Origin of the sequence: Chitinophaga nivalis, assembly GCF_025989125.1 — a bacterium.
GTDB classification, from domain to species: Bacteria; Bacteroidota; Bacteroidia; order Chitinophagales; family Chitinophagaceae; genus Chitinophaga; species Chitinophaga nivalis.
The window spans coordinates 4492261-4549931 of sequence record NZ_JAPDNR010000001.1 but is presented as its reverse complement, the minus strand read 5'-3'; the positions used below and the strand labels follow the sequence as shown (position 1 = coordinate 4549931).

Here is a 57671-nt window from a genome sequence, read left to right as displayed (position 1 = left end):
GTTGTTCATCCTTTCATGGATGTGTATCTTGTCCCTTAAATTTTAATTTCGGCATTTCGGAAAATCTCGATATGTTTGCATCATGGAATTAATTATGGTTTTTAAAGCGCTCAGTAATGAGACGCGAATAAACATACTTATCTGGCTCAAACAGCCTCACCTCCATTTTCCTGCGGAGGAGTTGCTGGACTATGATCCAAATCTGGGTGTTTGTGTAAGCGACATTACCCAAAAGGCCGGTTTATCTCCATCCACCACATCAGACTACCTGAGTTTATTACAAAAATGCGGGCTTATCGTAGCTACCCGGGTGGGCCAGTGGACCTACTACAAACGTAATGAAGGGGCGATAGAGACGCTGAACAAATTAATCCAAAAGGCGTTCTGATTTTTTTACTTATATATTTCGAGAATAAGCGAAATTTCTAAACAATGAAAACAATTGTCATCAACAACTATGGCGGACCAGAAGTGCTCCAGCTAACGGACATGCCTACTCCTGCCATCACCACTCCTTCCCAGGTACTGGTGAAGGTAAAGGCAACCTCGGTAAATCCGCTCGATTACCAGGTAAGACGCGGGGACTATGCGTCGCTGTTTGAGTTGCCAATCATAACCGGCCATGATATTGCAGGCGACGTGATAGCTGTGGGTGAAAACGTGAAAAAGTGGCGTCCCGGCGATAAAGTCTATTACTCTCCACGTTTTGGCGGTACCGGTAGTTATGCGGCGTATCACCTGACAGACGCATCTTCGTTGTCCAGGATGCCTGCTAATCTTAGTTACGAGGAAGCTGCTGCGGTTCCGCTTATTGGGGGAACGGTATGGGAAATGCTGGTGGTACGGGCTAAACTGAAAAAAGGGGATACTATTCTTATCCTCGGCGGTGCAGGTGGCATTGGAACATTCGCCATACAGGTGGCTAAATCACTGGGGGCTTTTGTGTACACAACAGGGCAAAGCATTTTACAGGAGCAACTGCAGCAGCTTGGAGCGGATGTAGTTATTGACCATCATCAAAAAAATTACGTTGAAGAAATACAGGCGCATACTAAGGGAAAAGGAGTGGATGTCATTATTGATACCGTCGGGGGCAGTACGCTCTCGGACAGTCCACGTGCCCTGGCTAACTATGGTAGCATTGTAACACTGGTTGATATTGCCCTGCCGCAAAACCTTATCCACGCCTGGGAGAAAAATGCTACCTATCATTTCGTTTTTACCCGGCAAAACAGGGATGAACTCCGGCATATTACCCGCTTAATTGAAACCGGACAGGTGAAGCCTGTTATAGACAGTGTGTATCCGATTGAAGACATTAAAAGTGCCCATCAAAGAATAGCAGATACGAAACGGGACAGACCTCTATTTGGTAAAATTGTACTGTCACTATAGAAATGCATCCGAAGTGGCTTTACCACACAAAAAAAGAGGGTGCCTTTTTGTTAAGACACCCTTCTTGTGTAATGCTATCTATGTGTTATCAGCTGCAATTACCATCTGGTGTGCATACTTCTCCGGACAAGCCATCCGGCATTATCAGCGGCTGCGTAGTATGCCACTCCTGATATGCCTGGCCAAGTGCCTGAGAAAATGCTGCCACCGGCTGTGCGCCGGATACCGCATACTTACGGTCCAGTACAAAAAACGGTACGCCCTGGATGCCCAGTTCTGCTGCTTCCGCGTTGTCTTTTTCCACGGCATCTGCAAATGCGGCGGAGTGCAGCACCTCCTGCAGCAGGGCTTTATCCAATCCGATAGCCACGCCTATTTCCGTCAGCGTATCGAGATTACTCATATCTTTTCCTTCCGTAAAATAGGCAGCAAACAGGCGCTCTTCCGCCTCATCTCCCAGCCGGTGCTGTTTGGCCAGCTGAATCAGGCGATGGGCATGAAAGGAATTGGCAACAATCGCCTTGTCGAAATCATAGGTCAGACCGGCTTCCTTAGCCATATTCACCACCTGGGCATGCATGGATAAAGACCATTCACGGGATTGCCCTTTTTTAGCAGCCAGATAGTCGTAAACATCTGTGCCGGGTTCGGGTTTTAAATCCGGGTTGAGCTGAAAGCTCTTCCACTCCACTGTGATCTTCTCCTTGTCCGGAAACTGTTCCAGGGCCTCTTCAAACTTCCGCTTGCCGATATAGCAAAACGGACACATTATATCAGACCATATTTCTACTTTCATGGTATTATTATTTATCTCTCTACTACAAAGTTAATATATTTGCTATCATAAAGTAACCAGTTACCCAAAGGAAAGCAGTATACTGTAAGATACCGGGGTAGCTTAACTGTCGCCTATATGGAACTAACTGCAACCAGCAACGCCCGCTCTATTTGCCGGGAAACCAGTCATACCGACTGTCAGAAAGTAATTATGCCGGTAAGGGATGCCCTGGATGTTATCAGTGGCAAATGGAAACTCCCCATTATTATTGCGGTATCGAGCGGACATAAACGTTTCCGGGATATTGAACGGAGTATACCCCGGATCACCTCCAAAGTATTATCGAAAGAACTGAAAGACCTGGAAACACATAAGCTGGTAAAAAGAACGGTGTATGACAGCCAGCCGGTATCGGTAGAATATACCCTTACCCCCTACGCAGATACGCTGAACAGCGTGATTGATGCGCTCCACCGCTGGGGGCTGCAGCACAGGAAGAAGATACTGGGCAGGTAGTGCTTACAGGCTACAACACCGGTTTCCCGCTGTTCCTAACCCGTAATTCTTTACCTTTGCCGTTCATATTTATAGTAGCATCATGACTTTTGGTGATTTAAACCTGAATACTCCTTTATTAAATGCATTGGATGAGATAGGCCTCAAACAGCCTACCACCATACAAGAGCGGGCTTTTTCCGTGATCATGTCGGGACAGGATGTGTGTGGTATTGCACAAACCGGTACGGGTAAGACGTTTGCCTATCTGTTGCCGACCCTCCGTCAGTTTAAGTTTTCAAAAGAAAAATATCCGCAGATACTCATTATAGTGCCTACCCGGGAACTGGTAGTGCAGGTGGTGGAAGCTGTGAAACGCCTGACCACCTATATGAGTGTGGAAGTTATGGGCGTTTACGGTGGGGTGAACATGAACCCGCAGATGGAAGCGGTTAAAAACAAGCTGGACGTACTGGTAGCTACTCCCGGCCGCTTGTATGACCTGATTCTGAGCGGCGCCCTGAAAATGAAGTCTGTTAAACGGCTGATCATTGACGAGGTAGATGAAATGCTGAACCTGGGCTTCCGGACACAGTTACGGAATATCCTGGACCTGCTGCCGGACAAACGTCAAAACCTGCTGTTTTCGGCGACTATCACCGAAGACGTAGAAAAGCTGATCGAAACCCATTTTAATAATCCCGTACGTATAGAGGCCGCGCCCACCGGTACTCCCCTGGAAAATATTGACCAGGTAGTATACCATGTGCCCAACTTCTATACAAAAGTGAATTTGCTGGAGCTGCTGATTACAGATGATCCGACCATGACCCGGACCCTGATTTTTGCGGCAACCAAACAACTGGCAGATGACCTGCATGAACAGCTGGAGAAGGAATTCCCCGGAAAAGTAGGGATTATCCACTCCAATAAAGAGCAAAACCACCGGTTCAATACGGTGAAAAGCTTTCAAAGCGGGGAATACCGGTTCCTGATTGCCACGGATATTGTGGCCCGCGGACTGGATATCGCTTCCGTTACCCATGTCATTAATTTCGATACCCCGGAAGTACCTGAAAACTACATTCACCGTATAGGCAGAACCGGGAGAGCCGATAAAAAGGGGATTGCCATCCTGCTGACCAAAACAGCAGAAGCAGAGAACCTGGAAAGGATAGAAACCCTGATGAACTATCGGATTCCCGTACAGCCATTACCGGAGGATCTGGTTATTTCCGAGGTACTGACCCCTGATGAGCAACCGAAAGTGCATATGCGGAATGTGCTGGTGAAAGTACCCAAACGGGAGGATGCCGGGCCGGCTTTTCATGAGAAGAAGGCTAAAAATATGAAGGTAAACAAAAAGGTAAGCCATAAAGAGAAGATGATGTTGAAGTATGGCAAGCCCAAAAAACGGGGTGCCAAAAAGAAATAAGTAGTACGACCAACTACGTATAGCAGGAGCAGTTAAAACAGGAAAATTCCTTTTTAGCTGTTCCTGTCTTATTTTCAAGCGGTTACGTCAATACTGCTATTATATCGCAGTACTTTGTTGCCGCCTGACCCCTGATTAACAAGCGATTAACAAACTAGTCTTTAAATTTAAAATCCGTAACATTCATTTCATCGAATATATCATTTGGATGCTAGTCAGATGGCCCATTACAAAGCCGGTTGCTGTATGTCAATTTATAAGATCATCTGCATATCTGACCATATCAAACCGAATAAAATCATTACCTATTAACCGAATATTTTCCCCGGAGGGGAGAAAGGGCTGGTATTTTTACATCTTTACCCCCTATTTTATCAATTAAAACAGCGCATGAGTGCAACTACCAATGATACTGAATTGCTGGCACAGTTAAAAACTGGTAGTATAGCGGCATTTCAGCATTTTTACATTGCCTACCGGCAATGGTTGCTGGTAACTGCCATGACTATATTAAAAAATGAGGAAGAGGCCCGGGAACTGGTGCAGGAATTTTTCATTGATTTCTGGCAAAATGCGCGTTACGAGAAAATAGATCTTACTAATATTCAAACATTAAAGAACTTCCTTTTTGTCAGCATTAAAAATCGCTGCCTGAATAAGATTGCCAAGGATGATACCCGTAAAAAGCGGATGAAAGAAATTATGCTGGCGGCAGATTATACACCGCCTAATAATAAGCTCGAGAACAATGAATTAAAACAGCAGTTGGAGAATGCCATCAACCTGTTACCGGAGCGGCAGCTGCTTGTATTCCGGTTAGCATATCTGGAACACAAAACACGTAAGGAAATAGCTGCTGCGATGCAGATCAGCGAAGAAACTGTCAAAAAACAGATTGCCAACGCACTAAAAACACTGCGCACATATTTAAGAAAAATCCAGTTGTGAATACCCCACGCGATTAATTAATCTGTTTAATAGTGTAAATGAGGAGTTCAGATAAAATATACATGTTAATGACGGAGAAACTGGCCGGGACCATTTCTGCGGACGATGAACAACTACTGGATGAACTGATTGAAGAAGATGAGCATGTACGGGAAAAATGGGAATCTCTCCTCCAGACGCCTCCACCTGCCGGCAATACGCCCTGGCTGGAAGTCATTGACTTCGAAGAAAAAAGACATCCTGTCCGCCAACTGGTTATCCGGCTGGCTGTTGCTGCGGCTATATTTACAGCCGTCGTATTCACAGGCTGGAAATGGTGGCAGTCTTCCCGGCAACAACCTGCCCTGGCTGCAGTCCCCTCGCTGATCTCCCACGAAGACATACAATTACAACTGGCCAACGGAAAAACCATTCTGCTTTCCAATGCCAGCGAAAATATTAATGTAGAAGGCAAACAACTGACCAATAAAAACAAAACGCTTTCCTACAACAACGAAAGCGCATTACCCGATGGTATCAACACCCTGAAAGTACCGGTAGGACAAGATTATCAGATCAAACTACCGGATGGTACCCTCGTATTCCTGAATGCCGTTACCAAAATGGAATTTCCGTTTGCCTTCAAAGGCAACACCCGGGAAATCACCATTAACGGAGAAGCCTATCTGAAGATCGCCAAAGATCCTTCCCGTCCGTTCATTGTACACCTGCCCCACAGCCGTGCAGAAGTACTGGGTACCAGCTTCAATGTCAACAGCTACGACAGCGGCGTGGTAAAAGTATCGCTCGTGGAAGGCTCCGTACGCGTGAATGCCGGCCATAAGACCATCCTGGTAAAACCAGGACTGCAAGCCATATACAGTGCAAATACCCAGGCCCTGCACCTGAAACCATTTGATGCAGATATAGAACTCAGCTGGCGTAAAGGCATCCACTACTTTACAGCCACCTCTTTACCCGAAATATGCACGGTGTTGTCCCGTTGGTACGGCGTTCGTGTAAAAATGGATAATCAACTGATTTCCACCGAGAAATTCACCGGTAGTATTGAAAGAACCACAGCCATCACCATCTTTCTGGAGAGCCTGAAAGAAACAACCAAAGCTAACTACTACTTCTCCCGGGACAGTGTCCTCCATTTCCAATGAATTTATCAACCTAATAAAACGATGTAATTAAACCATGAAGCAGCCTCCTTCTAAGATCTTGTACATCGAAAGAAAAGACAAGAGCTATACCACGTATGAAAAAATTCCACCGGCTTTTCACCCAATGCTGATCCAACATGCCCGGTACTTTTACTCCGAAGACGCCAATGGCCTCATTCTGGATCAACAAATAGATACCGGAGGTCTTATTATCTACCTGCATATTATCAAAGTAGCACCCGGCGTATTGGTAGAACCCTTTGCCGTGGAACAGGTCATCGCCCTCCATGTATCCGACACCATTCCGGTAGAACTGCATGAAGGCACGAAACTGATGCTCCGCCATGAAGAAGTGAGTATGTTTAACGTCATGCCGGTCAAACATGCCGCCCGGCCCAACCAGGAGTATGCCATGAGTTTCCATATTAATCTCAGGCCCTCCTACCTCCCTGTACTCGCAAAAGAATTTCCGGTGTTCAAACCATTGGCAGATATGCACATCGGCGATGTTACAGCACCGCTGCACACCGTTCCGTTCAAAATGAATGCAGTGAGCCGTCTGATAAGAGACCGGATACTCAGCAGCCGGCATATTGGTAGTACCGGTGATCTTTTTTACCGGCGCAATGCGGTGGATTTCTTTGCCAATTATACCCGGCAACTGACCGCCCCTGCTCCTATCATGATGAACCAAACGCAACACAGCCAGCTTAATAATATACTCACCTACATCGTCAATAAACTGGATCAGCCCCATACGCCGGCGAGCCTTTGCCTGGAATTTGGTATTCACAGAGATCTGCTCAAAGGGCCCTTTGAACAGGAGTTTAACATCTCCCTGGAAGAATTGGTGTTACAGGAGAAAATGGCGCATGTCTTTGAGTGGCTGGTGACGACCCGGATTACCTTATCCCAGATCGCGAAAATGGTGGGTTATCCTTCCGCTGCGCAGCTCCAACAGGACTTTGAAACTTATTACAACTGCCATACGGCTGCATTGCGCAACGAACAATAACCCCGGTTGTCATGCGGCAGCACTGGCTGCTGCTGCGTGACATTTTCCCCTACCGGATACCGGCTACACGTGCCGGATATTTTTCAGCAATTCCTGCTCAAACAAATCCGCCGCCTTTTTGCGGTAAGTATCTTTCTGCCATAGAACAGCTGCATGGCGTAATAGCTCCCTTCCTTCTATCGGTATCGCTACCAGGTTTTTCCATCCCGTCAATGCCTGCTCATTGAGCAGCGTAACCCATTGTCCCTTTTCTACCAGGGATAACAACGAGTGTACATCATTCAGCTCTATTTTTATGACCGGATGGATTTTATGCCGCAGGAGAATTTCATCCAGGAAGTCGCGGGAACTAAACCCCTTCGATGCCAGGATCAGTTCCATCCCATGCAGCATTTTCAGGTTCACCCGTGGCAGACCGGCCAGCTTATGTTTGGTCGAAACCGCCATAACTATTTTGGCGGTAAACAGCGGTCGCATAGCCAGGTCTTTATAAGGCGCTCCCTCGTGAAAGGCCAGGATAAAATCCAGTTCCGATGAACGTAACTTACGTTCCAGGTCTTCCGTAGTGCCGTACTCCACATAGATTTTAATGCCGGGATACTTTCCGGAGAAAGCTGTCAGAGCTGGCAGCAGCAACGAGGTGAAGGCATAGGTAACGCCTATACGTAACTCACCGCTCAACAGTTGTTGCAGGTCCTGAATCGCTTGTTTTCCCTTTTCCACTTCCAGTAATATCTGGCGGGCGTGTAATAAAAAAACGCGGCCCGCTTCCGTGAGCCTTACCTGTTTGCCTACCCGGTCGAACAACAGCATCCCCAGTTCATTTTCCAGTTGCTTGATTTGCTGCGACAACGTAGACTGCGTAATATATACTGCCGCTGCTGCCGCCGTAAAATGAGCCGTTTCGGCTGCTTTTATGAAATAGGTGAGTTGACGGAGCTCCATACATCAATCGTTTTTACCAATGAATATCATTAAAACAATCTATTTTACAAATATACCCCAATGTGTGAAATTTGCACCATCATTAACCATGCTCCATAAAGGCGACAGGCCTTTCTAAATATTTGACAGATGAATGTTTTTCGCGCATTAAAATCCCGCAACTTCCGGCTCTTCTTTGCCGGCCAATCCATTTCCTTCCTGGGTAGCTGGATACAAAAAACAGCTGTATGCTGGCTGGTATACCGGCTAACCAATTCCGCCCTCCTGCTGGGGATCACCAGTTTCGTCAGCCTGATTCCCTCCCTGGTATTATCGCCTTTTGCCGGCAGCTACATCGACCGGCATAACCGTTACCGCATCATGATCGTGACCCAGGTCATAGCCATGCTACAAGCCGCCGCTTTGGCCATCATGTTGCTTTGCCGGGTATATAATGTTCCGGCTATCATTATGCTTACGCTGATACAGGGCATCATTAATGCTTTTGACGTCACCTGCCGGCAGTCCATGATCCTGGAAATGGTGACCGATAAAAATGATCTGCCCAACGCCATTGCCCTCAACTCCACGGTAGGAAATATTGCCCGCATTGCCGGACCGGCGCTGGCAGGCATTATCCTCAGTACCTTTGGCGAGGATGTTTGTTTTCTGGGCAACTTCCTCAGCTATATTCCCGTGATGATTTCCCTTTTTCTCATGCGCCCGGCGCCACAGCCGGTGATCATCACGGAAAACAGTATCTGGACGGAATTAAAGGAAGGATTTCAATATGTTGCTGCCGACAAACACCTCGCCTCTTTGTTACTCATGCTGGCGGCCAGTAGTTTGTTTGTCATGCCCTTCAACACGCTCATGCCGGTTTTTGCCAAAGACCTGTTTAACGGGAACGCCACTACGTTTAGCTGGTTTGAAAGTGCCGCCGGGCTGGGCGCTGTTTTTGCCACCGTTTATATGGCGCAGCTGAAAGGCGAAAAAGATATGATCCGGATTATGATTACCGCCAGTCTTATCTTTGGCGGCAGCCTGCTGTTACTGGCCTATGCCACCTGGCTGCCGGCCGCCCTCCTGTTTATGACCTTTTCCGGCATCGGTATGATGGCACAGACATCTTCCATCAATACCTATATACAAACACATGCCCATCCCAAAATGCGGGCACGTGTGATCAGTTACTACATCATGGCTTATCAGGGTATGATTCCCGTTGGCAGCCTGGTGACCGGCATCGTGGCACAGTATGCCGGACCGCGGCTGACCGTATGTATGGCGGGTATTATCGGGCTTGTAGCTATCTATATATTTGCCCGGAGCTACGGTATCAACATCCGGCGTTACGCATGGCTTCATAAATAAACCTGAAAAAGAACTGCTACCAATAGCGGTTTTTTTTCAGGTTTGTCTGCGCGGTAATAAGACTTAATTTGTAAATTCCCGGTATGAAAGACCCGCGATCTCTTCCCTTGCAATCACTCTATGACACGTGTTTTCCTACGGTAACCGCCTTTATATTACGGAATGGCGGCAGCCGGGAAGATGCAGAAGATGTTTTTCAGGATGCCATATCCGTATTCTCGCAAAAGCTGGCCACGCCGGATTTTCAATTGACGGCCTCTCCGCACACTTATTTGTACGCCATTGCCCGGAACTCGTGGTTAAAACAGTTACGGCAACGCCGGCACGAATTGCCGGAAACGGAACTGGTTACACTGCCGGTTGCCGTAGAAATAAAGCAGGAGATGCCGCCCGAAGAACAGGTATCTGGTTGGTTGCAACGCATTACCCGTCATTGCCGCCGCCTGCTGAAAGCCCTTTTCTTTTATCAGGTGCCCATGCAAAAACTGATGCAGCAAATGGGTTGGAAGAACCGGCATACGGCAGACAACCAGAAATATAAATGCCTGCAGCAGTTGAAAAAGGTGAGCACAGAAAAAGGGGCTTAAAGCCCCTCCTTCCTATATATTTTTGTGGCCAGCAAGCCATATCCAATGGCCGCGCCGGAACGTAAAGCAGCAGCAATCATAATCGTTTCCGACAATTCTGCTTCCGTCATTCCCTGCTGGCGCGCCTGTTGTACATGCTTATCAATACAATAGGGACACTGGGTCGTAAGTGCAATACCGATCGCTATCAGCTCCTTGTATTTCTGTGGAATGGCCGAAGGCGTTTCCATCACGGCGTGGTCAAAAGCCAGCCAGCTCTTACTTTGCTGCGGTGCGCCCTGGATAATGTCTTTCGCAAATTGTTTGTCGGATGGATCTGAAAAGTGAGTCATCATAAAAAGTGTTTCTTATTAATACCTCACCCATTATTTTATCACCCGCTGTTTTTAAAATTTAAAGGCAATACTGCCGGTAACGCTTCTCAGCGGCTGCGGATTTACGGTCGTATAGCCGATCCAGTATTTTTTGTTGGTGATGTTATCCATTTTCAGACCGAAGCGGAAACGGGCCTGCTCATAAAAGATACTGCCATTCAGGACGGTATAAGCCGGCAAGATGAAGGCGCCCAGGGCATGGTCATTCACGACTTTGTTATCGCTGGCATAATTCCCGCCAAAGCCAATCCCCAGCCCTCTGGCGACACCGGTTGAAATGCGGTAACTCACCCACAGATTAGCCATCGTTGGCGAGCCTGCGGTAGACGGACGTAATCCGGTTACACTGGCTTCGCCCTCTACAAAGGTGGCATCATTATAGGCATAACCGGCCACGATGTTCAGGCCACGCACCGGGTTGGCTATGATTTCCACTTCCGCGCCCTTGCTCACCTGTGTACCATTCTGGATAGAGAAGTTTGGTGCGGAAGGATCTGCCCGGACGATGTTTTTTACTTTGATGTTATAGACACTGATGGTACTGGTAATTTTACCATCGAGTAATAATAGTTTTACCCCACCTTCTATCTGGTTGGCCTGCTCTGGTTTAAAGCCATTACCATTCTTATCGGCGCCGGTTTTATTGGAGAAACCATTCTGGTAATTGGCAAACAACGACACTTTTTCTTTTACCGGCTGGTAAATGATACCAAATTTAGGCGAGAGCGCTGTTTGCTGATAACCACCCTGGTAAGTACCTGCCGCTTCATTAAAGTTGCCCTTGTTATCAAAATAGTCAATACGCAGGGCGGCCAGTACCATCAGGTTATCTGTGATATTCAGCAAGTCCGATACATAGGCGCTGTAGGTATTGGTCATCAGGCGTATCGGGTACGTAGAGGCGTAACCGTGATTATTGTAGAGTGTATCCAGGTTACGGCGGTTGAAGTTACCATAGCCGGGAATAGTGCCGGTAGTACGGATGGTATCGTAAGCGCCGCCGCCAAAAAACTGATTGGATTTTTGCTGGAAGAAATCCAGGCCTCCGACAAAACGGTTTCTCAGGTTACCGATTTTAAAATCGCCGTTGAAATTATGTTGTATCTCTATGATGTTATCGCGGCTGTCTTTTGTAAACTGGTCATTGCGGGAGATGTAATTATTGCCTACCGCTCCTTTCACACCGGTGGCTGCTTCATCAGACAGCAGGTAGAAATAAGGAGAAGGACCATCCGAATAACTGTTCGTAGCCGCTATGTGCGTGCTCATCTTCCACTGCTCATTTATTTTGTAGGTCATCATCCCATACAGGTTCGTATTGCGGGCGGTCTGATACAGATCATTGCTGGCATAGGAACGCTTGTAGTCGATGGAGAGTTTATCTGCGCGGTCTGTTCCGAGAGCGGCCACGCGCTGGTTAAACGGAAAGAAATAAACACCCAGGCCGGTATTCTGTCCGGTAGAAAATTCGGCGTCAAAGAGGAAAGACAACCGGTCATTAATCCGATAAGATAAGCTGGGAGAGAAACTAAAGTTTTTATTAAACCCGTTGTCGCGGAAACTACCTTCATAATTGTAGGCCGTATTTACCCGTAACAGTACATCATTGGCTTTATCGAGCGGCGTATTTACATCCGCACTGACGCGGTTAAAACCATAACTACCCATCGCATAGGAAACCTCTCCGCCAAAATGATCGTAAGGCTTTTTGGTCACCCGGTTAATGAGGCCACCATAGGAAGTAAGGTTATTACCGAATAAAGTGGCAGAAGGTCCTTTAATCACTTCCACGCTCTCGAGGTTATAGGCATCTATTTTGGCCGTTACGTTGCCGGCCAGCCCGTTGCGCAGTTTACTCTGTACGATGAAGCCCCGCATGTTGTAATAGCCGCCGCCATCGCCTCCGCGGCCGGTAGCATCCCACATTCTGGCCAGGCCGGGTGCATTTCTCAGCGCGTCGTCTACAGAAAACACCAGTTGCTGCTGCAACAGGTCTTTGGTGATGGTACTGTATACCTGCGGATTTTCGAGGTTTTTAATGGGCATCTTTGCCACATCCTGCGATGTGGTTTTAATGAGCTTATTATGGCTGCCGGTAATCACCACTTCTTTCAGGGCTTTACTGCTGACATCCAGTTTCAGCTTTACCTGCGTGGTTTTACCTGTTTGTACCGTTACCTGTTCCGTAACGGTATTATACCCCATCAGCGTTACTTCCAGCTGATAGGTACCTGGTTTTACCTGTTCAAATACAAAGGTGCCATCTGCATCCGATACGGTGGTTTCATTGGTTTCTTTCAGTAATACCACCACATCTGCAGCGGCTTTACCGTCTGTAGTCACCAGTTTACCTTTGATGACACCGTTCTGTTCATCTGCTGCAAAGAGTGTATAAGGGAGGAGAAAAAAGAATGATAAAATCATCATCAGGCCGGCGTGTTTGCTCATAGATCTGTCCTGTTTTCCGCAAAATTGATATATCGCTACTGCGGTCAGCTATCCGATCAGGAAAAATATTTACGCAATCCGGAATATTACGACGCCAGGAAACTCAAGCAGACACTGGCACCCGGGCGACTACACTACATCCAACCTGTCTTGCAACACAATCGGTCACAGCAGGTATAATGGTTGTCCATATGGGTTTTTATTACCGGGCTTGTGGTATGTTGGCAAAAAACGCGACTTCACCCTGCTTATTCACCTGTAATACGATCGGGCGACCCCGTTTGTCTTTTAATTCAACAAAGTAATTATCTGCATCGTCAAACTGCGCCCCATACAGGATCATATCGGTATCATTGGTTTCATTGTCATCGAAAAAAATTACGGGGGCATTGGCGTAATCGGTATGATGCCTGGCTATCTCCTGTTGGGCTGCCGGTGGCAGTTCACTAAAAGATGCGGCACGGGTAGTGCCTACCAGCTGGCCATCGCCATCGTAGTAGGCCTTTAGCTTTTTGCCTTCTCCATTGGTGAAGGCTACTTCATCAAAGTGAGCGGTGCGCTGCCATACCACATCGGTAGCAGGCTGGAAGTCGGCTTCAAACCGTTGCCGGGTAGCCTCGTTGACGGTTTCTCCCTTTAATGCTTTCAGGGAGATTTTTTTGGCATGCCGGGCTTTTCTGGCTTCCCATTTTTCATTCCGGTCTGCATACATGGCATCCTGGGCTTGGATCTCCATAGTGGCTGCCATTATACATATGAGCAGTAAGATCAGATTTTTCATCGCAGGTAATTTTAAAGAGGTGATAACCTAATAACACCCATTCTGCTGCGATTGTTCCTCCTGGCTGTTATCGCCGGAGGTTTATACATATTTCAGCCACCACTGCCGGTGCGATTGTTTATAACGGGCAAACCACCGCGTAGGAAAATATAATGCGATCACGGCTGATATCCAGATCAGGTATACTACCGGCAGGCTGTAGCCAAAGTTGATGGGCCGGAAACAGAAAGGCAGGTACATGGCAGGATTATAGTAGGCTGCCACCGGATAACCGGCCAGCAGATATACGATGGCCAGACAGGCATGCAACACAAAAAAGTGCAGCACGTAATAAAAGAAAGGTACACTACCGAATACAGCTACCCACCGCGCCCATGGTGACCGGGCCTTTTCCAGCAGCAATAAAGCCAGCAATACGGGGCCCAGCGTCATACAGGTATATTGCAAAGAAGGCGGGTATTTACTGGTATTCAGGAATGCCAGCACGTCGCGGGTCCAGCCCTGTTGCGGGTGCCAGGGCGTTGGGTTACCATATACATTGATTACCCGCAGGATCACAAACAACACCGTTAAAGCAGTACCGGTATACAGCAGTATCCATTTTCTGTTTTCCGGGTCTGCTCCTTTTTTGTAAAATACGCCAAGACAATAGCCCAGCAACATAATGCCGGTCCAGGGCAGGATGGCATAAATTACATTGATCCGGTGTATGGTATCCCAGGCATACTGGGTACCGGGAGAAGTCAGCAGTACCTGCCATGCGATACCTGTTGCGGTAGACCTGTCCGGCAACTGTGCCATATCCAGCAGATTGTGTCCTGCCACCAGTATGATGCCGGTGACCAGTATCACGCGAAAGGAGGTACGTATCAGTAATCCCAGTAAAATCATACTCCAGCCAATCGCCCATATCACCTGCAGAATAATCGTACGGTAAAACGGATCGAAGCTGATACCCAGGGTAACGATCAATATTTCAGCGATGATCAGCCAGATACCGCGTTTGATCAGGAGTAACGCGGCCTCTTTCGGTGGGCGGAACTGCGCTCCCAGATAAGCCGATACCCCTGCCAGCAATACAAAGGCAGGCGCACAGAAATGCGTCATCCACCGGGTAAAATATAACGCCAGCGTAGTACCCGCCGGGTCCATCGGGTCTGCCTTCAATGCTGTTTCATGGAAAAAATCGCGGACATGGTCCAGGGTCATCAGTATCATCACAAGGCCACGTAATATATCCAGGGAAGCTATACGGTTGGAGGAAAGTGTTGACATATGGGATTACAAGATTGCATACAAATTAAAAATTAATTACCAAAGCACATAACAAAATATAGATGTACGGATAATATTACCCGGTGGGCGGAAGGGGCGATAGCCCTCCCGTTTGGGGGTGATAAAAAAAGCTTGTTTGCTTACTTACTACCAAGTAAGTATATTTGCCGGAAATCTACCTGCATATTATGTCCGGAACAAAAGATAAAATAGTGTCCATGGCTGACCGGCTGGTACGTACCAAAGGCTTCAATGCCTTCAGCTACAAAGATATTTCCGATCCGTTGGCGATCAAGAACGCGGCGATACATTATCATTTCCCGGCCAAGGCCGATCTGGGAGCCGGTGTGATAGATATGGAAATAGCGCGGTTTGATGCCAACATAGAAAAATGGAAAAAATTACCGGAAGACGTACAGTTACAGAAACTGTTTGACGTTTTCCGGAAACACAGCAGTGCGGGCAACATCTGTTTAATCGGTTCCCTGGCGGCCGACTTTGAAACGCTCACGCCGGCCATGCGGGATAAAGTACACACCATGGCTACCCGTATCCTGGTGTGGATGACCGATTGCCTGGAAACGGGCCGCAAACACAAGCGGCTGCATTTTAACGGGCAGGCAGAAGACCGCGCACTGATCATCATGTCTAATCTTCAATCATCTCTTTTATTATCCAGGATACTGGGTCCGGCAACTTTCCGAAAGATTGCAGATCAGTTACTGGAAGATTTACGCTAATAAAATCAAACTATGAAAAGAGTTGTTATAACAGGAATGGGGGCAGTTACCCCTATCGGCAACAATGTCACCGATTTCTGGAATCAGCTGATAGCCGGTACTTCGGGCGCCGCCACGATTACCCGTTTTGATGCTTCCCGTTTCAGAACCCGTTTTGCCTGTGAGCTGAAACAATTCGATGCAGCTGCGCTGCTGGACAAAAGCGATTTCCGGAGAACAGATCCGTTTACGCAATATGCCATGGTGGCTGCGGATCAGGCGATCCGGGAGTCTGGTCTGGATTTCAATACCATGGACCCGTTTGACACCGGTGTTATCTGGGGGTCCGGACAAGGGGGAATGCAAACCTTTGAAGAGCAGGTAACCGAATATGTAAACGGTGATCTGCAGCCCCGGTTCAGTCCTTACTTTGTACCCAAGCTTATCGCGAATATGGCTTCCGGTATGATTTCCATCAAGTATGGCCTGATGGGTATCAACTATACCACAGTATCGGCCTGCGCGACTTCCAATACTGCTATTATGGATGCATTAACGTATATCCGTGCAGGTAAGGCGAAAGTAATTATTACCGGCGGTTCCGAAGCGCCCATCACGCCTGCTTCCGTAGGCGGTTTCTGCGCCATGAAAGCGATGTCAGTACGCAATGATGCACCGGCAGTTGCTTCCCGTCCGTTTGATACCGACCGCGATGGTTTTGTAATGGGAGAAGGCGCCGGCGCACTGGTGCTGGAAGAATATGAACATGCGGTGGCACGTGGCGCCGTCATTTATGCCGAAGTAGCCGGGGCCGCAATGACGGCTGACGCCTATCATATGACGGCCACGCATCCGGAAGGACTGGGTGCTTACCGCGCCATGGAATTTGCCTTGAAAGATGCCGGCCTGAATAAGGACGAAGTAAGCTACCTGAATGCACACGCTACTTCCACACCGGTAGGTGATCTCAGTGAAATCAGTGCCATCAGCAAGTTGTTTGGGACACAGCCGGCGCACTTACATGTGAGTGCCACCAAATCCATGACCGGCCACCTGCTGGGTGCTGCCGGCGCTATTGAAGCCATTGCCAGTGTGATGAGCATCCGGGCCGGTATTATCCCCCCTACCATCAATACCACTCACCTGGATCCCGCCATCCCTGCAGGTTTCCCGGTAGTACTCACCACTGCCCTGGAGAAACCGGTGACTGTAGCCATGAGTAATACCTTTGGATTCGGCGGCCATAACGGCATTGTGGTATTTAAAAAAGTATAGCCGTCTGTGCTGGTTGAAAGATAAAAAGTAAACGCATCTTCTCCGGAAGATGCGTTTACTTTTTATGCTGATAGATGGATTACGGTAACTGATTGAAATTAATCACCGGCGCCGTACCGGAAGCCGTGCGGCTGAGCGGCGTATTCAGTTTCAGGAAGCCTGCAAAGAACCCGCAGTTACGGAGATAGAAACGATTGTTTTCCACGCCACCGGCAAAGTCCATACGCGACTGGGCAGTTGCTGTAGCGTCGCCTGTGAATTTCGCAGTCGTCAGCTCATACCAGTTGCCATTGGTATCGCATACCCATTGATTACCATACTGCCCTTTACGTCCTTTAAAACCAGTATCGGTAGAGAAGTTTTCGAGGAAAGAATAAAGACCCGTGAGATAGGTATTTGTTTGCGGCCGTTTGAAACTCGCAATCAACTGCCAGGAGCCGGTTTCAGGGGCATAAAACCAACTGGTGAAGATGGTTTTATTTTGTGCCACCGGTTCTGCTTTGGTGAGGAACCGATAGGTATTACCTGCCTGCCAGTTGTATACCAGGTAACTTTGTCCGCCGGCGCCTTCATTACCAAAGCTGCCGCTGACTACATTCGGTCCTTTGCGGAGCAGTTCTATTTTCAACGAGTCGGGAATACTGTTGGGATCATCTGTATTGGCCGGACTCCAAACAGAAAACAGGACTCTTCTTTCTGTACTACTGTTGACCTGTATACCAAAATATCCCTGGCTGAATCCATTCGACATAAAGTAAGATCCTATGGGGTCCTGGCCGGTGGGTATGGTAACCTCATTGTAAAACCAGGCAATGTTTTTACCAGCTGGCGGCGTATAGCCCAGGTGTACAGAAGGCCCTCTTCTCCCCCAGTACACATCATTTTGAATATAGTGCAAACGGCCGCTGGTAGCTGCCCCGCTGATGTACAGGTCTGATACATCTGCAAAGTATCCGCCTGTTCTGGTCACTCCCTGGAAATCGACCTTTACATAGCCGGTATCTGTTACGTTAAAATCACCGATATCTACGGTCTGATAGGTACTGCCGGAAGCAGTGATGGTTTGGGATTGCCCGGCAGCCGTAATTTTCAGCTGGCTGCTGCCGGAAGGCACTTTGGCCCGCATGGCCAGGTGGAGGGTGCCGGTGACGCTGGTACGAAAGTAGGCACTGAAAACAGCGCCGGTGCTGGTCCAGTTGGCCAGGCCATAGCTGGCTACTACTTCGCCGCCACCTGCAGCCGGTTGTGTCAGCCAGGCATTGGCGCCTAAGGATACGGCCAGGTCGGTGAGGCCCGCAGCTGCTGTTGTTGATTTACCCGCAGCAACCGGTTTGTTTTCACCGGAAGTAATACCGCTCTTATAGCAGGATGACAAAGACAAAGCCCCCATGAACAGGGCACCGGATAGTGTTCTTTTCATTTCACTGTATTTTTTTGGTTAAAAAAGCCGACAGATTATTATTCATTAAAGGTTGTTCACTGGTTGATAAAATTTAATCAGTCCTTGTCGTCAGATATAATGAATATAAACAATTCTCTGCTGCCTGAAAAAATATCTCCGTTAACTATGACGGATTAGTGACGATGCAGGTGAACATGCGTCAACTACTTTCTCCCAACAATCCTTCCAATGACCAGCGTCAAAAAAATTAATGTTCTTCTGTAGGGGTAACATCACATAAGCGTGTCGATATCTAAAGCTATAAAAAAAATATAACCATGACTATTGTTTCCATGCAGCAGACATTGCCTCCTTCAAAACCATTTAAAGTTGTAGAAAAAGGGAAACGTTACTACATCATCCTGGCTCTTTTACTGGGTATTCCTGCGCAGAAAGCGCTGGCTCAACTGGGTGGTGTACCTTTACTACAACCCGGCATGTCTGTAAGCGTAGATTACCTGCCTGCCTCTCATTATATACGGCCGGAAGACAGTTTAAAAACCGGTGCGACTACCTCTCAGAAACGTTACAACTTTGCCACCAGCTTCCTGCTTCATTCCCGCGTAGACACTGCTACCGGCAAGGCAAGACTCTGGGGTCTCGGCACCACTGCTTCGTATACACAGTTAACCAATAAAGACTACGAGAAAACGCTTTTCCCGAAAGAACTGCTGGCAACCGATATTACCCTGCAGCATTTCCGTACGATCAATAAAAAGTGGAGTCTGATGGCGATGCTGATGGTAGGGCTTTATACAGATATGGAGAAGATCGATCAGAATGATGTTTTCATCAATGGCGGTGTTGTTTTTATTAAACAACATAACCGGAAATTTGCGTATGGTTTTGGTGCGGTGTTGACTAATTCATTTGGTACACCGATGGTTTTACCGGCACTGATGCTAAGATGGAAAACGGGCGAGCGGTATAAGATCGATGTTAATTTCCCGCAAAGCATCAGTGTGACCAGTTCCCTCAGCAAATACACGGATCTGGCGCTGGCACTCCGCCTGCGTGGTGGGGCGTATGATGTGGAACAGCATCCCGGCAACAAACGGGTAATGGGTACAGCTGATATCAGCATTGGTCTGGAAAACACCTGGCACCTGAGCCGGAAAATAGATTTCGTGGCAGCTGGTGGCAGCATCCTTTTAAACAAAATGGAATTCCAGGAAAAGAGTTTATCTGAAATGTTTAAAACCAGGCCAGAACACAGACTGGGCGCGAACTATTTCCTCAGCGCCGGCTTACGCTGGAACTTCCAGGCCAAAAAATAACCTTACTTTTCATCCAGTCAATCCAAAGGAGTTCCCGTAAAAGGAACACTGATGGTTACATAAAAATCAAAGGGGTACGTTGATGATCATCAACGTACCCCTTACTTATCTGTTACAGTTACCTGACTTCAAAGGGCGGCGGGGCCGGCGCTTTGTAGGATTTGGTTTGTAACATGCTTTTGATTTCCGTAATAGCGCGTTCGATTTGCGGATCAATTCCTTTGGCCATATCTCCCAGGTTTTCATCTACTGCAATATCCGGATCCACGCCATGGCCTTCCCGGAACCACGTGCCATCCGGATTGTATTGCCGGAAGGTAGGTACGGTAATTTCTGCGCCGTCGATCAGCGGTGGTACGCCGCTGATACCAATCAGGCCGCCCCAGGTACGGGTGCCAATGATCGGGCCGAGGCCTTTTCTGCGGAAGTAGTCCGGGAAAGCATCTCCGCCGGAACCGCTCCAGCCATTGACCAGCATTACTTTAGGTCCGAAGTTGCCATAGGAAGGCATCGGCATGGGTTTACCATCGCGGGTAGCCCAGAAGGAAAGCGGCTGGCGGTTGAGCATTTCAATAAAACGATCCGGAATTTGTCCGCCGCTATTGAAACGTTCATCGATGATGAGGGCCGCTTTATCCCACTGTCCGTTGAGCTGGCGAATCAGTTCATCCTGCCCGTCGATACCGGTATTGGGTACATAAATGTATCCTACCTGATTATTGGTGGCCTCCGCAATCCTCTTCCGGTTACTTTCTATCCAGGCCAGGTGGCGCAAGCGGTAATCGCTGCGCAGCGTTTTTACGATGGCGGTTTTAGCGCCTTCCCAGGAAGGACGGCTGTTATAGGTGAGTTCCACTACTTTATTGGCCAGCGTTTGAAAAACAGCATAAGGTTCCTGTGCGGTGGTGAGTGGCTTCCCGTTTACGGCGAGGATGTAATCTCCTTCCCGGATATTTACTCCTGGTTCATCCAGTGGAGAGCGGGCTTCTGCATTCCAGGCAGCTCCCCGGATAATCCGGCCGATTTTATAATAGTCGCCCTCCGGTTGCCAGTCTACTCCCAGGTAGCCTACATTTTCCCGTTTGCGGCTTTCATAATCGCCGCCAATATTATAAGTGTGCGAGGCATTCAGTTCACCCAGCATTTCATTGATGACAAAACTCACTTCTTCGCGGGTACGCGCACCTTCCAGCAGGCGGAGGTATTTTTCCTTTATGCTGTTCCAGTCTAATCCATGCATATGGGGATCATAGAAATAATCGCGTTCCATGCGCCAGGTATCGATAAACAATTGTTTCCATTCCTGTCTCGGATCTACCAGCATTTCCATATCATTGACAGGGAGGGCCGTATCGATTTTCTGATTCTCCGCTACATTGATCACACCATAGGTGCTGCCGGTTATCAGTATTTTTTCGCCATCGGCGGATAACTCGTACTGACCGGGATCTTTGATAATCGTTTTTTCTTTGTGGTCGGCGATGTCGAAATATTTCAGTACCGGTGGTTCTTCACTGTCTATCATCCCGGAATAGCTGATATATAATAGTTTGCCCTTAACAGCTCCCAGCCGGCTGTAGTTACCATTTGGTATAGGTAATAAGGTAAGCCGTGCTTCCATACCATCCAGATCAATGCCGGTGGCAGCAGCATCTGCAGGGGCAGGCGTGTCTTTTTTCTTTTTATCTTTTTTATCTTTTCCCGCAGCAGGGGCAGCAGGCGTATCTTCTTTCTCAAGGCTTACCGCATCATTTTCTACCGGTACCAACGCAGGTCCTTCCTTTTTCAGCGGAATAGCGCCGATGAGGGTGGCATTGGCGTAGGCGAACGTATTATCGATGTTGCTGTAAGTAGCCTTGAATGACTGGTTGGTGAGCACATAGAGGTATTTGCCTTCCGGATCAAAGACCGGCCGGGAACAGTCATAGAATCCGCTGGTTACCTGATGGCGCTGATTGTTGCGGGTATCATAGAGGAATACCCTTTCGTGCATATTGTCACCATCGCGGCTATAGGCCAGCCAGCGGCTATCCGGCGACCAGCTGAACGTATAGCCGTCCAGGTTATTGTGCGAATAGAACAGCGCCTGATCAATATCTGCCGTTTTACCGGTGGCGATATCCAATACATGCAATTTAGCTGCCTGATCGATGAACGCTATTTTTTTGCCATCTGGCGACCAGTGTGGTTTGTAGCGGAATCCCGGGCCGTAGGACGTAATTTTCCGGGCCTGATCTTCCTTACCGGCAGCAGCCAGCCACAGTTCATATTCGCCCGACTGATCGCTCCACCAGGCAATAGACTTTCCGTCGGGGGACCATACCGGATAACGTTCTGCCACGCCACTGGTGCGGGTGAGGTCTTTTACAAATCCTTTGGCAGCCGGCAGGGAGAACACCTCTCCTCTTGCATTTACCAGCGCCCGGCGGCCGTCAGGGCTGATAGCAGCCGTTTGTACGAATTTAGCCGCATGCAGGGTATAGGGTTTTAAGGCAGCCAGATCGGTGGTGATGCTCACCTTTACTTCGCGGGACTGGTTGTCGGCCAGTGACAGCAGGTAAATTTTGCCGGCAGCTTCGTATACAATTTCTGCCGGGCCTATGGAAGGCTGATGTACATCATAGTCTTTATAATGGGTGAGCTGTTCGAATGATTGATCTGTCAGGTGATAGCGCCAGAGGTTCATCCTTTTTTCGGTACCGCGGTCGGACAGCAGATAGATGTAATCGTTATGCCACATGGGAAACTCGTTACCGGCTTCGCTTTTGGCGGAGATATTTTCTGACGTCAGTTTATCGAAACGGAAAATATGGATATCCGCTTTCATCCCGCCCCGGTAACGTTTCCAGTTACTGAAGTTTTGGGTACGGGTAGTTACCGCAATACTTTTACCATCGGGCGCATAGGAACCGAATTCGGCGTAGGCCAGCGGCAGTTTGGTAGCAGGGCCGCCGGTAGCGGGGATGGTGTAAAACTGGTTAAAACGGCTTTTGGTACTTTCCCTGCCGGAAGCAAAGAGTACGTTTTTGCCGTCCCGCGTCCAGGAGATCACCCTGTCAGGGCCGTCGTACTGTGTTAAACGCAACGGTACCCCACCGGTCACCGGCAGTACATATACGTCGTCGTTTCCATCATAGTTGGCGGTAAAGGCCAGTGTTTTGCCATCCGGTGAGAATTTGGGAAAGGCTTCCACACCGGGGGGAGAAATCAGCTTGATAGCTGTTCCTCCTTCTTTCGGAACAATCCAAATGTCATTGGCATAAGAGAAAGCAATCTGCGATTGTGATACAGTGGGATAGCGGAATAAGCCAGCATCTACCTGCGCATGTAGTGACCTTCCTGCAAGACATGCAAAAAAGATAAGAGCAGTTTTTTTTATCATAAGCGTTCGGAATTTAGCATATGGCGGTAGTACCCATACTGACTGCCATATCATTGTTGGTTGAGCGATTACCGAATCTAAAAAAATAAAAAAGGAATTATACGCAGATTTACAGGAACGAGCAGATTATCGGGAACAATGGCAATAATTCATACATTATAATAATAAAAATACAAACGCCATTTCCCCCCGAACCCTTCTACAACAGCGGCTGGAGGCAACCTGGCCTGATTATCTGTTGTATATTTTACAATTTTATAGCTAAAAAAAGCCGATATTTACCACAATTAAAAAAACACATACAGAAAAAATATGGCAAGATCCCAGGAAACAGGTGGTAAAAAAGATAAAGAAAAGAAAAAAGCAAAACACAGACAGGACAAACTGGAAAGAAAAGAAGAACGCAAGGCTAATAACAGCAAAGGAAAGAGTCTTGAAGATATGTTGGCCTACATAGACGAGGATGGCAACATCACGTCTACGCCACCAGATCCCAACAAAAAAAGAGAGTTTAATCCGGAAGACATTCAGCTGGGTGTTCCTAAAGCTGTTGATGAACCGATTGATCCGATCCGCAAAGGCGTTGTTAAATTTTTCAATGAGTCCAAGGGATATGGATTTATCATTGATCAGCAAACCCAGGAGAGTATTTTCGTACATATCAATCAGCTCTCCACTCCGATTAAGGAAAAGGATAAAGTGTCGTATGAAGTGGAAAGAGGCCCTAAAGGACTGAATGCCGTTCAGGTTAAAAAAATAAGCTAACCCCGGACATACCCCATTTGCATATATTACAGTGTGCTGCAACTATTTTCCCGGATGCTCCGCAGTATAGCTACTATGCAAGCTACTGCGATAATCAGGTGATATTACTATATACTGTTATTGCTGTTTTTTTACCGGCTTTCCTTTTATTTTTACAGGCCCGTTTTTCTAAAAAACAGCATTTTACAGGATGCCAAGGAATATATTTCAACCACTGGAGATAGTTACATTACGTACAGATCACATCGATTGCCCGCCACAATCCAACTCCTACTTTGAACTGGCCTATGTTGCCTCCGGCAGCGGCTTCAGGATAGTGGGCGGGCACCGGATCTACTTTCAGCAAAATTATCTGTTCCTGCATCTCCCGAATGAATACACCAGTATTGAATTACAGGAACATACCGTTCTCCATTTCATCCGGTTTCAGCGTATTCTCTTCAACAGCCAGGTACCGCAGCAAGGTATTTCTTTCCAGGATTGGTTCCGGCGAATCGAATATATCCTGTTCAGCAACCATGAACAAGCGGCCAACCTATTGGTTAGTACGGCAGACCAGGAGATGATCATTCCGCTGATGCAGCTGATTATCGGGGAGAATGAATCCAGACAACCCTGTGCAGATCTGAACCTGAGCGCCTCCTTATTTATCCTGCTCAATATGGTGGCACGCAACATCCTGCAACGGTCTTTACCTGCCGGTGGCGGCAACCACAAAGAAAAAGACATCCTCAACTATATCAACTACCACATTTTCAATCCGGACAAATTATCGCTGGCCAGTATTGCCGCGGCATTTGCCATTTCCCCGGCCTATTTCAGCGCCTATTTCAAAAACAAGTATGGTACTACCCTGAAACAGTATATCCTCCATTACAAACTTAAACTGGCAGAATCCCGGTTAAAATACACACCGCTGTCGCTCACAGAAATTGCGGCCGAATTGCAGTTTACGGATACCAGTCACCTGAACCGGATCTTTAAAAAATACAAGGGTATCTTCCCCCGGGATATTAAAAGAAACCTCGTTGCCCCGGCATCATAAATGTCCTGGTTTTCCTCATTTCTGTACTACCACAGCCAGCCGCCGGCCCCTAGCTTTGCAGGTATCAATTACTTCACTATGCAAACAAAACGGATATTTATCATGGGCATCACCGGTTATATTGGTGGTTCCGTAGGCGTACGACTCGCCGCCGCAGGTTATCAGGTGACCGGTCTGGTCAGGAAAGCAGCCGATGTAGCCCGGATAACGGCATTGGGTATACGCGCCGTTCATGGCTCCCTCTATGATCCAATATTTTTACAGGACAACTTCCGGGATCAGGATATAGTGATCAACCTCACCGACGCCGACGATGCCTTTGCCGCCACCGCTATACTGGATGCGCTGCAGGGCACCGACACCTTATTTATTCATACCTCCGGCGCCGGTATTATCGGCGATAAAGCGGCTGGCGCCTACACCGGCACACAGATACACGATTCCTTCCCGACACACCCTTTACTGGAAAGGGCCGGCAGGGCTGCCATTGACCGGGAAATCCTGCGACGGGCCAACACGGTGGTGATCTGCCCGGCGATGGTGTATGGCCCGGGAACCGGATTAAAACCCGACAGCGACCAGATACCTGCGCTGATGCGGGCAGCCGTCAACTACCGGCAAGGCATATACGTAGGCGCCGGGTTACACGTTAGTTCCCATGTACATATTGATGACCTGACACAACTATATCTGCTGGCCATCGACAAAGCCGTACCTGGCTCCTACTACTTTGCAGCCAACGGGCAAACGCCTTTCCGCGAGATGGCCACGGCCATCAGCACCCGGCTTGGATTTGGTGGCGTGACTACCAGTATTCCGCTTGCAACGGCCATCGACCTATGGGGACCTGCGAAAGCGCATTTCGGACTGGGATCCAATATCCTGGTAAGCAGCGAAAAAGCCCGGCAGGAGCTGGATTGGACGCCGGTACATACAGACCTGCTCTCCGATATTCTTACCAGCCCGCTCCCGGCAGACCTCCCATATCCAGTCTGATAGCGGTTTACAGGGATCTTATTTTTCTTTTCAAGCTTATTTTATCGGCCGCATTTGCTGACAAATATTTTTATATTGCACGACAGATTCGTTTCTAACAATCAATTTATATTCTGAATTATGTCACTAAGATCCCTGTTATCTGTTGTAGCGGTGTTGCTGCTGTTTTCCTGTAAGAAAGATAAAAATGAGGCCGCGGCCGACGAGGCATTTGTAGGTACCTGGCGTGCAGCCGTGCAACTCAAAAATGACAATGTCTGGTTAGAAGTACGGGAGAATGCTCCCGCTACCAAAGACGCACACGTATATACCTTTCATAGTGATCACACCTGCCAGTATACTATCGTAAACGGCTATGTGCAAGGAGGTGGTGGTGTCTATCCCATTATAGACCGCTGGTTTCCTGTCGGTACGACTCCGGTTACCACTCCCAAACCTGACATCAAGCTCACTGTTGATACCGTAGGTGGCTTTTGGGAATACCGGTCAGCCAGCAATCAATTGATTATCAAAGACAGCTCCAATACGGTGATAAAAGGTACTTTCGACATCGATGTATTTTACGGCAACCGGATTTATACCAAACAGACTACCCTTACCTTACCGGTTATTACACCCGGCGTACCTGCCAATAATATTATAGCGAGACTCGTATACACCAGGCAGTAGTTTCCGCTATTGTCTGTACCCATACCAGGAGAGGATTTATGCCGCTGATGCGTGCATAAATCCTCTCCTTATTTTTACGGCATTCTGTTGCCCCACTGCAGTCATATAGTGCTTCAAATAAAATAAAGACTGAGGATATGCTGCAATGACATATTGTACTTTGGCCGTTGCTTTTTTACTCATCATAAAAAACCCAACATGTTATGAAGATCCAAACACGTTATCTGAACGTAGCCCTCATTCTGTGCCTACTCATTTCCCCATTGCTTCCTGCCGTCAGTGCCTATGCCGGTAACAAGTCGACAGCACACCTTATTTCCGCGCATGCCTACCGCGGCCAGGGAGCAGACAGCCTTATCACCGCTGCCGAATGGGATGCGATTTTTCCACACAGGTTTAATCCGGACGACCGTACCGGTGCAGGTACCCTGCCTACCACTGCTGCCAAGGATTTTTATTCCCAGGCAAATTTTGTGGAAGCCGTACGCCGGATGTCCAACATTAAAGCCATACTGGAAAGACGCTGTGGCACCAACTATTACCGGGTTACCCGTATCGACAAAACCACCGGCGCCCAGGTGGTTATCCGCAATGATGCAGGCTTCAACGAATCTACCTGGAGCAATCGCGCCATTGTAACTGAAACGCTGGACTACGGCACCTTCGTGAATGAAGGTGATCTTATTGCCCGCAAACGGGAACTGGTTGCCTTCCTGGCCAACATCTCCCAGGAAACTACCGGTGGCTGGCCTACCGCACCAGGCGGACAATATGCCTGGGGTCTTTATTTCCGTGAGGAACAAGGCTATGAAGGTACCAGCAACATCGGGTATCGCGATGAAACCAGTACCCTTTATCCGCCTGCTCCCGGCAAATCCTATCATGGTCGTGGCCCTATTCAGCTGAGCTACAACTACAACTACGGACAAGCCAGCGAATTCCTGTACGGCGACAAAAACATCCTGCTGGCAGCACCTGAAAAAGTAATTCAGGATGGCGCCATCGCCTTTGAAACGGCCATCTGGTTCTGGATGACCCCACAGTATCCCAAACCATCCTGCCATGATGTAATGGTACCTGGCAAATGGACGCCTACCGCCGCTGAAACAGCTGCCGGCCTGAAACCCGGCTTCGGCGCTACCGTTAACATCATCAACGGTGGTCTGGAATGTGGTGGCGCTTCTGAAAACACCAAAGTACTGAACCGCATCGCCCACTATCAGCGTTATGCCACCATCAAACAGGTGAGCCTGGAACTGAATGGCGGTAACAATGCCGGCAATTGCGGCTGCGCCAACATGGGCCGCTTTACAATTGACAACGGAGAGTGCAGCAGTATTACTGCCATCTCTTTCACACAGCCAGTCAATGGATTGATTACTACTACCTCTTTAACACCGGTAACCTTTACCGTTACCAAAAATGATCCACGCCGGGAAATCACCAGCCTGTATCTGACCATCAACGGACAACGGTTCAACGACTCTACTGCCCAGTGGACGCCTCCTGCCTATCAGCAGTACGTGGCTACCGCCACTGCGTCACGGACCAAAGGCGATACCCTGCGTACCAGCCTGACCTTTGCCGTATGGAACAATGTAACCTTTGAAGGATGTAAAAACCTGCCGGCATGGCAAGCCAATAAAGACTATACCGCAGCCGGTAATGTTGTCCTGTATAACAATAACATCTATCGCAACAAATGGTGGGCAGGTAGTACTGCTGTTCCTGGCAGCAGCGATATCTGGGAATTGCTGGGCGCCTGTACCAATGGTCCGCGGCCGGATTCCGGCTGTGGTGGCATTGCCGCATGGCTTTCTACCAAAGCTTACAGCACCAACGAACAAGCCGTATTTAAAAACAAAATTTACAAAGCCAAATGGTGGACACAGAATAATCAACCTGACACCAACAGCGGCGACGGTAAACCCTGGACGTTTGTACGTGACTGTGGTACAACACCCGCTGCTGCTATCAGCAACGAAGCACCACAGGCAACCGGCAACCGTTTGTTCATTTACCCTAACCCCGTAGCCGGCAACACCCTGAATGTAACCGTAAAAGCGGCTGCAGGAGAAAAACTGATTGTACGACTGTTACATATCAGTACCCTGCACCCGATTGTACAGAAAAATGTGGTAGCCGAAACCAAAGGCGACAACCTCATACAACTGGATGTAAGCCGTGTACCAAGTGGTACCTGGGTATTACAGATCACCAGTGAATATTCCCGCAAGCCGCTCTCTACTATGATTGTACGGCAGCAATAAACAGGGATGACTCATCCCGATAATGCCGGCCCGGTAACGCCACTGCTTACCGGGCCGCATTGTTTGGGCACCGGAAAACTGTAAACCGGCAACAGCTCCCTATCCTATTTTTACATAAAGAAGATCTGTTATCTGCTATTAGCCTGGCGCCATCATAACCTGATTCAACTTAAACGGGAAACATTGTACGTGCAACCAATGCTGTCAAAAAAAATACGACAGCCAATGAAATAAAAAAGCTAACAAAGTATTGACAAAATATGAGTGAACAAGCTATCATCATCGCTATAAATCAATTCATTAACGGTTAATAGCAACTTATTGCCATTGCCATTATCTGACTTTACGCCTGTTAAAACCCACCATGGCCACTATCTATAGATTTCTTTTTCTCAGGAGAGAAGAGGATGACCTCTTCCTGCCTTTTTACCGGATTGCCTGCAGTTTATTCCTGTTGATTCATTTCTGGGCTATCCGTGCAGACTTTCCATTCATATATGGCAACAACGGAATGATACCTGCTGACCTGAGTGACCTGTTTAAAAAACCGACGATTCCTACTATCAGTAATATCACCACGTTGCTGCAGCAGCTCATCCCCATGAGCAACGACACCGCTCTGCTGACTATCCGTGCATATTATACGCTGCTGGGTATTTGCCTGCTGGTGGGCTTCCTGAGCAGGATCAGCGCGATTCAGCTATTGCTATTACATGCCATACTGGTGAATGGCGCGCATCTCTATAGCTACGGTGCAGATACTTTTACGAGTATCGCCCTGCTCTATTGCTGCCTCTTTCCCGTAGGGCAACAATTATCGCTCGATCGTTTGCTGTTCCCGCGAACAGCCTGGGTAAACCCCTCCTTTTACCGGAAGATATTACAGCTACATATCTGTATCGTGTACTTCTTTTCGGGACTGGAAAAACTGATCGGGTTTAACTGGTGGAACGGAGAAGCCATCTGGAAAGCCATTCATCTGCCTTTTCTGTATCCTTCCTTTAACCCGGATTATAGTTTCATGGCCACCTACCCTGTTATTCCGGTGCTGATCGGATGGATGACCATACTGACAGAAATCCTTTACCCTGTTTTCATCTGGAAACAGGCTTACCGGAAAACCTGGCTGGGCTTAGTGTTGACAATGCATACAGGCATTATGATTACCCTTAGCCTGTATTTCTTTTCTACGCTGATGATATTGTTAAACCTGGCAGCATTCATGCACCTACGGAAACCTGGTACCGTGTATGCTACCTGATTAAATGTTGTTATATGCCATTACCCGTTACCCTGTTTAAAAAGTGTCGCCGTAAGATTTCGCTGGCACTGCTCTCCTTTCATTTCCTGCTCATCCTGCTGGTGAGTATTTCCAGTACTATCCGCGGCTATACTACGCTTTATCATCATCCAAAGGGAAAAGAACCGCTGCTGACAGTAGCCCGGTATTGTCATGTGCTGACAACTACGCCGGGGATACTGCAATATATCAGCGTATCCGGCATCGATGCCGGATATGGTTACTTTGCACCGAATGTGGCCAGTGGCTATGTGGTGCATTTTGTGTTAAAAGATAAAAACCGGCAGCCCCTGTATGACACTTATTTTCCTCCGTTTAAAAATGCAGAAAGTATGATCCGTTATGTAGCCCTGATGGGTTGTTTTCAGGATAAACTCCCCGCGCTTCAACAGGAAAATACCTGTCAATCCCTATATATCCGGTATCTGAATACCCTGATAAAATCCATGGGGCAAAGCATACTGGCCCGTTACCAACATATTCCGGCTGATCATCTTATTGCTACTTTATACCTGTATGAATATCCTTCGCTGAAGGATTATATTGCCGAAAAAACAACCCCACGGCTTATTGCGCTGGAAAATATTCCCGTCGCTGCTGCGCCGCGTCCTTTCTCTGTACCTGCTGTTAACCGTTGAACATGAACATACTACTGACCCTGAAATTTGCCTATCCGTTGCTATTGATTTTTTTGTTGCTCTCCACCGGTTACAAACGCCGGCGCACATCCCCCTCGCCCGCCCGCAAGGCTGTTTTCAGCCAGCTGGATGTGTTGGCGCTCTGCTGGATCTTGTTTACCGGAGGCAATATGTATTTTAAAGCTACTGTGCCTTTGCAACCGGCCGACTTTTACCAGTTATTCCTCTTATCCACCCTGTATGCTACTGCCAGGTATGTTTTTGCCACCGGAGCAAACGTCAGTATGGTCTGGATTACCCTGTTGATGACCGTTGCGGTGGAAGTATGTACCGGACTCGGACAGGCGTTACAGTTATATAAGCATACAGACCCTTTGATTAAAATAGCCGGTAGTCTGATGAACCCGGTCACCTATGCCAACTACCTGCTTTCGGTATTACCAGTATCTCTTTATATAGCCCTTTCTCCTACTACTTTCCGGGCCGGATGGCGTTACCTTGCCGGCAGCGCGAGTATACTGCTGATATTGATCCCATGTTGCCTGATGGCTTCCCGTATGGCCTGGATTGTAACGGCGCTGATTATGCTGCTCACCTTCCGGTTACTACGCCGCAAACCATTGATACAGCCAGCTACCCGCAGCATACATGGTCTGTTACCGGTACTGCTGCCACTGCTGGCCGGCGGCCTTTTCTACTGGTTGCTACAATTAAAAACGGCTTCCACTGTAGGGCGGTATTTTATATTGCAAAACACCTTGCAGTTGCTGCACACCCATTTTATCAGTGGCATCGGCTTTGGGAATTTCAACAGCTGTTATAATGATTTTCAGGCCAACTACTTTCGTACCCATTCCGATCCGGCGATGGAATACCTGGCCGCTTTTCACCTGAACGCCGGCAATGAATACCTGCAGATAGCGCTGGAAGGCGGTATAGCAGCCATCCTGCTAATCATACTGACGCTGGTAAAAATTGTGCAGATCATCCAAAAAAACTACCGGCACCGCCAACCTGCTGTGCTAACGGGCATTATCAGCATAGTGGCTATTCTGGTGATGGCCTGTTTTTCTTACCCCTTCCGGATTGTACCCGTGATGGCACATTTTATCATGGCAATGGCCATTTTAAGCAGCGTTGACCGCAGCTATGTTTTTCCGTTTTCTACTGCCCGGATTTATTTTTACCCGCTGAGCAGCCTGGCCCTGATACTCCTGACAGCAGGCATACTCCGGTTCAACAGTTACCTGAGATGGCAGATTATCATGCAGCAGTATGCAGACACAGCTACCCCTCCTGCTGCCTGTGAGGTAAAACGCCTGTATAGTACCCTATGGCCCGCATTAAAACACCATCCGGCTTTCCTCGCTGACTATGCAGAAAAACTATCGCAGGCAGCAGATTACCCCGGCGCCCTGGCTTTGTTACAATATGCCATCAAACAATCGGGCTATTACTTTTTTTACCAGGATATAGGACAGGTATACGAAACTTTGAAAAATGCGCCCATGGCAGAACAGGCTTATCTGAAAGCCTGTTACCTGGTACCCGGAAAATTGTATCCGCGTTATCAGCTCATGTTATTTTATTATCATAACCAGGACACGGTACAGGCGGCAAAATGGGCCGCTATCATCAATAAGATGCAGGTAAAAGTAGCCGACCAGCAGGTAGCTACCATCAAACATCAGGCACGGGAAATTCTGGCCGGATATAAGTCTCGTCCCTGATTTTCGTTTATACTTTTCCGTTATATTTCATTGTATTTGCGACAACCGGCATTTAATACTTATTTTGTGGCTGTAAACGACCCTGGCAACAGGATATTACTACCATTACGACCGCTTTACACCAATGCCTTACCGCAGATTACCGCAAGAAAAAGACATGTCACTCCTGCAGGAAAATATCCTGCACCATCTTTCCGCCATGGCCCCGCTTTCTGCGGCTGCAGCCGCTGCTTTGACCAGCTGCTGCCAGTTGCGGAAACTCCCTAAAAATCATTTGCTCGTACATAGCGGAGACCATTCCGACAAATTATTTTTTGTGGTACAAGGCGCATTAAGGGCTTACTTTCTGCAGGATGAAAAAGATATCACGGACTGGTTTGCCTTTGAAAACAATTTTATTACGGCCATTGTGAGCTTCCTCGGACAAGTACCCAGCCCGCATCAGATCGAAACCATGGAACCTTCGCTGGTACTTGTTATAGACCGGCATGACCTGGAGATCATCTGCCGCCAGCATCCTGACATGGAACATCTCTATCGGTTATGCCTGGCCGATACCTTACTGAAATTGCAACAACACATTATTGCGCAACGATACAAAACAGCTGCAGACCGTTATGCCGCCCTGATTTCCAGTCAGCCCGGCGTAGTGAACCGGGTACCGCTCAAACATATTGCCTCCTACCTGGGCATCTCTCAGGAAAGTCTGAGCCGGATCCGGGGCCGGCGTTAATTTCTTAACCCAGAGTCAAATACGGGGCATCGCTGACGGATTACTTTTGCAGCATATTGAAAAAAGGTTTTACCCGAATATGAAGAAAGTACACTATTACGCCGGCCTTATCCTATGTTGTTTTATCGGACTGCATCTGTTCAATCACCTGATGAGTCTGGGCGGTGCAGACACGCACATCCGCGTGATGCAATACCTGCGATTGATTTACCGTAACCCGCTGGTGGAAACGTTGCTACTGCTGGCCTGTGGCATACAGGTGCTCTCCGGCATCCGGCTGGTGCGCCGCAAACGCCGGATGGCACACACCGGATTTGAAAAGCTGCAAATGATAACCGGTTTATACCTGGCTTTTTTTCTACTCATACACCTGAGCGCTGTTTTTACCGGTCGCTACTTCCTGCACCTGGATACGAATATCTATTTTGGCGCTGCTGCATTAAATAGTTTTCCGACGTTGCTGTTTTTTGTACCCTATTACGGATTGGCGATCATGGCCGTTTTTGGCCACCTCGCCAGTGTACACCAGCAAAAGATGACAGTTACATTGTTTGGGTGTACTCCGCGGCAACAGGCCTTCCTGATACTGCTCACAGGTATGCTGATCACCCTTTGTATTTTCTATGGTTTAACCCATCATTTCAAAGGGATGACCATACCGGCCGCCTATCAGGTACTGACTGGAAAATAGGCCGTGTCTATTTTTCTTCGAGCACTGACAGGATATTTCCTGCGGGGTCCTGGAACCAGGCTATTTTAGGGCCGCCGCCATGAAAAATACCTTTTTCATCTGTTTGGAGCTTGCCTTCATATTGCAGAAAACGTACGCCCCTGGCAGTGAGTTCATCTACAGCAGCGGTAATATCGGGCACCGGAAAATTGAGGATGGTATAGGTGGCGGGAATATGATCGGGTTTAGGATACACGAGTACCGGATGACTACCGGCAATATGAATTTTTAATATCCCGGAGGTGGCTGTTACTTCGAGGCCCAGTACTTCGCTATAAAATGTCTGGACGGCCGGCAGGTCATTAGCGGAAAATCCGCTGAATGCTTTTACATGCTTCAACATATTATACTATTGAACAGGTGAATAAATAACAGGGGGTAATCTGTTATACAAATTACGGATAAAACGGCAGCGCGCTGTTGCAGGACGGATTTTTTTTGTCCTGCAGCAGCGCGCTGTCCGGTATAATATGACTTATGACTTTGCTTGTAAAGCAGCCAGGATAGCCTCTCCTACGGCTTTGGCAGATTGCGGGTTCTGACCGGAAATAATCCGGCCATCTACCGTTACATGTTGCTGCCACATGGGGGATTTTTCAAAAATGGCCCCATTAGCGATCAGCTGGTCTTCCAGCGAGAAGGGTACTACATTTTCCAGCTCCACCGCTTTTTCCTCTTCATTGGTAAAAGCATTTATTTTTTTACCGGCAATCAATCGCTGACCATTATCACCCGGAATGTCCAGCAGGCCTGCCACGCCGTGACAAACAGCGCTGACAATACCGCCCTGCTGATAAATGTTGGATGCTATATTATCCAGTGTTTTATTATGGGTAAAATCCCACATGGTGCCGTGGCCACCAGCATAATAAATCACGTCGTAATCAGCAGGATTAATCTGTGCCGGCGTAAGGGTGTTGTTGATCTGCTGCTGCGCCGCGGCATCTGCCAGAAATTCCTGGTTGGCTTTATCGTCTTCTTCCAGGCCATAGTAGGGCGCCTTTCCTCCTTTCGGGCTAACAAAATCAATGTCATAACCGGCTGCTTTCAGCACTTCCCAGGCGTGTGTTACTTCGCCATAATAAAAGCCGGTTTTTTCTCCGGTATTACCTAATTGATCGTGGCTGGATACCACAAACAGTATTTTCTTACCCATGGTATTAATTTTTTTTAGTTAACGGTATGAAAGATTTTTTTTATTGTATTTCGAGGATGATTTTTCCGGTATGCTGGCTGCTTTCCATTAAAGCATGTGCAGCAGCTGCTGCTTCCAGCGGAAACGTCTGATAAACGACGGGATTAAAGTTCCCACTGGTCAGGAGGGGCCATACCTGCTTCCGGATATCAGCTGCCAGGGCAGATTTGAAAGCCGTATCGCGGCTACGCAGCGTACTACCGGTAATGGTTATACGCTTTTGCATCAGCTGCATGACATTCAGTGGTACAGTATTTCCCATCATCGCATTAATGAATACCAGCCTGCCTTCCGGTCGGAGGATCCGGATATTTTTTTCAAAATAATCACCTCCGATCATGTCCAGGATAACATCCACACCAGCTGCCTGCAGCTCCTGTTCAAAGTCCTGGCTTTTGTAGTTGATACATACCTCTGCACCCAACTCGCGGCACTCCCGGCATTTCTCCTCTGTACCGGCCGTGGCAAATACTTTGGCGCCCCATGCCTTTGCCAGCTGAATAGCTGTGATACCGATACCACTACTACCACCATGTACCAGAAAATGTTCACCGGCTTTTAATTGTCCGCGTTGAAAAACATTGCTCCATACGGTAAAGATGGTTTCAGGCAGACTGGCAGCGGCGACAAAGCTGAACCCGGCAGGCACCGGTAAACACTGGCCGGCGGCGACGGTTACATATTCTGCATAACCACCACCGGCAATCAGCGCACATACCGCATCTCCTATCTTCCACTCCGTCACCTGTGCGCCACATGCTTCAATCACACCGGCTACTTCCAGCCCCGGAATATCTTCGGGTACTCCCGGCGGTGGCGGGTATTTGCCCATTCGTTGAAATACATCCGGCCGGTTTACGCCGGCGGCTTTTACCCGTATCAATACCTCCTGTTCGCCCGGTTGCGGGCGGGGCCTTTCAGCGATCTGCAAAACGGCAGGATCACCGTAAGTGGTAATAACAGCTGCTTTCATTTGTTTCTGTTTTAGCGGATGAACAGGCCATCGCCGGACTCCTTCAACAACCGCCGGCGTGGCGCCTTACATCCGGATGTAAAGTTCTGGTAATCCGGTACGATCACCAAGGAGCCAGGTCACAAAAAACAAGTGATGCAGATCACATATCAACGGGTATTAAAACGGCTAAGCGTTTCGCGGGATACACCCAGATACGCCGCAATAAGCTGTTTGGGTATACGTTGTAATAATTGCGGATACAGGGTGGCAAACTGGTCATAACGTTCCTGCGCATTTTTATTGAGCAGCGACAGGATTCTTGCCTGCAGTGCCACATAGCCCATATTTGATTTTTTCCGGAAGAAGTGTTCAAACTTTGGTAGCGCCGCACATACTTTTTCCATATCGTCATAGGAAAGCGCCCATATGGTAGCATCTTCGATACAATCTACTTCAATAGTGGCTTCCGTTCTTTTGAAGAATGCCTGGAAGTCGCTCACCCACCAATGTTCCATGGCAAACTGCAAAATATATTCTTTTCCTTCAGGGTCTGTATGATATGCTTTTACGCAGCCCTGTTCCACCAGATAGATATGGTTTACCGGTTGTTTCTCCTGGATCAGGAACTGGTGTTTTCTCTTTTTCAACACGGAGAAATGGGGACGGATATACGTAAATTCTTCTTCACTCAGTGGTATCAGTTCTTCCAGGTGTTGCCGCAAAAAATCTGTCATGGTTACAATTGTTTTTTTTCATATCCCCGGTAGGGATTTTCCTCAGCGGTGGCTATACGCCTGTTTATGCAGCGAGCCGGTTACGAATGTAATACATATCCGTTGATTCGTTTACGTATGCTGCTGCCCGGACAGCTGCCTCACAAGACCTTGATTGCTGGCTGCCCCGGGGGCGTATACCGGTATGGTTCCGCTGGTGACTGTTTTTTCATTTGAAGATTCCCATCGGGTTGAAATGATGATATCTTTTTTGTTTTACTCCCACGACACCTATTTAACCAAATAAACAAAGTATTTATTTTGTTTATTAATTACAATGCCTACTTTTACCCTACGGAAAATAAAAGGAAGCACCTGCTTCCTCTATACAAACACCAAAAGATATGCACGTATGGCAACACAGGAAATAGCGATGAAAGCACCGGGATGGGGCACCTTATTATCAGGTAAAAACGGGCTTCGCTCCATTGCATTGGCAGGCGGGGTGATGCTGCATGCCACGGATGTATATCTGGCAACGACCATCATGCCCTCCGTAACGCAGGAAATAGGTGGTTTATCCTTGTATGCATGGGCTACCACGGTGTATGTTATTGCCGCCATTATCGGATCGGTATTATCTTCCCGGCATTTATCGCAGCGGGGGCCACGGCAGGCTTACCGGATAGCAGCACTCCTTTTTGGTATCGGTTCACTGATCAGCGCCACGGCGCCCAATATGTACTGGTTGCTGAGCGGCCGATTTGTGCAGGGGCTGGGAGGCGGTTTATTGTTTGCCTTATCCTATGCCATGATCAGTATTGTTTTTGAGGAGAAGTTATGGCCCCGGGCCATGGCGCTGGTTTCTGCCATGTGGGGTGTATCGGCATTTTCCGGGCCGTTTGTAGGGGGCCTGTTTGCCCAGTACGGTCACTGGCGTATGGCCTTTATCACCCTGGTGATCCTCACCACCCTGTTGTTGCTACTCACAGAGAAAGTATTGCCGGTAAAAGGGCCACAGGCGACCAGCCGGACGCCCCTCCCCGCAGTACAGCTGTTGCTGCTGACAGGCGCTACGCTGGCAGTATCTATCGGCGGCGCCATTGAGAAAACATCCGCCAACATCGTCGGCGTAGTGATAGCGATTGTTTTGTTTATACTATTGCTGATAGCAGAAAAGCGGTCGGCTCACAGGTTGCTGCCTACCGGTGCTTACCGGCTTTCCGGCGCCCTGGGCGCCACCTACGCGGTGATGGTGTTACTGACTATTGCCACAGCGGTAGAAATATACATCCCCTACTTCCTGCAGGTAATTCATCACTTTACGCCCCTGAAAGCAGGCTATCTGACTGTACTGATCGCCTTTGGCTGGTCTTTCTCCTCTATTGCCTTTTCCGGAGCTGCTCCTGCCAAAGTGAAGATACTGCTGCCGGTTGGCGCCTGCCTGGTACTGGCCGGGCTTGCCGGGCTCACCTTTACCATGCCTGCGGTCAATAGTGGCACCGGCCTACCTTTGCTGCTGATGTGCGGAAGTCTTGCCCTGACCGGCATCGGCGTTGGCATCGGCTGGCCTCATCTGCTCACCCGCGTGCTCACAGCTGCCATAGCCGGTGAAGAAGAAAAGGCCGCCGCCTCTATTACCACTGTACAGTTACTCGCCACTGCTTTTGGCACTGCTTTAACAGGCCTGGTGGCCAATGCATCCGGATTGATTGCGCCGGGTGGTATCACAGGCGCTCAACAAGCTGCCGGCTGGCTACTGGGATTATTTATCATTACGCCGGCGCTGGCACTGCTGCTGCAGTTAAAACAGCGCCGCTTGCCATAAAAATCTCCGGGAAGATATCCGCTATGGTTATCTTCCCGGTAATCATCTTCCGAAATAAAATACCTATGCTTTGAGATTGGCTTTTTTCATTTGCCGGTAGGTATCCAGAAAACCACCGGAAATATCTCCTTCCCCCTTACCGAAATCGTTATAGGCATCCGGCAGCCTGAACCAGGGAATGGTAGGATATTTATGATGCAGATAATGATACCCGTTGTTATGGGTGATCAGGTTGGAAAGGGGATTCAGGTTACTACGTGTACCCGTTTCCGTATGAAAGTGATCGGAGACTTCTGACCAGTACAGATAACTGTAAAAACACCATACATAGGGAACCACCCAATAAAGCAGCAGTATGTCCAGGCGCTGCATGAGTGCAAAACCCGTTACGATCACCGCCCAGAAAATCAATATCCGGATACCGCTGCTTTTAAATGGTTTTAAAGTCAGCTGATGTATATAAAATAACCCGGCAAAACCGGTGACCGGTTTCAGGAACCACAACCAGAACAGGTGCCGGACCGGCTCCTGGAAACCCAGTTTCCGGTAATCTGTCACCAGCCGGTCTTTATCTTTTCCCAGATAGCTATGATGTACGAGGTGTTCTTTTCTGTATTCTTTTACCGTTATCCAAAAAGGAAGGGCATATAAAAAATCCAGCCGGTAATGCCACGATTTACGGGCAAACAGGGTGTGATGCGATGCATCATGCAACATGGACTCTCCCAGGGCAAACTGAAATGCCCCAATCAACCATACAGAAGGGATATACAGCCATATACTGGGATAACGGATATTCAGGGCCGCAATCAGCACGATCGCTATCCAATCACGTGCAATCACCAATAAAGAATAGAAGGTATTCGGCCGGAGATAGCTTTTGAGAGATGGAACAGTATCCATAAGTCGTCCATTTAAATGGTTATGATATTCATAAGGGCCTGCCTGTCGTTACAGGTTAAGGGGCTTGACCGGTGCAGTTCATACTTATTATTGTTAACGTCAGGAACGTTAAATTTGGAGTCAATCTACTATGCGTAATTTAACGCTTTTTTCCCAAATAATCCGAAGCACCGGGAATATTCACGGGTAAAAATCCGGATCGCCCTCCCTGCTGACTTATCGCAATCAGGCGTACTGCCAGGGTAGCCATCAGCAGATACATTTCCGGCAATGCGGTAAACAGATTGCGCCAGCTGCCCAACAACATAAATAGCAACAAAATGAGCAGCGAGATATGGGCATAATATTTCCGGAAACGGCAGGCAGGAATACCCGTTAACAGCAAATGCGCAGGCATCAGCGCAAACAGGTAATAATTTCCTTTTAAAGGAGCATGGTGTGACCACCCCATCAGCAGCAACAGCAAACATCCGATTGCACCGGTACCACCAAACAACAGGATATCCAGGTACCGGCTCACATACCGGTTCAGCGGCAAAGAAACAATGGTCAGCAGGGCTGTTATAAACAGCAGTAAAAAAAACATATAGGGCAGCAGATACGGGGTAGCTGCCAGACTACGTGTACCCTCTACCGGTATTACCCGGAAGCTGGCTACCAAAGGACGTTTATTCCGTGAGCTATGGTCCAATGCTTTTTGTAATTCCAGCGGCAGAAAAAGCCGTTGCCGGAAACAGGTTTGCTGGTCGGCCGGTGCGCCCAGCAGGATATTGATGCCCAGTTTGAGCCAGGGAACACCCAACAGGTACGGCGACAATAATGACCGATAGGTAGCCGGCCATGCTATATAAGCGGTATCGGTTTCCAACGGGATATCCAGGTTATCATTCAACAGTTCATACAATCTGGTGGCACAGTTATCATCAAAAAAACGGTAGGGATAATAACGGGCAGGGGTTTGCAAGGTATGTTCCAGGTAGGAATAGATTTGCCGTATTTCGGCAGAGGTAAGTGTCAGCACCTGCTCTGATATTTCTTGTCTGTCGGCCTGACAGCCATCATAAAAAGCAGTGAAGGTATCAGCGGAAAGATAATAGGCCAGGTTACCTTGTATAAAGCGGAGGTAAAAACGGGGGGTATTTACATCAAAAGTACCGTAATTATACACCCTGTCCAGCTGATTAACCGGGTCCATAATTCTGAGTGCAGCATGACCGAAACGCGCATAGGCCGCCTCGCCGGGCGCGCAGATCAGGATACTCAGTTGTGCTGCCGGTGAAAGTACACTGGCGTTGTTTGCCTGCAAGGGAGTTGCGGTGGCCGCCATCACAGGTAAGCACCTGCAGCAGCAAAACAGGAATACCCACCATATGCCAGCTATGCGATGATTCAGGGACATAAGATTTCAGTTAACAAAGCAGGGTTATTCATTATTCACCCTTAAATCTACTATTTGCAGCCAGCATATATTCCGGTTGCTGCGGGAATTCATACAGATTTAATTTGTGTTCATACAGCCAGGCACGATGCCTGCATCGCGACACACCACGACGTCACTATTCGTTGGGATTTTCGCCCATGCAAAAAACGGTTGCTCCTTTTGCAGGAACAACCGTAAGAGAAGATGGCGACTTCTCAGTTAGAGATTATTTAGGTACCGGGACTGCTACACCTGATGATGCGATCTACAGGTTACAGTACTTCAGTGATTGATCCATTTCTGGTTTGCGGGTAATTCCACAGATAGTGTACATATCTGCAGGCAGTGAGTCTTTATAATACGGGAGTGCATTCCACTTTTCATTCCTGATAAGGGTCTTTCCTACCCCCTCTTCCTCTCCGGACAGTTTATAGCTCTCAGTACTGCTGCTTATGGTTGTTCACGTCTCTGACTGGCATGGTATCCACTATTTAATTTTATCATAATCATTCCGGATAACCGTTGGCATTACTATCGTTTACCTGCTTTGGTAACGGAAAGATAATCCGACTTTGGGAATGCAGAAACGGCAATTTGATAATTGCATCCCATTTTCAATAAGTGCAGCTTGACAAGCATTTTTCGATATATTGCTATTTATTCGTAGATTTTCAGCCAGAAAGCCAACATTATTATCATGTATCACTGTGTAAAAAAGAGCAATAATCTGTAAATCATGTTTAGCACATCTTCCTATTTCCCTCATTTTTAATATTTTCCTGGAAACCACGTCATGCGTCGACTACTGTTATCTATACTGTTGCTACTATCGGGCTTCCGTGCCGCATCCCAGGAGTTATCTTATACCCAGTATACGGTAAAAGATGGCCTACCCGGCACCATCGTATATCAGGCACTCCAGGACAGAAATGGCTTTATCTGGTTCGCTACCAGCCAGGGCGTCAGTCGCTTTGACGGTAAAACATTTAAGAACTATACCAAAGAAGATGGGTTACCGGATAATGAAATTCTAAAACTCTATCTTGATAAGTACAATAACATCTGGTTTATTTCCATGTCGGGTTATCCGTCTGTTTTTTATAAAGGCGCTATCCGGAAGATACCACACTGTGAAGGCGTATTGGCTATCTGCGAGGATTTTCTGAGCGACTCTATCCTGTTTCTGGCGCGGAAACTGATCGGAGGTAAGGATTTACTGGACTATGGTTTCTATACATCGGCCAACCTGCCAGGTCAATGGCGGTTCAGAGGCATGGTACAGCCGCCACCCTGTGACTCTTTTAACTGGCCGGTATTGCGTACTTCCTCCGATAAAAAAATCAATTATTATTTTTCGCTGGCCAGTGTCTACGACTATGCCCTCACGATCAAAACCACCGGTGGCACCCGCACCTTTACCTTCCCCTATACGCAGCAGGATGGGTATGTGTCGCTGACCATGAAATCGATGCTGTCGATGAATAAGGCAACATCGGCTATTGCTTTTTGTACCGACACCCTGTTCCGGGCAGACAGCAACCGGTTGGAGGTAGTGCTCCCCCTGTCGTCCCTGCATTTAAAATACGTAGATCTCAATACGATGTTTTATGAAAATGACAGCTCAGTGTGGTTATGTAGCCGGAACCGGGGCCTGATTCAGATACAACATCCATTCTCCGGTCATCCGCAGGTACGTTCCTTTTTCCCGAAAGCATTCTGTACATCTATTATCAAAGACCGGGAAGGGGGCTATTGGGTGACAACGCATAATGAAGGCGTGTATTATCTCCCGAACCTCCACTCCTACTACCTATCTGGTATTCCCGCTATTGCAGATAAAGATGTAAAGTGTATTTTGTCTATCAACAAAGATCAGCTGATTGCAGGTTTTGCAGATGGGAATATTCTTTCTGTTAATCCGAACACCCTGCAAGGAAAACTGTTTTCCCGCTGGCATCATACCAACAATAACCGGATCCTGGACATCCGGCCTTATGGTAAGGATAAGTTTATGGTGATCAGCGATTATGAATTACATTTCCTGTATCCCGATCAACACAGCAAAAAAATACTTTCCTGGACAGGACTCAAAGCTGTGTATATTAACTCCGATTCTTCCGTGGTAACCGCCGGCAGCGAAGGAGTACATGAGGTCAATCCGTATAACATCGGCGGGTTTACCACCATTTTCTCCCAAAGAACCACCTGTATCACCGGCGAGGGCAACAACTATTATTGGGGTACCCTCAACGGGGTGTATGCCTACATTGATAAAAAGTTATATAATCTCGCCCAAAAATTTCCGGACCTGGGAGGCATTATCAATCATATTGACATTGCACCGGATTCGGCCATCTGGGTATCTACGCAACAGGGACTTAAAATACTGAAAAACGGCCGGCTCACCGCAATCGGAAAAGAACAGGGCATGTTAAGTGATATGTGCAAGCATATACTTTTCGACGGTAACGCGGCCTGGGTATCTACCGATAAAGGGATCTCCCGCATTGCCTATCGCTGGTACCATCAGACACCTGTATATACGATCAGCAACATTACAGAAAATGAAGGGCTGATTTCTTCTGATGTCAACCAGACTGCCGTCAGCGGAGAGAATATTGCTGTTGCCACGGCACGGGGTATCTGCTTTATTCCCAGAAATGATGCCGCCGATGGCATGTTAAGTCCGTTGATCAACATCAATGCCATTATCAATGGCAACACGGAAGTAATACCACATGATACCGTATGGGTAGACTATAAAAAGAACAAACTGCTGATCGAATTATCGGGGATTTCTTTCCGGAGCGGCAAACAGATGTATTACCAATACCGGCTCAAAAACCTGGACCAGAACTGGACCAACTCGGCCACCGGCTCCCTGGAATTTTCCACCCTCCCCTTTGGCACCCATACCTTTGAGGTAAGGGCAGTAGACAGATGGGGTAATAAAAGTGAGCAGGTAAAAAGGCTGATGATTGTGGTGAATCCTCCTTTCTGGAAAACCTCCTGGTTTATAGGCTGTACTTATTTCCTAACCGCCATCATCATGGGTCTGGGCGTATATGCCTACTCCCGGCGACAGCAACTGCAAAAAGACAAAGCTTATCAATTTAAAAAAAGAATGGTGGATTTGGAAATGATGGCACTAAAATCGCAGATGAATCCTCATTTCATTTTCAATTGTCTGAGTTCCATTCAGCATTATATCCTCCGGGCGGATACGGTCAATGCAAACCTATACCTGCATAAGCTTTCTACCCTGATCCGGAAAATACTGCAGCTCAGTACAGCCGCAGATATTACGCTGGCGGAAGAGATAAAGATCCTGGAACTATACCTCAGTCTGGAAAAGTTAAGGTTGGGTGAAAGGATGGATTATAAGATTCAGGTGGAAGATGACCTGCAACTGACCTCCTTGTATGTGCCGGCCATGATCATACAGCCGCATGTGGAAAATGCTATTAAACATGGCATCTCCGGGTTGCAAAACAAACAGGGATTTGTACAGGTGGATTTCCGGCGTTCGGGGAACTACCTGGTATGTACGATTGATGATAACGGTAAAGGTATTTATGCGTCGGCACAGGATAAGAAAGTGAATCTGCCGGGGTACAAACCTTCCGGCAACCTGATCACTGAAAGCCGTATCAATGTGTTGAACACGGTACTGAAAGATAAAATACTATTCGAAATAACCGACAAAGCGGTGCCCGGATTAACAGCGTCCGGTACGATTGTCCGTTTATTTTTTCCTATATCAAATAGTCAACTATGATAATACAGACCATTGTTATCGAAGATGAAGAAAAAAGCAGGCATGTGATCTTTGACCTGATCAAACAGTTTACAACAGACCTGGAATTATGCGGAACTGCCGGTAGTGTAGAACAAAGTGTGCAATTAATAGAAAGCAAGGCGCCTCACCTGGTGTTCATGGATATTCAGATTGCAGACGGAACAGGGTTTGATGTGTTGAGAAAATTGACTTCCCGGAATTTTGAACTGATCTGTATCACCGCCTTTGATAATTATGCCGTAGAAGCTGTGCGGTTTTCCGCGGTAGATTACCTGTTGAAACCCATTGGCATTCCCGAATTTCAGGAAGCGGTGGAAAGGGCACGGAAACGTATCAACGAAAAAACAAAAAACCAACATATTGATACGCTCTTTCATAGCCTGATTCAACAAAGCAATCCGGATAAAAAGATCAGTATCGCCACCGTGAACGGGTACGAATTTATTGACATGAAAGATATTATCTGGTGCCATTCCGAAGGCAGCTATACCACCTTCCACCTGGTGAATAATACCAAACTGATTTCTTCCCGTAACCTGGGCTCCTACGAAACGCTGCTATGTGCCAATAACTTCTGCCGTATTCATAATACGTCTATCGTTAACCTGCGTTTCATCAAAAGTTATATCAAAGGCAAGAGTGGTTATCTTATCATGACCAATGGTACCAAACTGGAAATTTCCCAACGGCGCAAGGGCGACTTCCTGAACCGATTGTAAACAACGATCCGGGAATAAGGTGGTGATCCTCCGCCTTATTCCCGGACTTTTCACCGGCTATTCTTCATACCACATCCCTTCCGTATTGGTGGCCAGCACTCCCCGTAAAAAAGGACGCTCATTATCTACTTCCAGGTTGGCATTTAAATAAGATAATCGTTTATCGCGTACCGCATTGGCGGCAAAATCATCCCGGATCAATCCTTTGTCCTGCACATTCGCCTCAAAGGCTTTCAGCTTGGAAAAAGCATTGGTGGTATGCTGCATCCAGGAGTGATGGAAGCCCATATAATCGTCAATGCAATGCACGGTATTCAGCAGGCCGGCGGAAGTACCTTTCTTACGGAGATAATCTGCCGTGAAAGGCATTCTTTTGAAATACCGGCCTGTCATGATAAAAGTACGGTAGCTGAAATCCGGCGCACCATGGTTTCTGTCAGCAAACAAATTCAGGTAGAAGACAGAGAAATGCAGCTTTACCGTTACGATCTGGTGTTTCTTTACTTCATCTATAATCCTGTCTGCAAAACGGCTGTCCAGTATTTCATCCAGATCTGACAGGATAATAATATCTTCATCTCCTACAATCTCTTTCAGGAAAGCAGTATTACTTCTTTGCACCGCTTCATTGTAGTAGCCCATATTATTACTCAACAGGTTCCAGTACCAGGCATCAAACGTTTCTGCCGTGCAGGTTTCCAGATTATAGTAATCCTGTTTGGGTAACGGCGGATAAAACAGCGGGTCTGTTTTTACCTGATGGTACTTTACCTTGTTGGTCAGCAGGGAGGAATCGAAGTTATACGGTTTGCTTTCATAACTGAAATTCCTGTCGCCCTCACTGAGATGTAGTTCATCTACCCAATAAGCCGTTTCCTTAATTTTCATTTCGGCCATTTTGTTCTCATTGAAAAAAGGACAGTACTCAAATACTTTCATTTTGCTGTAGTTTATTATTTATTAAGATGAATGATTTGTAACAGGTGATGCTCAAAGGCTGCCGACAGTTGCTGGATCACACTTTCCCGGAAATGGATGCTGCTGTAATAGAAGGTGGCTTGTAGCCCGCCCTCCGTCAGGGTAGCGGTGATATTCAGCAGGTAGGATGATGGATTATCCAGCGAGTGGGTAATGCCTACCGGCAGTTCCAGGGGCTGATAAAAACCATTCTCTGTTTGCAGCGATATCAGATTCAGGTAGTGAAACAACACGGGATAGTCCTGCTTCAATTCCGTTTGTATCGTTGTATCCGGCACCAGGTGGTTCAGCACCAGGTAATCCAGCCCTGCTTTCGGTACCCCCAGCAGACTTTCCTTCACGGCCTTTATCACGCCGGGATAATCTACCACATGGGTAGCGGCGGCAGTAATGCAAACCGGATAGGCGCCGGCAAAAAAGCCCACGGTGCTGTCTACCCGTATATCATCAAAAAATGATTCCCGCTGTGCCGTCAGGATATTGATCAGCAAATTATTCCGGTGCTGTACCTGCTGGCAGGCACAATAAAAAGCAGCCAGCTGTATGTTGAATATATTGGCCTGGTAATGATGTACGGCCTGTTGCAGGGCAGTGAGATCTGCTGCTGTACGCAAAGGTGTTGCCCGTATGTATGCCATGTCCCGATGTACCGGATAAGGGGTAGGCATCGCATCCGGCATAAAAGGCTGCCCCGCCAGCACCTGCTTCCAGTAGGCCCTCGCCGCCGTGAAGTCGTGTTCCTGCGCATAGCTGTTCAGTCGCACGCACCAGTCCCGGTAGGAGGCTGTTTGTATCAGGTCTGTCGTTGCCATATTCAGGCACCGGCGCCGGAATGTTTCTATAAATACTTCCCAGGAGATTCCATCAAACAACAGGTGATGTACCAGGAAAAACAGCACCTGTTTACCCGGCTCCTGGTAATTTTCAAACAGGAGCACTTTAAACAAGGGACCTGTGGTAATGTCGAACTCCAGCTGCAACGCCTGGCAATGTTTGGTAATCACATCCACCTGTGCAGCTTTATCCGTTCCGGATACATCTATCACACGGAAGTAGGCTTCCGGTTGATCTTCTTTGTAAAACTGCGTCCAGGTACCGGCTTCATTTTTACGGAAACGCAGTAACAGCGATTGGTGTACCTGTTGTATTTCGTTGAGCGCTGTTGCCATCTGAGCAGCCGGCACCGGCTGTTGCAACAGGATCGTAAAGGGTGAATTAAAAATATTCCGGTCTTTCATCTCCCGCTGGAAGAAACGGGCTTGTACTGCCGACAAAGGAAAATCTGTACCCGCCGGCAGGTCGACGGTTTTATTAACCGGGGTTTGCCGCCGGGGTACTGTAGCTGTTTGTTTGCGGACACAATGAGCCGCCAGTTCATACACCGTCGGATAATTAAACAGGTCGTTGGCAGCCACGGCATATCCTTGTTGCTGCAAGCGGTTTACTATTTGCAATGCTTTCAGGGAATGCCCTCCCAGCGAATAGAAGTTGTCCTGCACTCCTACTCTGTCGAGGCCAAACACTTCGCACCAGATGCCGGCCACCTGTTTTTCCGTCTCACTTTCCGGCGCTACAAACTGCCGTTCCAGCTGTGCCAGGTATTTCTCCGGTACCACCCATCCGCTGTTATCTGCTGTCAGCGCCTTCCGGTCTGTTTTACCGTTGCTGGTCAGCGGTAGTCTGTCGATCCGGATAAACCATTCCGGCATCATGTAATGCGGCAACAGGCGGCCCATATAACTGCGCAGTGTTTCATCGCGGATTTCCTCATCCGATACATACCAGGCACAAAGGTGTTTTTCTCCTGATTTATTGTTTTCCTTGATGGTTACGACAGCATGTGTGATATCCGGGTATCTGCCCAGCGCTGTTTCAATCTCACCCAATTCAATTCTGAAGCCACGGATTTTCACCTGGTCATCTGTACGGCTGGTGAATACCAGGTTGCCATCCGGCAGCCATTTTACCCGGTCGCCGGTGCGATACAGTATGGTGCCCGGCACCAGTGCCTGCTCACTGAATTTCTCCCGGGTGAGTGCCGGCCGGTCCCAATATCCGGTGCTGATACCATCTCCGCCAATATACAATTCACCAGGCACGCCTATTGGATTCAGTGCATTGCTGTTATTCAGCACATATAGCTTTGTATTGGCGAGTGGCCTGCCAATAGGAATATTCTCTCCTTCTGCAACAGCCGTAACCGGATAGAAGGTAGTAAACACCGTCGTCTCCGTAGGGCCATATACGTTCACCAGCTTGTCTGCCCCCAAATGCGCCAGGGCTTTTTTAACATGTGCTGCAGAAGCCTGTTCGCCACCGAAGAATATCTTCCGTAGCGGTGCAAAACAAGCCGGGTTGGTGTCTATACAAACATTAAACAAGGCTGTTGGTATATACATCACAGAGATCTCACTGTCACGGATCAACGCAGCTAACCTGTTTCCATCTGTCAGCGTTGTCTGCTGCAGCATAACGAGTCCGGCTCCATTTAACAGCGCGCCAAAAATATCGAACACCGATCCATCAAAAGCGAAGTTGGATACCTGTAACAGGTTATCCGCCGGCGTCAGGGTGATGTAGTTGGTTTGTGTAACCGTACGGATCACATTATAATGCTGCACCCCAATACCTTTAGGTGTTCCGGACGAGCCGGAGGTATACATGATATAGGCGAGGCTTTCCGGCGTTATCTCCGGAAATGTAGTGGTAATGGGATCGGTGACCGGTGCATCATTATCTACGATCAGTATTTTTCCCTGATAGCGGTAAGTGGCATAGATGTCAAAAGTCGTTACGGTGATATCCGCTGTACTGTCGGCCATGATCTGTTCCACCCTTTCGTCCGGATACTCCGGATCGATGGGTACGTAGGCGCCGCCGGCCCGCAATATGGCCCATATGCCAATGATCATTTCAGGAGAACGGGACGTAATGAGCGCCACCGGCTGCCCGGGGCTTACGCCCATCTGTAACAGCCTGTCCGCATAAAATGTTGCTTTTTTATCCAGCTCCTCATAGGTGAGTGTTATGTCTTGCATCCGCACGGCTGCTTTGCCGGGATGTAGCCGCACCTGTTGCGCAAACAGGTCGTATAACGTCTGATCTCTGGGATAAGGCTGACTGGTTTGATTAAAATCCACCAGCAGTTGTTGTTGTTCGGCCTGCGTTAGCAGTTGCAGGTCTTTCAGTGTTTTTCCGGGGGCGGCTACCAGGTCTGTCAGCAGCTGTATAAAGTGGCCACCGAGCCGGTGAATCGTATCCGGTCTGAACAACGCGTTGCAATAACTGATATTCAGCTGCAGCGCTCCTGCTTCCTCTGTCACCTCTACCGTCAGGTCTACTTTCGACATCTTTCCTTCATCGGGATAAGGCTGCATGTGCAGCCCCGGAATATCCAGCACCGGCGCTCCCATATTCTGTAATACAAAGATGGTATCGAATAAAGGATTCCGCGAAGCATCCCTTTCCAACGGCAACAGGCTGATGAGTTTTTCGAAAGGATATTCCTGATGCTGATAGATATCTATCGCTGCAGCTTTCACTTCTTCCAGATAAGCCCGGAATGTTTTATCCGGCGCCGGATAATTTCTCCAGGCCACCATATTGACCAGCATACCTGCCAGCTCCTGCTGATCGGCATAAGGCCGGTTGGCCATGGGAATACCGACAATCAGATCTTCCTGGTCTGTATACTTATGCAGCAACACGGTGTAAGCCGTAAAGAGCAATATAAACAAGGTGGTCTGCTGCGTACCTGCCAGGTCATGCAGTTGCCGGGAGAGTTGCGGCGGGAAATCAAAATAGATGGTACGGCTATCAAATGCGAAAGGGGCAGGTCTTTTAAAATCCGTTGGCAGTTCCAATACCGGTAGCGGGCCACGCAGGTGCTGCAACCAGAACTTTTCCTGCGACTGGAAATAACCACCCTCCCATTGTGCCTGTTGCCACATGGTGTAGTCCTTATATTGCAAGGGCACCCGCTTCAGTTTTTCTCCCTGGTATAAGCGACTGATCTCCCGCATGAACAAGGTTTCTGTCACACCATCTGAAACGATATGGTGATTGGCCAGCGCCAGCAGATATTTATCGGTATCTATTTTCAGCAAGGCAGCACGGAAAAGCGGTGGCTTCTCCAGGAGGTAAGGTGCGCGGAGTGTGGCCAGTAAGGGCACAATATCGGCTTCGCTTCCTTCCTGGTATAGTAGCTCCAGTTCTGCTTCCGGCCATATTTTCACAAAAGGCTTTCCATCCCGCATGACATAAGCCGTGCGGAACACTTCATGCCTTTGTATCACTGTTTTTATGGCTTCCTGTAATTTATTACGATCAGGCGTACCGTTTACCCACATCGGAAATACAGAACAATAAGTATGGTTCTGCTGCGTCGCATGCTGATGCAAATAGATCATTGTTTCTGAAAATCCCAGCGGATAATACCGGCGTCTTTTGGCACGGGTAATGCTGGCAACCCGGTTTGCGGTCTGTGCCTGATACCAGGCAATGCGAACAGCCAGACCGGCAATGGTAGGCTGTTGCATGACTTCCGTCAGCGGCAGGCTGATATTAAACGCCTCCTGAATCCGGATAGACAAGATAGTAGCCGTCAGGGAATGTCCGCCACATTCAAAGAAGTTGCGCGTAATACTGATCTTATCTTTTTTAAGGATATCATGCCAGATCGCCGCGAGTTGGATTTCTGTAGGAGAAGTGGGTGGTATATACGCCACCGTTATATTTTCGGTTTCTCCCGACAGCGATTGTAATGCTCTATAGTCCAGCTTATCATTCCCGGTCAGGGGCATGGTTGTTAATACGGTAAAGGAAGCCGGAACCATATATGCGGGCAATATGGCCGATAGAAAAACACGTAGTTCTTCCGGCAGCAATGTCTTATCCGGGGCAGTCGTATAATATGCCTGCAGGTATTTATCCTGTCGGGCATCTTCTTTTACAATAACGGCTACCTGATTGATCAGGGGGTGTTTGTATAGCTGTACTTCTATTTCTGCGGTTTCTATCCGGTGCCCTCTTATTTTCACCTGTGTATCTCTTCTGCCAATAAAATCCAGCATACCATCTTCCCGCCATTTTACGATATCGCCGGAGCGATATACAGGCGTACCTTCGGAGAAAGGCAGGGTTTCAAATACGCCCTCCATCAGTGTTTCATCCAGGTACCCGGCAGTAAGTCCGGCGCCGCCGATACATAACTCGCCCGGAATACCAGGTGGTAACAGGGTATTGCCATTTAACACGAACAACCGGGTATTGGCAGCCGGAGGACCGATGGGTATCGCTACCGTATCAGCCGGTACTTCGGCTATGACGAAGTAAGTGGCATAGACGGTTGTTTCCGTTGGCCCGTACATGTTTATCAGTTTACCGGGCCCCATGATTTCCAGGGCACGCCGGGCATGTACCACCGATGCCTTTTCTCCTCCTATCACCGCTTTGCGCAGTCCGGCTAAAGCGGCCGGCGCATTGTCCACGATGGTATTGAATAAGGCGGTGGTGAAGAAAGAGAAGGAAATATTTTCCTCCCGGAACAGGGTGATCAGCCGGGCAATGTCTTGCCGTTCTGCCGCCGGTACCAGTACCAGCGTACCGCCGTTTAACAACGTGCTGAATATATCATATACAGATCCGTCGAAAACATAATTGGCCAGTTGCAACACCCGATCTGCCGGTAAAACATTCAGATGTGGCGTATCTGCCAGCATACGTACCACATTACTATGCCGCACGCATATCCCTTTCGCCTGTCCTGTAGTACCGGAAGTGTACATCACATAGGCTGTTGCATGGGCCTGATGCGGTATTGCCGGATTGGTACGCGCCGCCGTATTGATGACCGGATCGTGCAGGTCCAGCACAACAGCGTGTAGCCCTTCCTGATAGTCCGGCAGTTTTTCTGCCGTGAGCAGCAATACCGCATGACCGGTGGCCAGCATATGCGTGATCCTTTCTTCGGGATATCCCGGATCAATGGGCAGATACGCTGCGCCGGCTTTCAGCACTCCCATGATCGCTACGATCATTTCCACCGAAGGTGTTACCAGCAGCGCTACTACATCCCCCGGCACAATCCCTTTATGCAGTAAGGTCCACGCCAGCTGGTTGGCACGTTCATTCAACGTCTGATAGGTGATGGTGTGGCCTTTGAACCGAAGTGCCGGCTGTTGCGGTGCCGCAGCTGCCTGTTGCTCAAACAGCTGATCAATGGTACCTGCAGGAAAAGGCGGATGAAACGGATGAAAATCGTGCAGCAGCTGTGTTTTTTCCGCGTCACTGATCATCTGTATATCCTTTAGACAGCTATCCGGATTGGCGGTCACCATTGTCAGGATCTGCTGATAATGGCGGTTCATCTTTTCGATGGTTGCCTGTTTGAAAATACCGGTATAATATTCAATAGAGATGTGCAGCTGGTTATCTGTTTCAATAATACCAAAGGTCAGGTCCAGCTCTGCTTTATGATGTATGAATTCCACAGGCGTTACCTGTAGTTGCTCAAAATTACTACTACTCATCTGCTGATGAAAAAACAGCACATCATACAAAGGATTCCGGGACGGATCTCTTTTGATGTGTAGTTTTTCTACCAGATAGCCTACATCATACCGGAAGTTATTCAGTGCCGATGTGGTATAGGCATCTGTTTCCTGCAATATTTCCCGGAAAGTTTTTCCGCCGGCTGCGAGGGCTCTTACCGGCAGGGTATTGATAAACAAACCGATTGCTGCTGCCATCTCTGCTTCCGGCCGTACTTCCCGCGGCATGCCTACAATGATATCTTCCTGAAAAGTGTATTTATTCAACAGTACAAATAAAGCCGTCAGACAAACCCGGTAGATGGCCGTATTATTTGCCGCAGCGGTTTGCCGGATTGCAGCAGCCAGTTCGGGGGTCACCGGAAAGTGCAGGATGGTACCTTCAAAGTTAAATACCGGTGGTCTGTTGAAATCGGCGGGCAGTTGCAATACGGGTAGTTCACCACTGAGTTTCGACAACCAGTCGGCTTCTTCTTCTTTCAGCTGTGCCGCCTGCCCGTTTTCTTTTAACCATACCGCATACTCTTTATACTGTACGGGAATGTCTGGTAGCGCCGTCTGGTTATACAAGCGAAAAAGATCATTGATCAATATATTTTCAGACCGGAGATCTGAAATGATGTGATGCATGTCTGTCAGCAACACACAACATCCATTGGTTAATTTATACAAGACTGCCCGCATCAACGGCGCCTGTTTCAGCTGGAAAGGTTGTATGGCTTTTGCGATGACCTCCTGCAGGTCTGCTTCCTGTACATGATCTATGACCGTAAAATCAATGGTATCCACCTCCTGCAGGTATTGCACGGGTTCATCTCCCACCAGTACAAAAGCCGTTCTTAGCTGTTCATGCCGTTGAACGAGTTGCACAAAAGCATTTTTCAGCTTTCTTACATTCAGTTCTCCGGTTATCTTTCTTACCACAGGTGAGTTATATGCTGTACTGTCACCATTCAGTCGATTGATGATCCACATCCTTTGCTGCGAGGGGGTCAACGGGTACTGGCCCCGTTGATCCCGCCACGCAGGTACTTTATGAGATAGGGTATTACTAAACATAGTCATGGGTTAATCCAAATGTGATGAATATTCAATCCGTTTATACGAAACCGTTGGTATTACCATTCCTGTACTACCTGCCGGAATATTTTACGCAGCCGCTCAATATCGACGGTGTAGCTGGTACGGAACAGGAATATGAGTCTTCCGGGTGCAGTTGCTGTAATGCAGTTCAGCAAAGAATACATTGGCAATGGATTGGGGGTTACCTTTACCGATTCCTCTATCGCCAGCATATCTTCGTCTTCGCGGTTACCCAGGAAGTTAAACATCAGCATATCCATGAACTCAAAGTTTTCACCGACATCCATGAGGCGGATTGTTTTGCTCCAGGTATTCCGGAAAGAGGGATGCATCAGGATATTCAGGAAGTTCAGGTTATGTTTTTTCAACTGGGCGAGGCGGCCGGATACGCTGGTCCGGATCTCGCTGGATTGGTGATCTGCATGTACCACCATCGGTACCATATCCGTAAACTCGCCTACGGTATTGTAAAATCCGTTTTCTTCGTACTGACGGCCCTCGCATACAAATAATACGGGAACGGCCGTAATGCCCAGGTAACGGGCCATCGCTCTCGCAAATAATGTCGTGCCCAATTCCCATCCGTTTACCTCTTCCAGTTTGCCCTCCACGGGTACGCTGATGTTAAATTCATAACTCCATTCTGATCCGAGGCCCTTCACGGCCTGTTTCATTTTTTGTTTGCTTTCGTAGTATGTTTCCAGTTCAAACGCTGCGAGTACATTGGCCTCGGTCAGTTGTTGCGGGCCTTTGTTGATCTGCTCTGTATAAGCACCGAAAGAGACCATTTCTTCTTCCGGCAATGGCTGCTGATGCAACAACGCATTGTAATAGTTCATCAGCTGCCCTTTGATTACTTCGCCGCTTACCCGGTCAAAAATCACGTGGCTGAATACCATGAGCAAATGATTTTCCCGCTGGTTAGTACGGAACAGGACCAACTGGTGCAATAACGTATCCGGCTCGTATTTATAGGCCAGCAAGGCACCTACTCTTTCTTCCAGTGCCTCCGGCGTTGCCTGATATCCTCTCAGATCAAGCACCAGCACTGCGGGTGTAAAGGCAGTGGCATCATAACTATGTTCTTCCCATACATACCCCTCTTCCTGTTTTACGGCAATACTGCGCAGCAAGCCTTGTTTTTCGATCAGGATACTATAGGCTTTTTCCAGTAATGGTATATCCACATATCCTTCTATCAGCATCACGGCTGCACTGGCAGGGGTTTTAAATCCGATCTGCAACTGCTGCATCGTAGACAGGGCATGCTTATCGATGACTGGTTTGGTTTTGACCCATTCATCAAGGCGGGCCAGATTCTGGGTGAACTGTGTTTCGTAGTAGCTGATATCCAGGTTGTCCAGTGGCTGCAATCCCAGCCATGCCCCCAACGCGTTTTCGTCCAGCACGGCATCTTCCGGTAGTTCCGACAGGCGGCCATCCAGGCTAAAATATTCCGGCAGTATAGCCGTAACAACCTGTGTTCTCAACAGCGCCGTTATTTCATGAGCAGCGAGATTAACCAGTTGCCGGGTATACAGGACACGTATTTTTCCTTTTCTCCCGTCCTTCGTTATCGTTACTTCCCGGTAGTAAAAACGGGTGCCGGTGCGCTCCTCCAGGTATGCCAGTAATTCTTCCGGTGTTTGCAGCTGTTTGTTTTCCTGGGTTGTAAAGAGATGTTTAACAATTTCCTCAATGGATTTATAATGGAAAATATCTCTCAGCGTCATCGGGAATCCGGCTTTATTCATCTTGGAGCGGAGCGTGATCGCAATAATGGAGTTACCTCCCAGTTCTATAAATCCTTTGCGGGTATCAATGTAAGGCAGTTTCAATACGGCTTTCCATATCTCCGCCAGCTTAGCTGCAGCTTCGCTACCCGGCTCATGCCCTGTATCTTCTACTGCCAGCTGGTATTTCGGCAGCGCATTTTTATCGGTTTTACCATTGGCGGTGAGTGGTAATGCCGGCAGGTACACCAATCCTGCAGGGATCATATACTCCGGCAGGCGGCCCTGCAGCTGTTCCAGTAATGCTACATGATCCAGCTCCTGGTCTGCCACATAATAGCCTACCAGGAATTTATTCCGGGCGTCCGCATCGTCCTGTACCACTACTACCGCCTGTTTTACTCCCGGCAATGTGTTCAATTCTACGGCTATTTCATCCGGTTCAATACGATAGCCTCTGATTTTTACCTGCCCGTCTATACGGCCCAGGCACACCAGGTTGCCGTCTGGCAGGTACTGAGCGAGATCGCCGGTGCGGTATAATTTTTCGTGGGTACCGGCAGCCACCTGTGCGGCCGTTCGGAATGGGTTGCGTATAAAATGACGGGCAGTCAGTTCCGGCAGGTTTACGTAGCCTCTTGCTACGCCGGTGCCACCCAGGTACAGCTCACCTACCACACCTGCTGGTTGCTGCTGCAGTTGTTCATCCAGTACATAAGTTGTTGCCCCTGTAATCGCGGTGCCGATAGGTACTACGGTGGCATTTTCCGCCAACCGCTGATTACATAAAAAGGTGGTAGCGAAAGTAGTACATTCCGTAGGGCCGTATACGTTAGTCAGCTGCACCTCCGGATAGTTTTTCAGGAAGTCTGCGACATGCACGGGAGAAGCCTGTTCGCCGCCAAACAGGATCTGACGGAGGCGACTGAGGCCTGGCAGCTGTTCATCCACGAGGGTGTTAAACAACGCGGTTGTTACAAAAAAGAGGGAGATCTGATGCCGGATGATCAGTTGTTCCAACTTGCCGGGATCCAGCATGCTTTCTTTGTCGGCGATGAATACGGCGGCGCCATTCAGGAGGGCACCGAAAATATCGAATACAGCGCCGTCAAATGAGAAAGTAGAGAGCGCCAACAGGTTGTCTGCCGGTGTTATGTTTACATAGTCTACTTCCTTTACCAGGTGTACCACGCTTTGATGTGTTACCTGCGTGCCTTTGGGGCGGCCGGTAGTACCACTGGTATAAATAATGTAGGCCAGATGATACGGCAGTACGGCAGGTTCCGGATTGATAGCGCGCCAGGTGGTTAGTTCCTTCCGGAAGTCGGCGCGGTCTATGGCCACCACCGGTAATGGCGTGGTATTGTTTGGTGCAGTCTGGCCAATACCTGCCAGTTTATTATGCCATACGTCCTGTGTCAGTACTGCTTTTACAGCGGCGTCCTGCAGGATATAGGCGATTCTTTCCTCCGGGTAGGATGGTGCGACAGGTACATAGGCGCCGCCGGCTTTCAGCACTGCCAGCACCGCTACGACAAACTCCACGCCGCGGTCGAAACATAACGCTACCGGGTCATCAGGACGAATATAATACGTTTGCTGTAGCCAGGCAGCCAGCCGGTTGGCTTGCTCATTGAGCTCCCGGTAGGTTAACCGGTGCGTGTCATCTGCCAGTGCAATTTGCTCCGGCAATAATTGTGCTTGCTCTTCAATACAGCTGTGAATCAGCTTACTAAGTACAGACGTGTGTACAGCGGGACTTTCGGGAAAGTTATTCATTTCGTTGAATCGTTTTAACATGTTGAAGGAGATCAGACGATGGTGTATCGTTGCAGGAAATCAGCCGC

Annotated in this window: 42 protein-coding genes; 25 read left to right on the top strand and 17 right to left on the bottom strand. The window is 48.2% G+C overall.

Features of this window, described 5'->3' with window-relative positions:
* Positions 1–82 precede the first annotated feature (82 nt).
* Positions 83–388, top strand: a complete 306-nt coding sequence (locus tag OL444_RS18075; protein ID WP_264730897.1) for an ArsR/SmtB family transcription factor — start codon at positions 83–85, stop codon at positions 386–388.
* Between the two features lie 44 nt (positions 389–432).
* Positions 433–1395, top strand: coding sequence for a zinc-binding dehydrogenase (locus OL444_RS18070; RefSeq protein ID WP_264730898.1), 963 nt, complete (start codon positions 433–435; stop codon positions 1393–1395).
* A gap of 88 nt (positions 1396–1483) precedes the next feature.
* Here OL444_RS18070 and OL444_RS18065 read toward each other — a convergent pair whose 3' ends face one another.
* The gene (locus OL444_RS18065; protein WP_264730899.1) at positions 1484–2191 is read right to left on the bottom strand and encodes a DsbA family oxidoreductase; all 708 of its coding nucleotides are present in this window, start codon (positions 2189–2191) and stop codon (positions 1484–1486) included.
* 117 nt (positions 2192–2308) lie between these two features.
* Between OL444_RS18065 and OL444_RS18060 the strand changes: the two genes are divergently transcribed.
* The 5 genes from OL444_RS18060 (at position 2309) to OL444_RS18040 (ending at position 7214) form a co-directional block, all read left to right on the top strand.
* Entirely contained in the window at positions 2309–2689 is a 381-nt protein-coding gene (locus OL444_RS18060; RefSeq protein ID WP_264730900.1) for a winged helix-turn-helix transcriptional regulator, read from the top strand.
* A gap of 82 nt (positions 2690–2771) precedes the next feature.
* Entirely contained in the window at positions 2772–4103 is a 1332-nt protein-coding gene (locus tag OL444_RS18055) for a DEAD/DEAH box helicase (protein WP_264730901.1), read from the top strand.
* A 390-nt stretch (positions 4104–4493) separates the two neighbouring features.
* Positions 4494–5051 carry an RNA polymerase sigma-70 factor gene (locus tag OL444_RS18050; protein ID WP_264730902.1) on the top strand — a complete coding sequence of 186 codons (558 nt, stop codon included), beginning with the start codon at positions 4494–4496 and terminating at the stop codon, positions 5049–5051.
* Between the two features lie 68 nt (positions 5052–5119).
* Positions 5120–6199 (top strand): FecR family protein, encoded by a 1080-nt coding sequence (locus OL444_RS18045; RefSeq protein ID WP_264730903.1) that lies wholly within the window; start codon positions 5120–5122, stop codon positions 6197–6199.
* A gap of 34 nt (positions 6200–6233) precedes the next feature.
* Positions 6234–7214: a helix-turn-helix transcriptional regulator gene (locus OL444_RS18040; RefSeq protein WP_264730904.1), complete on the top strand. Its 981-nt coding sequence runs from the start codon at positions 6234–6236 to the stop codon at positions 7212–7214.
* Between the two features lie 63 nt (positions 7215–7277).
* Here the strand turns inward: OL444_RS18040 and OL444_RS18035 are convergent, their stop codons facing one another.
* Positions 7278–8159, bottom strand: a complete 882-nt coding sequence (locus tag OL444_RS18035; protein WP_264730905.1) for a LysR substrate-binding domain-containing protein — start codon at positions 8157–8159, stop codon at positions 7278–7280.
* Positions 8160–8288: 129 nt separating this feature from the next.
* Between OL444_RS18035 and OL444_RS18030 the strand changes: the two genes are divergently transcribed.
* Together OL444_RS18030 and OL444_RS18025 are read left to right on the top strand one after the other, a co-directional pair.
* Positions 8289–9512 (top strand): MFS transporter, encoded by a 1224-nt coding sequence (locus tag OL444_RS18030; protein ID WP_264730906.1) that lies wholly within the window; start codon positions 8289–8291, stop codon positions 9510–9512.
* 83 nt (positions 9513–9595) lie between these two features.
* Positions 9596–10099, top strand: coding sequence for an RNA polymerase sigma factor (locus OL444_RS18025; RefSeq protein WP_264730907.1), 504 nt, complete (start codon positions 9596–9598; stop codon positions 10097–10099).
* On the opposite strand, the gene OL444_RS18020 is transcribed toward OL444_RS18025, so the two are convergent.
* From OL444_RS18020 to OL444_RS18005, 4 genes are all read right to left on the bottom strand, one after another.
* Positions 10096–10434 (bottom strand): carboxymuconolactone decarboxylase family protein, encoded by a 339-nt coding sequence (locus OL444_RS18020; RefSeq protein WP_264730908.1) that lies wholly within the window; start codon positions 10432–10434, stop codon positions 10096–10098. The genes OL444_RS18025 and OL444_RS18020 overlap by 4 nt on opposite strands.
* 51 nt (positions 10435–10485) lie before the next feature.
* Positions 10486–12921 (bottom strand): TonB-dependent receptor, encoded by a 2436-nt coding sequence (locus tag OL444_RS18015; RefSeq protein ID WP_264730909.1) that lies wholly within the window; start codon positions 12919–12921, stop codon positions 10486–10488.
* Between the two features lie 202 nt (positions 12922–13123).
* A complete protein-coding gene (locus tag OL444_RS18010; RefSeq protein WP_264730910.1) occupies positions 13124–13657 on the bottom strand; it encodes a DUF1838 domain-containing protein in 534 nt (177 codons plus the stop codon).
* Between the two features lie 126 nt (positions 13658–13783).
* Positions 13784–14977 carry an acetyltransferase domain-containing protein gene (locus tag OL444_RS18005; protein WP_264730911.1) on the bottom strand — a complete coding sequence of 398 codons (1194 nt, stop codon included), beginning with the start codon at positions 14975–14977 and terminating at the stop codon, positions 13784–13786.
* A 188-nt stretch (positions 14978–15165) separates the two neighbouring features.
* Here OL444_RS18005 and OL444_RS18000 point away from each other — a divergent pair, with 188 nt between their 5' ends.
* Both OL444_RS18000 and fabF read left to right on the top strand, forming a co-directional pair.
* Positions 15166–15717 carry a TetR/AcrR family transcriptional regulator gene (locus OL444_RS18000; protein ID WP_264730912.1) on the top strand — a complete coding sequence of 184 codons (552 nt, stop codon included), beginning with the start codon at positions 15166–15168 and terminating at the stop codon, positions 15715–15717.
* Positions 15718–15729: 12 nt separating this feature from the next.
* Entirely contained in the window at positions 15730–16971 is a 1242-nt protein-coding gene (gene fabF, locus OL444_RS17995) for a beta-ketoacyl-ACP synthase II (protein WP_264730913.1), read from the top strand.
* Between the two features lie 79 nt (positions 16972–17050).
* Here the strand turns inward: fabF and OL444_RS17990 are convergent, their stop codons facing one another.
* On the bottom strand, positions 17051–18391 hold the full coding sequence (locus tag OL444_RS17990; RefSeq protein ID WP_264730914.1) for a DUF3472 domain-containing protein: 1341 nt from the start codon (positions 18389–18391) through the stop codon (positions 17051–17053).
* A 299-nt stretch (positions 18392–18690) separates the two neighbouring features.
* Here OL444_RS17990 and OL444_RS17985 point away from each other — a divergent pair, with 299 nt between their 5' ends.
* Complete coding sequence (locus OL444_RS17985) at positions 18691–19689, top strand: DUF6268 family outer membrane beta-barrel protein (RefSeq protein ID WP_264730915.1); 999 nt, start codon at positions 18691–18693, stop codon at positions 19687–19689.
* Positions 19690–19807: 118 nt separating this feature from the next.
* On the opposite strand, the gene OL444_RS17980 is transcribed toward OL444_RS17985, so the two are convergent.
* Positions 19808–23071 carry a S41 family peptidase gene (locus tag OL444_RS17980; RefSeq protein WP_264730916.1) on the bottom strand — a complete coding sequence of 1088 codons (3264 nt, stop codon included), beginning with the start codon at positions 23069–23071 and terminating at the stop codon, positions 19808–19810.
* Between the two features lie 312 nt (positions 23072–23383).
* On the opposite strand from OL444_RS17980, the gene OL444_RS17975 reads away from it, so the two are divergent.
* From OL444_RS17975 to OL444_RS17930, 10 genes are all read left to right on the top strand, one after another.
* Positions 23384–23836, top strand: coding sequence for a cold-shock protein (locus OL444_RS17975; RefSeq protein ID WP_264730917.1), 453 nt, complete (start codon positions 23384–23386; stop codon positions 23834–23836).
* A gap of 190 nt (positions 23837–24026) precedes the next feature.
* Complete coding sequence (locus tag OL444_RS17970) at positions 24027–24881, top strand: AraC family transcriptional regulator (protein WP_264730918.1); 855 nt, start codon at positions 24027–24029, stop codon at positions 24879–24881.
* A 78-nt stretch (positions 24882–24959) separates the two neighbouring features.
* On the top strand, positions 24960–25877 hold the full coding sequence (locus tag OL444_RS17965; RefSeq protein WP_264730919.1) for an NAD-dependent epimerase/dehydratase family protein: 918 nt from the start codon (positions 24960–24962) through the stop codon (positions 25875–25877).
* 120 nt (positions 25878–25997) lie between these two features.
* Complete coding sequence (locus OL444_RS17960) at positions 25998–26546, top strand: hypothetical protein (RefSeq protein WP_264730920.1); 549 nt, start codon at positions 25998–26000, stop codon at positions 26544–26546.
* A 203-nt stretch (positions 26547–26749) separates the two neighbouring features.
* On the top strand, positions 26750–28816 hold the full coding sequence (locus tag OL444_RS17955; protein ID WP_264730921.1) for a glycoside hydrolase family 19 protein: 2067 nt from the start codon (positions 26750–26752) through the stop codon (positions 28814–28816).
* Positions 28817–29180: 364 nt separating this feature from the next.
* Positions 29181–30077, top strand: coding sequence for an HTTM domain-containing protein (locus OL444_RS17950; protein WP_264730922.1), 897 nt, complete (start codon positions 29181–29183; stop codon positions 30075–30077).
* A 14-nt stretch (positions 30078–30091) separates the two neighbouring features.
* Complete coding sequence (locus OL444_RS17945; protein WP_264730923.1) at positions 30092–30754, top strand: hypothetical protein; 663 nt, start codon at positions 30092–30094, stop codon at positions 30752–30754.
* Positions 30755–30756: 2 nt separating this feature from the next.
* Positions 30757–32484 carry an O-antigen ligase family protein gene (locus OL444_RS17940; protein ID WP_264730924.1) on the top strand — a complete coding sequence of 576 codons (1728 nt, stop codon included), beginning with the start codon at positions 30757–30759 and terminating at the stop codon, positions 32482–32484.
* 157 nt (positions 32485–32641) lie between these two features.
* On the top strand, positions 32642–33217 hold the full coding sequence (locus tag OL444_RS17935; protein WP_264730925.1) for a Crp/Fnr family transcriptional regulator: 576 nt from the start codon (positions 32642–32644) through the stop codon (positions 33215–33217).
* Positions 33218–33296: 79 nt separating this feature from the next.
* Positions 33297–33908, top strand: a complete 612-nt coding sequence (locus tag OL444_RS17930) for a hypothetical protein (RefSeq protein ID WP_264730926.1) — start codon at positions 33297–33299, stop codon at positions 33906–33908.
* Between the two features lie 7 nt (positions 33909–33915).
* Here OL444_RS17930 and OL444_RS17925 read toward each other — a convergent pair whose 3' ends face one another.
* From OL444_RS17925 to OL444_RS17910, 4 genes are all read right to left on the bottom strand, one after another.
* Positions 33916–34290 carry a VOC family protein gene (locus tag OL444_RS17925; protein ID WP_264730927.1) on the bottom strand — a complete coding sequence of 125 codons (375 nt, stop codon included), beginning with the start codon at positions 34288–34290 and terminating at the stop codon, positions 33916–33918.
* A gap of 132 nt (positions 34291–34422) precedes the next feature.
* Positions 34423–35103, bottom strand: coding sequence for a type 1 glutamine amidotransferase domain-containing protein (locus OL444_RS17920; protein ID WP_264730928.1), 681 nt, complete (start codon positions 35101–35103; stop codon positions 34423–34425).
* 40 nt (positions 35104–35143) lie between these two features.
* Complete coding sequence (locus OL444_RS17915) at positions 35144–36115, bottom strand: NAD(P)H-quinone oxidoreductase (protein WP_264730929.1); 972 nt, start codon at positions 36113–36115, stop codon at positions 35144–35146.
* Positions 36116–36264: 149 nt separating this feature from the next.
* Positions 36265–36831 carry a Crp/Fnr family transcriptional regulator gene (locus tag OL444_RS17910; RefSeq protein WP_264730930.1) on the bottom strand — a complete coding sequence of 189 codons (567 nt, stop codon included), beginning with the start codon at positions 36829–36831 and terminating at the stop codon, positions 36265–36267.
* A 391-nt stretch (positions 36832–37222) separates the two neighbouring features.
* On the opposite strand from OL444_RS17910, the gene OL444_RS17905 reads away from it, so the two are divergent.
* Complete coding sequence (locus OL444_RS17905) at positions 37223–38638, top strand: MFS transporter (RefSeq protein WP_264730931.1); 1416 nt, start codon at positions 37223–37225, stop codon at positions 38636–38638.
* Between the two features lie 63 nt (positions 38639–38701).
* On the opposite strand, the gene OL444_RS17900 is transcribed toward OL444_RS17905, so the two are convergent.
* The gene (locus tag OL444_RS17900; RefSeq protein WP_264730932.1) at positions 38702–39541 is read right to left on the bottom strand and encodes a fatty acid desaturase family protein; all 840 of its coding nucleotides are present in this window, start codon (positions 39539–39541) and stop codon (positions 38702–38704) included.
* Positions 39542–39680: 139 nt separating this feature from the next.
* The gene (locus tag OL444_RS17895; RefSeq protein ID WP_264730933.1) at positions 39681–40940 is read right to left on the bottom strand and encodes a lipoprotein N-acyltransferase Lnb domain-containing protein; all 1260 of its coding nucleotides are present in this window, start codon (positions 40938–40940) and stop codon (positions 39681–39683) included.
* Positions 40941–41754: 814 nt separating this feature from the next.
* On the opposite strand from OL444_RS17895, the gene OL444_RS17890 reads away from it, so the two are divergent.
* Both OL444_RS17890 and OL444_RS17885 read left to right on the top strand, forming a co-directional pair.
* Positions 41755–44739 carry a sensor histidine kinase gene (locus OL444_RS17890; RefSeq protein WP_264730934.1) on the top strand — a complete coding sequence of 995 codons (2985 nt, stop codon included), beginning with the start codon at positions 41755–41757 and terminating at the stop codon, positions 44737–44739.
* Positions 44736–45479: a LytR/AlgR family response regulator transcription factor gene (locus OL444_RS17885; RefSeq protein ID WP_264730935.1), complete on the top strand. Its 744-nt coding sequence runs from the start codon at positions 44736–44738 to the stop codon at positions 45477–45479. The genes OL444_RS17890 and OL444_RS17885 overlap by 4 nt, the downstream gene beginning before the upstream one ends.
* Positions 45480–45536: 57 nt before the next feature.
* Here the strand turns inward: OL444_RS17885 and OL444_RS17880 are convergent, their stop codons facing one another.
* From OL444_RS17880 to OL444_RS17870, 3 genes are all read right to left on the bottom strand, one after another.
* Entirely contained in the window at positions 45537–46367 is an 831-nt protein-coding gene (locus OL444_RS17880) for a hypothetical protein (protein ID WP_264730936.1), read from the bottom strand.
* A gap of 65 nt (positions 46368–46432) precedes the next feature.
* Positions 46433–54067 (bottom strand): non-ribosomal peptide synthetase, encoded by a 7635-nt coding sequence (locus OL444_RS17875; RefSeq protein WP_264730937.1) that lies wholly within the window; start codon positions 54065–54067, stop codon positions 46433–46435.
* A 59-nt stretch (positions 54068–54126) separates the two neighbouring features.
* Positions 54127–57603, bottom strand: a complete 3477-nt coding sequence (locus tag OL444_RS17870; protein ID WP_264730938.1) for a non-ribosomal peptide synthetase — start codon at positions 57601–57603, stop codon at positions 54127–54129.
* Between the last annotated feature and the right edge of the window lie 68 nt (positions 57604–57671).

Coding starts and splice junctions, on each gene's coding strand:
- OL444_RS18075 (WP_264730897.1), top strand. CDS start 83: ATGGAATTAATTATGGTTTTTAAAGCGCTCAGTAATGAGACGCGAATA.
- OL444_RS18070 (WP_264730898.1), top strand. CDS start 433: ATGAAAACAATTGTCATCAACAACTATGGCGGACCAGAAGTGCTCCAG.
- OL444_RS18065 (WP_264730899.1), bottom strand. CDS start 2,191: ATGAAAGTAGAAATATGGTCTGATATAATGTGTCCGTTTTGCTATATC.
- OL444_RS18060 (WP_264730900.1), top strand. CDS start 2,309: ATGGAACTAACTGCAACCAGCAACGCCCGCTCTATTTGCCGGGAAACC.
- OL444_RS18055 (WP_264730901.1), top strand. CDS start 2,772: ATGACTTTTGGTGATTTAAACCTGAATACTCCTTTATTAAATGCATTG.
- OL444_RS18050 (WP_264730902.1), top strand. CDS start 4,494: ATGAGTGCAACTACCAATGATACTGAATTGCTGGCACAGTTAAAAACT.
- OL444_RS18045 (WP_264730903.1), top strand. CDS start 5,120: ATGACGGAGAAACTGGCCGGGACCATTTCTGCGGACGATGAACAACTA.
- OL444_RS18040 (WP_264730904.1), top strand. CDS start 6,234: ATGAAGCAGCCTCCTTCTAAGATCTTGTACATCGAAAGAAAAGACAAG.
- OL444_RS18035 (WP_264730905.1), bottom strand. CDS start 8,159: ATGGAGCTCCGTCAACTCACCTATTTCATAAAAGCAGCCGAAACGGCT.
- OL444_RS18030 (WP_264730906.1), top strand. CDS start 8,289: ATGAATGTTTTTCGCGCATTAAAATCCCGCAACTTCCGGCTCTTCTTT.
- OL444_RS18025 (WP_264730907.1), top strand. CDS start 9,596: ATGAAAGACCCGCGATCTCTTCCCTTGCAATCACTCTATGACACGTGT.
- OL444_RS18020 (WP_264730908.1), bottom strand. CDS start 10,434: ATGATGACTCACTTTTCAGATCCATCCGACAAACAATTTGCGAAAGAC.
- OL444_RS18015 (WP_264730909.1), bottom strand. CDS start 12,921: ATGAGCAAACACGCCGGCCTGATGATGATTTTATCATTCTTTTTTCTC.
- OL444_RS18010 (WP_264730910.1), bottom strand. CDS start 13,657: ATGGAGATCCAAGCCCAGGATGCCATGTATGCAGACCGGAATGAAAAA.
- OL444_RS18005 (WP_264730911.1), bottom strand. CDS start 14,977: ATGTCAACACTTTCCTCCAACCGTATAGCTTCCCTGGATATATTACGT.
- OL444_RS18000 (WP_264730912.1), top strand. CDS start 15,166: ATGTCCGGAACAAAAGATAAAATAGTGTCCATGGCTGACCGGCTGGTA.
- fabF (WP_264730913.1), top strand. CDS start 15,730: ATGAAAAGAGTTGTTATAACAGGAATGGGGGCAGTTACCCCTATCGGC.
- OL444_RS17990 (WP_264730914.1), bottom strand. CDS start 18,391: ATGAAAAGAACACTATCCGGTGCCCTGTTCATGGGGGCTTTGTCTTTG.
- OL444_RS17985 (WP_264730915.1), top strand. CDS start 18,691: ATGACTATTGTTTCCATGCAGCAGACATTGCCTCCTTCAAAACCATTT.
- OL444_RS17980 (WP_264730916.1), bottom strand. CDS start 23,071: ATGATAAAAAAAACTGCTCTTATCTTTTTTGCATGTCTTGCAGGAAGG.
- OL444_RS17975 (WP_264730917.1), top strand. CDS start 23,384: ATGGCAAGATCCCAGGAAACAGGTGGTAAAAAAGATAAAGAAAAGAAA.
- OL444_RS17970 (WP_264730918.1), top strand. CDS start 24,027: ATGCCAAGGAATATATTTCAACCACTGGAGATAGTTACATTACGTACA.
- OL444_RS17965 (WP_264730919.1), top strand. CDS start 24,960: ATGCAAACAAAACGGATATTTATCATGGGCATCACCGGTTATATTGGT.
- OL444_RS17960 (WP_264730920.1), top strand. CDS start 25,998: ATGTCACTAAGATCCCTGTTATCTGTTGTAGCGGTGTTGCTGCTGTTT.
- OL444_RS17955 (WP_264730921.1), top strand. CDS start 26,750: ATGAAGATCCAAACACGTTATCTGAACGTAGCCCTCATTCTGTGCCTA.
- OL444_RS17950 (WP_264730922.1), top strand. CDS start 29,181: ATGGCCACTATCTATAGATTTCTTTTTCTCAGGAGAGAAGAGGATGAC.
- OL444_RS17945 (WP_264730923.1), top strand. CDS start 30,092: ATGCCATTACCCGTTACCCTGTTTAAAAAGTGTCGCCGTAAGATTTCG.
- OL444_RS17940 (WP_264730924.1), top strand. CDS start 30,757: ATGAACATACTACTGACCCTGAAATTTGCCTATCCGTTGCTATTGATT.
- OL444_RS17935 (WP_264730925.1), top strand. CDS start 32,642: ATGTCACTCCTGCAGGAAAATATCCTGCACCATCTTTCCGCCATGGCC.
- OL444_RS17930 (WP_264730926.1), top strand. CDS start 33,297: ATGAAGAAAGTACACTATTACGCCGGCCTTATCCTATGTTGTTTTATC.
- OL444_RS17925 (WP_264730927.1), bottom strand. CDS start 34,290: ATGTTGAAGCATGTAAAAGCATTCAGCGGATTTTCCGCTAATGACCTG.
- OL444_RS17920 (WP_264730928.1), bottom strand. CDS start 35,103: ATGGGTAAGAAAATACTGTTTGTGGTATCCAGCCACGATCAATTAGGT.
- OL444_RS17915 (WP_264730929.1), bottom strand. CDS start 36,115: ATGAAAGCAGCTGTTATTACCACTTACGGTGATCCTGCCGTTTTGCAG.
- OL444_RS17910 (WP_264730930.1), bottom strand. CDS start 36,831: ATGACAGATTTTTTGCGGCAACACCTGGAAGAACTGATACCACTGAGT.
- OL444_RS17905 (WP_264730931.1), top strand. CDS start 37,223: ATGGCAACACAGGAAATAGCGATGAAAGCACCGGGATGGGGCACCTTA.
- OL444_RS17900 (WP_264730932.1), bottom strand. CDS start 39,541: ATGGATACTGTTCCATCTCTCAAAAGCTATCTCCGGCCGAATACCTTC.
- OL444_RS17895 (WP_264730933.1), bottom strand. CDS start 40,940: ATGTCCCTGAATCATCGCATAGCTGGCATATGGTGGGTATTCCTGTTT.
- OL444_RS17890 (WP_264730934.1), top strand. CDS start 41,755: ATGCGTCGACTACTGTTATCTATACTGTTGCTACTATCGGGCTTCCGT.
- OL444_RS17885 (WP_264730935.1), top strand. CDS start 44,736: ATGATAATACAGACCATTGTTATCGAAGATGAAGAAAAAAGCAGGCAT.
- OL444_RS17880 (WP_264730936.1), bottom strand. CDS start 46,367: ATGAAAATTAAGGAAACGGCTTATTGGGTAGATGAACTACATCTCAGT.
- OL444_RS17875 (WP_264730937.1), bottom strand. CDS start 54,067: ATGTTTAGTAATACCCTATCTCATAAAGTACCTGCGTGGCGGGATCAA.
- OL444_RS17870 (WP_264730938.1), bottom strand. CDS start 57,603: ATGAATAACTTTCCCGAAAGTCCCGCTGTACACACGTCTGTACTTAGT.